Raw genomic sequence first — 57,047 nt, 5'->3', positions numbered from 1 at the left:
AATTTTGACGGGGTCGATGCCCTTGTTACACAGATGCAGAAGGATGAGCAGAAGGCCCGTCGAATTTTAGGCTTACCTGAATAATACACCTTAGAAAGGAGTACACCTGATGGGAATCGTTGTTGTTGAAGTATGTGACGGCAACTTGATCAATGAACTGGACATCGAGAGCATCATTGAATCCGAATATCCAGAAGTCGCTGTACTCATGAACGAATGTTTATCGTTCTGCGGCATGTGTGCCGTCCGCCCGTATGCCATTGTCAATAATCAGCGCGTTTTCGCAAAAACACCTGAAGACGCCCTGGAGAAAATCCGTACGAAGATTGAAGAAGAGCTGGCCATTTACGCTGAATAAGGCAGGAGAGAGTCATGAGGTTTTTGGATTCGTTGAAGAATAGTCTGCGCCTTCCAAAAAAAGAGGCGATGTTCCATTTGAATAGAAAAGGCATTACACAGACGATCGGTTATTTGTTTGTTCTTCTGCTTGCTTTGTTCCTGCCGGATATGGTTTTTTCGATTATGTATCTGGAGACGAGCGTTACAGAAGTATCCAGAGGAATGTACATCGTGCAGTTCCTCGTTTTTTATCCGCTGCTGATTGTCTTTTTAATCCTTGTCGGGGTTTCCATATTGGCTGGAGGAGCGCTCCTGCTTTGTAAAGCCCTTGAGAGGAAACTGAGCTACCAGCTGCTGTGGAAGCTGACCGCTTATGCTGCCACACTGCCGTTGATTCTCAGTGTCGTGCTGAAATATGCAGCGGTGCCGAACGTGATCAGTGCTCTTATTTTTTTCATTCTTTTCGTCTTTTATATGTACCGGATGATCATCATCTATCCAAAAGCACCTGTCCGTTCTTAGGACCGGTGCTTTTTTATGTTGCTTTTTTTAAATGAATTATTTAGAATGTTCATAATTTAACAGGATGGAGGTTCTTCGAATGGGAGCACTCGTATTTCAATCGGATTTCGGACTCGGAGATGGTGCAGTGAGTGCCATGCACGGGGTGGCACATGGAGTGGATGACTCGTTGAACATTTTTGATTTGACCCATGACATCCCACCATTTCATATATGGGACGGCTCATACCGGCTGTGGCAGACGATGGGGTATTGGAGAACAGGGACGGTGTTTGTGTCTGTCGTAGATCCTGGTGTCGGGTCTGCCCGAAGAAGCATCGGGGTCCGGACCGGGTCCGGCCGGTACGTCATTACACCGGACAACGGTACGTTGACGCATATAACGGCGGCTGAAGGAATCGTGGAGGTAAGGGAGATTGACGAGCGGGTCAACCGTCTTCCGCGCTCCGGCGAATCGTTTACGTTCCATGGCCGGGACATTTACGCCTATACAGGAGCAAGACTGGCTTCCGGAGTGATTTCTTTTGAGGAGATCGGTCCTCCTCTTGATCCAGCGGAACTTGTGAATCTCCCGGTGAAAGAGCCTGTGCTTCAACCTGGGTCTGTATCGGGGATCCTGGATATCCTTGATGTCCGGTTTGGAAATGTATGGACCAACATTCCTCGTCGGTTGTTCCTTCAGACAGGTGTCGATTACGACAGTCAACTGGACGTGCAGATCACTCACAACGGCCAGGAGGTTTATCACAATACGGTGACGTTCGGCCGTTCTTTCGCAGCAACGCACATCGGAGAGCCGCTCCTTTATGTGAATTCACTGGATCATATGGCCGTCGCCATTAACCAAGGGTCCTTTTCCAAGGCATATGGTATTCGGACAGGATCGAATTGGGAAATACAATTGAAAAAGCTGTGAGCAGATTAGAAGCCCACATGAAAGCGTTATGATACACTACAATTTGAAATCCCTAAGCAGAAAAGGAGAATGACAATGAAGACGGTTACGCTACATAGCCAGATTGAAATGCCTCAGCTCGGTTTCGGTGTTTGGCAGGTAGAAGAAAATGAAGCAGTGCCTGCGGTAACAAAAGCTATTGAAACAGGGTATCGTTCTATTGATACAGCGGCCATTTACGGCAACGAAAAGCAGGTCGGGGAAGCCATCCGCCAGAGTGGCGTTGCGCGCGATGAATTGTTCATAACGACAAAAGTATGGAATACAGACCAAGGGTACGACAATACCTTGAAAGCTTTTGAAACTTCACTTGATAAGCTTGGGCTCGACTATGTGGACCTTTATTTGATCCACTGGCCGACACCGGAATTCGATGAGTACGTTGAGACCTATAAAGCACTTGAAAAACTGTATAAAGACGGTAAAGTAAAAGCCATCGGAGTCTGTAACTTCGACATTGATCACCTGCAGCGTCTATTGGATGAATGCGATGTGAAGCCTGCAGTCAACCAGGTGGAATGCCATCCATATCTTGCGCAGAATGAGCTGAAGGATTTCTGCCGTGATAATGGTATCCTCCTGGAAGCATGGAGCCCTCTCATGCAGGGGGGAGAAGTTCTGAAAAACGAAGATGTTCAGTCCATTGCCAAAAAGCATGGGAAAACACCAGCGCAGGTTATCATCCGCTGGCACCTGCAGAACGATACGGTTGTCATTCCGAAATCCGTGACACCATCCCGCATCGAAGAGAACTTTGATGTGTTTGACTTTGAATTGACGGCCGACGATATGGCGGCCATCAACAAATTGGACCGTGGAGAGCGTAAAGGTCCGAAACCATCGGAAATGAATGTAAGATAATAATGAGAATGGGACGGCCGGACGATGGCCGTCCTTTTTATTGGAAAAAAACATACCGGACAGTGGAATCCATTATTAACCTTTTCCATTATGGGGAAGATAGAACTATACCATTTTGTGAGAAGGAGTATGTTTATGATCATCCGCTTCGGCTATGTATCTCACGCTCTATCGCTGTGGGAAGCCGCGCCTGCAAAAACGATGACCTTCGCCCGCTATCAGAAACTGGGGCGGGAAGAAGCGTTGAAACAGCTTCATACTATTGCAGAAATGAACCTGCGCCGTACGATCCGGATTCTCCACTATAATGTGGCCCGGCAGATCCACCTATACCGGATGTCTTCCTCCATAATTCCACTTGCCACCCATGATGATGTGGAGTGGGACTATATTACACCCTTTGAGTATTTGTTCAGGGAAATCGGGGATATTGTCAGAAGGCACCGGATGAGAACAAGCTTCCACCCCAACCAGTTTACATTGTTTACAAGTGACCGTCCGGAAGTCACGGTCAATGCCGTCAAGGATATGACGTACCATTACGCGATGCTTGAAGCGATGGGACTGCATGAGGAAGCCCATATCAACCTTCACGTGGGCGGAGCCTACGGAAATAAAGCCAAAGCACTCGGGCGTTTTCACGAGAATATCAAACAACTGCCGGATCCAGTCAAACAGCAGATGACGCTTGAAAATGATGATAAAACCTACACAATATCGGAAACGCTTGACGTGTGCGAAAAGCACAACATTCCAATGATGTTCGATTATCATCACTATAAGGCGAATCATACAGATGAAGAATCATTGAAGGACCTTCTTCCCCGCTTTTTCCGGACATGGGAAGGCATGCATGTGCCTCCGAAAATCCACATCTCCTCCCCGAAATCGGAGAATGCTTTCCGGAGCCATTCCGATTATGTGGACGCTGATTTTATCCAGCCGCTTCTGAAGGAATTGAAAGCATTGAACCAGCCGGTCGATTTTATGATTGAAGCGAAAGGAAAAGATCTTGCTCTCATGAAGCTGGTGGAGGACATGGCTGCTGTCAGAGGTGTGAAAAGGATAGAGGAGGCCGTGCTTGATCTATAAAACAGTCTTTTGAAAGCTGCTGCTATACGTTAATACCTGAAGGCTTCCAGGATGAGCGTTCGATCGTCACGCCCTCGGCAATCCTTCACTGACAAGCGGTTCGTAAGCATTCATTCTGCGCAATCAAAAAAGAGATGCTCCTTTGCTTCGCAAAAGAGCATCTCTTTTTCTCCTCTATCTCTGTCAAAGTCTCCGGTTGGTGGGATCTTACTTCAGAATTTTGGCTGCTTCCATAAAACGCTGGATGCCTGTGAACAGTTCTACGGCAAAGAACAACAGCGTTGACCAGAGCAGATAATCCGGAAACAGCATCATAATGCTGAATAAAAGGAAGCCTTCTGTCCGTTCGGCCGCCCCTGCCTGATAATAGAAGGACTTCACTCCTGCTTTTTCAGACACAGCTCCAACGACAAGAAATATCGTCATCGAAATGATGATGGAGGCAGTAAGAAGAAGAAGCGGCCACAGCACGTCCGGGTGCACGTAGGCGATCGCAAGAATGATTCCGACTTCGACGACACGGTCGAACGTAATATCCATCACGGTGCCGAAGGGGGATGTTTTAGTATGGCGGGCCATTGTCCCGTCTACGGCATCGAGAAATCCGGAAAACCATAAAAGGACGACAGCAGCCACCGGATGGCCGAGCATGTAAAGGATACTGGTGCCCAGACCGATGAATAGAGCGGTGATGGTGATTTGATTGGCTGACCGGCCCTGTTTTAATAAATAGTGGGCGGTTTTATCAATGGAAGGCTGTACATATTTCCTGGCGTGGGTATCGAGCATGTGAACACCTGCTTTTCGTTGTTTTCCTGCCTGTTTATCCTATATCCTATCCTCTTAGACGATAGCATAATCAGGGCTGGGAAGAGAATTGAAAAGGTCCATGTGTAAGCTTTCTTACAATCGGAGAGCCGCCCATAAAAAAACTGACGGGAAAAGTTCCCGTCAGTCGGCTTCCGTATAGAAAGGTTCAGCTGGCATCTTCCTCTTCCTCAAACAAGGAGATGTTCCGTTTAGAGGTTTTCTTTTTATACACCCGGTTTACGTAGTCATCGGTCAGTGCCGCGATTTCCTTGTGCAGGAACAGGAGCGGGATAATATTCGCAAGAAGGACAAGGGCTAGAAGCAGATCAAGGAACTGCCATACAAACTGAAGGCCTCCGAGAGCTCCGACGAAAACGGCAAGAATATAAACGATTCTCATCCCTTTGGCCGCTTTCAGGCCATATAAGTATTCCGCCTGCTTCTCTCCGTAGAATACAAGAATTCCAATCGTCGTAATGACGAAAAAGAGCAGGAAGACACTGATGAAGCTTCCCCCGAACGCGTCGCCGAACTCACTGCCGATGGCGACGTTAATCATGTTGGAGGCATCGCTGCCATCGACTTCTGTCCAGGCCCCTGTAACGAGCACGACAAGGCCGGAAACGGTACAGATCAGAATCGTATCTACGAAAACACTGAAGATCCCCCACAGCGCCTGGCGGGAAGGGTGATCGGTCTGAGCAGCGGAATGGGCGATCGACGCTGTCCCGAGTCCTGCTTCGTTGGAGTAAAGACCGCGCGCAATTCCCCAACGGAGCGCCTGGGCTACGGCTGCCCCGGCAAACCCGCCCGTAGCGGAAACAGGTGTGAAGGCGTGCTGGAAAATAAGAGCGAAGACGGAGGGGATTTCACCAATGTTGGCAAAGATCACGTAAAAACAGACAGCAAGGTAAATCAGCACCATCCCCGGTACCATTTTATCCGTAACTTTGGCAATGCGCTGAATGCCACCAAATACGACGAGGGCAATGGCCACGCACATGATGGCGCCGGTAACTTCCACCGGCCACCCAAAGGCTCCCTCGGTCTGGGTGGCGATGGAGTTGGACTGGACCATGACACTTGGAATCAGTTCAATCATAAGGAGAAAGGCAAAGGCGGTGGAGACCCATTTCCAGCCGAGCGCTTTTTTTATGTAATACTGCGGGCCGCCCACCCATACGTTCTTTTCATTCTTTTCCCTGTATTTCACTCCGAGAAGAATCTCGCTGTATTTCGTTGCCATTCCGATGAGGGCTACCACCCACATCCAGAAAAGTGCTCCCGGTCCACCGAGCGAAATGGCTACCGGAACCCCCACAATATTTGTGGCGCCTGCTGTCGAGGCAAGGGCTGATGTGAACGCCTGGAAAGGAGTGATGCTTCCTTTCTGTTTGTTTTTCTTGAAAATCTGGCCCACGGTTTGATGGAGAACATGACCGAAGAAGCGGAATTGAAAAAACTTGATGCGGAACGTGAGGAAGATCCCGCCGAGAATTAAGATAATAGCAAGAGGGTATGTCCATAAAAAGTTGGATACAGTGGCTAATGCATCTTTAAAGGAACTCCATAAATCTACCAATAAAAGAAACTCCTTCCTATTTTTAATGTTAATCATACATTCCCTTTACCATTTACTGTTAAACGGTAAATCCCTCTGCATGATGTGGAAAAACATGGATTCTAGTACAATGAAAAGTAAAGGAGGAGAAGCAGGATGAAAATCGGAGAAAATCAGTTTCATGAGCATCGTATGAGTAAGCTGGTGAAAGGGGCCGTCGTTCCTCGGCCCATCGCATGGGTGTCTTCTCTCAGCTCTGATGGTGTAGCCAATCTGGCTCCGTTCAGTTTTTTTACAGTAGCTTCCATGGACCCGGTCACGCTTTGTTTTTCCATTGGTGATGGAGAACGGGAGAAGGATACTCTTGTAAACATACGGGAAACCGAAACCTTCATTATTAATCTTGTAACAGAACAACTGGCTGACCAAATGCACGAGAGCAGTAAAAATCATAGTCCTGATGTAGATGAGTTCCATGCAGCCGGCGTGGAGTCGGAACCCGGAGATTTTGTAAATGTTCCGAGAGTGAAGGAATCCCCTGTGCACATGGAATGTACACTGTCACAGGTTGTAGAGGTGGGATCCGGTCATTTAGTGCTCGGCCGCCTTGTCGGTTATCATGTGAGGGACGATGTTTATATGGACGTGGATAAAATCGACCCCTATAAGCTGAAGCCGGTTGGAAGGATGGCAGGAGATTATACATATGTCCGGGAGTTTTATTCCCTGCCCACCGGACGTATGAAGCAGAAAAAGTCATAAACGTATGCAGAGACTGCCGCGGCCTGCCCGGCGGTCTTTTTTTGTGACTTGTGCGTCCATGTTTTTTCACTCCGGGCCTTCTCAAAATAAGAGGGGACGTGTATACTACTGTATTAGTAGTAATAATACAGTTAATACAGAAGAGACGGAGGTGGATCTATGTTTGAACTGGATATCAGCAGCCGTAAGCCGATATACGAGCAGTTGATCGACAAACTGAAGCAGCTGATTATTCACGATGTTCTTAAGGAAGATGAAAAGCTTCCTTCTGTAAGGGAACTGGCGCAGCAGTTGACGATCAACCCGAATACGATTCAAAAGGCATACCGGGAGCTTGAGTCCCAGGGCTACATTTACTCGTTGAAAGGTAAAGGAAGCTTTGTTCATCCTTCAAGTAAAAACGGACGGAAAGAGGAGCTGGAAAAAGTGAGGGAAGAGTTGAAGAAATTATTTGCAGAAGCGATGTATTTAGGTATGAGCCGGGAAGAGATTGCTGAACTTTTAAAGGATGTGGAAGGGGGAGAACGTCATGATTGATGTGAGAAACGTCGATAAATCGTTCGATAAACAACAGATTTTAACCAATGTCAGCTTTCATGTGAACAAGGGATCGATCTACGGGATGCTTGGATCCAACGGTGCCGGTAAAACGACGATGATGCGGATGCTCGCAGGAATCCTGCGGCAGGACGACGGTCAGGTCCATATTGACAATGCTGGGATTTATGAAAATACGAAAACAAAGCAGCGGCTCATATTTCTGCCGGATCACTTGTATTTCCTACCGCAATACACCATTCGTCAGATGGGGGACTATTATCGATCCTTGTTTCCCGGCTGGGATGAAGAGCGGTACGAAAAGCTGAGAACGCTTTTTAAGCTGGACGACAAGCAGAAGCTCAGCCGTTTTTCAAAAGGGATGCAGAGACAGGCGGCGTTCTGGCTCGCATTGTCCACCGTGCCGGATGTATTGATTCTTGATGAACCGTTTGATGGCCTGGATGCTGTCATGAGACAGAAAATCAGAAACTTGATTATCCAGGATGTGGCTGAACGTGAAATGACGGTTTTGATTTCTTCTCATAACCTGCGGGAAGTGGAGGATATCTGCGACCACGTCGGCATCCTTCATAAGGGAGAGATCCTGTTGGAACGGGACTTGGACGACTTGAAGGAAGACGTGCATAAAATTCAGGCCGCCTTCAAGGAGGATGCGTTTGATCCTGATGAAACAGATCTTGACGTCCTTCATGTAGAAAAACGGGGAAGCGTATATGTCCTCATCGTCCGTGGCACAGAGAAAGAAGTGGCACAGGAAATTCAGTCATGGCATCCTGTGGTTTATGACCGCCTGCCGTTAACGCTTGAGGAAATCTTCATCTATGAAATGGGAGGTGTCGGATATGCGTTTGAAAACATCCTTGTTTAATAAGGAAATATTCAAGCAGGATTTCAGAGCTGTAGGGTGGATCAGCATCGTCTATTTTCTTGGACTTTTCTTTCTCGTTCCGCTGCCGCTGTTTATGGATCTGAATACAGCCACTCCTACGACTCTACCGGTGGAAAATGACGGAGGGCTCCTCGGTTCGATGTTCGCCTTTGAGCTTCAAGCTGTTTTTCTATTGATTCTCCCTGTCTTGATGGCTGTTTTTTTATTCCGGTATCTTCAAACGAGGGATGCCTCAGACTTTGCTCATAGCTTACCGATCAGCCGCGGCAGGCTGTTGAACCATCACCTGGTGTCGGGGATTGTTCTGCTGCTCGTCCCGGTTCTCTTGAATTTCATCATTTTAGTTGTAACTTCATGGATCGCAGACGTATCGGGTTATTTCACGATGGGAAATGCCGCTTACTGGCTCGTTCTTTTCTGTGTCATGTCCATCCTATTATTTATGACCGGTGTTTTTGTAGGGACGCTGACCGGTTTATCCGCTGTTCATGCAGTAATTACGTATATTTTCCTGCTATTTCCCGCTGGAATGTACTTATTGATTAGCTATTACCTGGACATGACAATCAATGGTTTTTCAGGCGTCATCGTTCAGGAAGAAACGATCCAGCATTTATCACCAATCACAGATGTTCTGACGGCGCCCCCTTCCAGTGGTGAAGCCTCCGATCTTCCATTATCCCAAGTTTCTTTATGGACGTACGGTTTGGCATCTGTCGTCATTTATGGCCTTTCTTATGTCATTTATCAAAGGCGTGCGTTGGAAACGGCCACAAAAGCCGTGACTGTTCCAGCGCTGCGCCCTGTCTTTAAGTTTGGTGTTACCTTCTGCACCGCACTGCTTGGAGGGATGTATTTCGGTCTCAGCTTGAGTTCGTACGGCTGGATGGTGTTTGGCTGGGGATTGGGCGGAACCTTCGGGTATATGGTGTCAGTCATGCTGTTGGAGAAGACGTGGCGTGTCTTCCATATCCGTCTCATTAAAAACTGGCTCGTCTATACAGGAAGCGCAGGTGCTGTCCTGGCTCTCCTTCCGTTAGGCTGGCAGAGCTACGAAGCTTACATTCCGGAGCAGGAAACGGTTGTAAAAGCTTATATCAGTGAGGGTTATGGTGAATATGAACAGCATCAGATTGACGGCACGCCGATTTCCTATATCACATCAGGAGAGGGAATTGAATCCGTTCTTAATTTACATGAAGCCCTTGTCGAATACAGCGAACCTATGGTGATTGGGGAAGACTACTTCTTTATCCATTACGAACTGGAAAACGGTCGGGAGGTCCAGCGGCAGTACCAAACGGCTGATCCAAGAATCGAAGCCGCCCGGCAGGCGGTTTATGAAACAGAAGAAGGTAGAAACATCCGTTATCCAGCTTTAACACTGGAGAGTGGACAGGTGGACCGCATCCATCTTGATCCTAATGGAAAAGGAAGACCGCAGACAATCATGGATGACGAGAAAGTGACCGGCTTGTTGAAGGCTTTGCAAGAAGATCTGCGCAGTCAGTCTTATGAAGAGATGGCCCATCCAAGCGGCATGTATTCATGGATATCCTTCCGTGTGAGGGACGAATCCAATGAAATCATAACCAACCCTTATCAAACGACCGTATACGAAGCGTATGAACGAACGACGGCCTGGCTTAAAAAGGAAGGGTTGTATGAGGAGTTTATGGTCGGACCTGGGGATATTGCTGAAGCGGTAGTGTTTGAATGGCCGGAGGAACAGCTCGCCGATGATTATCCGAGATTTATCTATGATCGGTTAATGGAACAGGGCGTGGAGCCACTGGCCGTGGAAGGTGATGAGAAAATCGAGCCTCTGCTTCAAGGCGAACACAATCAGGATAGCGGTGCCTATATAGTCGCCCTTTACTATGATGATACCAACAAAGACCATAATGAAATTGTGACGTTCACCAAAGAGAATGCTCCCGATTTCGTTCGACAGTATTTTGAGTAAGGAGGAGAGCCGGATGGATATCCGTGAACTTTATGAGCGTTATCACCGGCGGGTCTTTTTCTCTGCATATAAAGTGGTGAAAAGCCACAGCCTTGCTGAAGATGTGGTGCAGGAAACGTACTTGAAAGCCTATCACAAACTGGATGAACTGACGGATGAGGAAAAAGCGGGGGCCTGGTTGTCTACGATTGCCGCAAGAAAAGCGGTCGATCTGCTGAGAAAAGAGCGGCGTGCCGTTGTAGTATCGCTTGAACATATCCCGCTGCCCGATTCTTTATGTCAAAAGGACTCCCTCGTTGAAGCAACGTGTGAACGGCATCAGCTTGAGGAGGAGATCCAATCATCCATCAACTTACTATCCCCTAAAATAAGGGATGTTCTTCACTTAAGCTTTCAGTACAGCATGAAGGAGCAGGAAATCGCGGCCTTTCTGAACATAACCCAGGGCGCCGTGAAGTCGAGGCTGCACCGGGGCCGGAAACAGTTAAAACAGAAATTCGATCAGAAGAAGTCGGTGGAAAAGACGGCATGAAAGAGTCACTCTGAAAATGGCTTCCTTTCAGCGTGCAGAGGAACCTGTGTTTTTCTAGCGTCTCCATGAGTGCGGATCATTCGCTTAAGCGGGGCGTGACCTCGAACGCTCTGTGAGTACAACATACTAATTCTCAACAAACGAAGGCCGCCCTGGAAACCGGGGCGGCCTTCGTTGTTCATTTTAAAACGATCTGATTAAAGAGCAGGGGTTGGGGTAGGTTCTGCATACCCGTTTTCATATGCTTCATCAATATCTGCACGGATGTCCTTGATCGATTTCCCCTGCTGATAATCGTTGATGGAAGAGGCAGCAATTTCAAGGCAGACCCCGCATTTCGTTCCGTGGTCATCCCACATGATCCGGCCGTCGTCATGGTTTTCATGAACGAAGCAGTCGTAATTATCTTTATGGCCGGCGCTTTCTCCGCAACCACAGTAGCAGGGAATGTTTTCAAGCAGATCACGGTGCTGGGCAGCAGCCAGGTAGATGTTCTGGACATTTTCGGGTTTCTCGTCCATGAAGGCGGGGAGGACATCCGCTGAAGCCGTTTCTTCACGCAGGTCTCCGTTCGCATGTTCGACATGACTCTCTTCACTTTCCGACGCTCCACATCCTGTAAGGAACAGGCCGGATACGAGTATACCCATGATGAGTACATTTTTCAGCAAAACAAAGCACCCTCTTTATATAGATTACCTCTATCATAAAGAGGGTGCAGGAAAGATTCAATCGTTTTCAAAAAAATGACAGACTTTCATAGAATTATTTTCCGAAAGAAGAGAGGAACTTGACTCTATCACCCATAGGCGGGACATTGTCATCCACAAGGGAAATCTCAAGAACGGCTGGCCCGCTGCTTTTCAAAACCTCTCCGAGTGTATCTTCATTCACATCTTCCATGGAATGAACGGAAGCAGACGGCACACCAAGAGAAGCGGCCATAGCAGTAATATTGACCGCTTCCTGACCAAACCGCTCATGCGCACGCTTATACTGCAGCGTATGCCCGTGATGGACCATGCCGAGCCGTGCATTATTCATCACGATAAACAAGACGGGGATGTTGTATTCTTTGGCTGTCAGCAGTTCCATCCCGTGCATGAAGAAGCAGCCATCTCCGGTGAGGCTTACCACGGGTCTTTCCGGTTCTGCAAGCTTGGCACCGATGGCACTGCCGATGCCGCTTCCCATCGCTCCGAAGTGGACATTGATATCAAAAGAATCCGTGGAACGGACGTTCATATAGTGGACGACATAAGCCATGAATTCTCCGATATCCACTGTATAGCGTGTATTCTCAGGAAGGATCTTCTGCAGGGAGAGCAGCACATTCTGGGTGTTATACTCCGGTGTGATTTCCTGTGAGCGCTGTGGGAAGGCAGCCATTCGTTTCTGCCTTTGTCCAAGCTGATTCAAAGCTGTAATCAAAGAAGATACGGTCACATTGATATCCCCGTGTACAGCCATGTCAACCGGATACTTCCGGTTGAAGACCGTAGCATCGTAATCAACCTGGATAAGCGTCCGGTTGGCAGCCAGGTTGGGATTCCAGTTGTTCGTAGCCGTTTCTCCAAGGCTCGACCCAAGCACAAGGATGGTTTCAGCTTCATTCGAATGAATGAATGCGGAAGCCTCTTCGTGCCCCGCAAATCCGAATATCCCTTTCAGAAGCGGATGATCATCCGGGATGAAGCCCTTCGCCTGAGGGGTCGTGATAATCTGCCATTCCAGCGTTTCAGCCAGTTCCAGTACGTCTTCGACAGACCCGCGGATCCCTTGGCCGGCGAAAATGAATCCACTCGTTCCGGCGAGTTTTTCAGCCGTTTTCTGGATTTTTTCATCATCGGGAAGAAGAGGGAGCCGTTCCGGAAAAGCCGGAAGAGCGGGGGGCGTAACGGATGAAAGCTGAACGTCGATCGGCATAGCAATATGCACAGGGCCTGGAACACCGGTCAGGGCAATTTCCACCGCTTTATGAATTTCCGGAAGCAGGTCCTCCGCCCGGTCCACACGCTGGCTGTATTTCGTCACAGACTGATACAGAGGATCCGCATGCAGTTCCTGGGACGCGTTCAATCCGACAGTATCCACAGGGACAGCTCCGGTGAGGAACAGGACAGGAAGGTGCTCCCGCATCGCATTCGCCGCCCCTGTCACCAGATTTGTTCCGCCGGGACCACTGCTTCCGATGCATACACTCAGCGAACCGGAATATTTAGCATAGGCAGCGGCCATATAGGAGGCTGCTCCTTCATGCTTAGCGATAACAGGTGTAATGGAAGGCGTGTCATAAAGCTCATCAAAAAAGGCATTCACCGATCCAGCCGGAATTCCAAAAATATAAGAAACATCTCCTGAAACTAAATAATCCAGTACAGCACGAACAGATTTCATTTCATTAGCTCCTTTATGAATGTGATGGGACGTACCGCTCCTCAAATTCAGATACAGGAAGAGGGCGGCTGTATAAATATCCTTGAATCCAGTAGCACCCGTGCCGGGCAAGGAAGTCAGCCTGATCTCTGCTCTCGACTCCTTCTGCAATGACGTTCAGTTTCAGACTGTCAGCCAGAGTGATGATCGTCTTGATGATGGCGGCATTGTTCGCATTCGTTGTCATATGATCAATAAAGGATTTATCAATCTTAAGCGTATCCACCGGGAAATCCTTCAAATAGCCGAGGGAGGAATAACCTGTCCCAAAATCATCAATGGATATCTGCACACCAAGGTCCTTCAGTTCCCGGATCGTTTTAAGGGTTTGATTGGTATTGTTGACGATTAAATTTTCTGTCAGCTCCAATTCCAGCAGCTGTGGTGGAAGACCGGTCTCTTTAAGAATAGCAGCTACCTTGGATGCAAGATCGGTCTGCTGGAACTGCTGCGGCGACAGGTTGGCGGAGACGGCGAGCTGCGTGCATCCTTTGTCGTACCACTTTTTCATCTGGCGGCAGGATTCTTTGATGACCCACTCCCCGAGGACGGTAATCAACCCGGTTTCTTCCGCCAGCGGAATAAACCGGCCGGGGGACAGCAGACCGAATTCCGGATGATTCCAACGAATCAGTGTTTCCGTACCGATCAATTCATCGGAGCGGACATCGAATTTGGGCTGATAATACAGTTCAAACTCATCCCCACGCTGGAGGGCTTTGAATAAGTCATTCTCCAGCTGGATCTGTTCAACCGAACGTTCTTCGATATCATTGGAAAAAAGCTGATATTGATTACCAGCGTAATCTTTCGCTTTATACATCGCTACGTCCGCATGTTTGATCAGCGATTCAACATTGTCCCCATTCTCCGGATATATGCTGATACCAATGCTGGTTTTTATGCTTACTTCCTGGGATTGAATCGTAAAGGGCGTGTCGAAAGAAGCCAATACCCGCTCTGCGCATGAAACAGCATCTTCTGTCCGATCGATTTTAGGAAGAAGGATGATGAATTCGTCGCCTCCCTGCCTGGAAACCGTCGCCTCCTTCGGAATGGCATGCTCCAGACGCTGGGCGGCCTGCTGGAGCACCATATCCCCGAAGCTGTGTCCGAACGTATCATTGATTTTCTTGAATCGGTCAAGGTCCAGAAACAGAATGCCCAGCGACTTTCCTGTTAATTCTGCATAGCTGAGCGCCTGCTTCAGCCTGTCTCTGAACAGGACACGGTTCGGAATATTGGTGACGACATCATAATAGGCATGGTATTTGATCTTTTCCTCCATCTGCTTGCGTGATGTCACATCTTTGAAGGTCACTACGTACCCGATGGTCTTATCGTTTTCCTGCTTAGGTGTTATAACATATTCGACAGGAAACGATCCGCCGTCTTTTTTTATGAAAAAGTGCTCCTGCCCGCTGTGAGTTTCCTTCCAGAGATAGAGATCCTTGAAGGAGTGGATGTCCACACTCGGATCTTCCCACTTGAAAATCCGTGCGTAGGACAAGCCCACTACATCGGTTTCATCGGAATAACCGAGCAGACTGGTGGCAGAAGGGTTTGCGAAGGTGATGTTTCCATCAAGGTCGATGCCGAAAATCCCTTCGCCCGCGGAATTCAAGATCAGGTCCTTTTCACGGCTGATCTGCTTCAATTCTATGAAAGCCTCCTCCAGTTCCCGGTTTTTCTCTATTAATTCAGAGGTACGGTCCTGGATGATAACCTCCTGCTTTTCTATATACAATAGATTGAATAAAACGGGGGCTGTTGTATCCACGATGGATTCAGCGAGCTGGCGGACAGAGGGGGTGAAGCGGAATTCCGTTTCAGTCAGATTGACGATGGCGATGGCGCCAAGGACTTCTCCAAGTGATACAAGAGGAATCATATACAGTCCTTTAATTCCAAACTCCCTGCAAATGTGCTTGTTGACACGGTCATCTTCATACACATCCGGGACAAGCACGGACTTTTTTGTTTCAATCACTTCCTGAAAGATCAGGTCTTCCTTATGATCGAACCGTGTCTTTCTGTGAGTGGCGATCCAGTCTTCCTCGGTCCAGTCACTGTTTTTGTTCAGGCTCGCCGGCTTCAGGCGGTCTTCTGCTACAGGATCGATAAAATGCGCGCCGATGTTCTGGTTTCCAAGGACTTCTCCAAGGTAATAAAAACATTTATCAAGAGCTTCCTGCAGCGAAGAACACAAAGATAAATCGCGTGTCACGTTAAGGAGAAGCTGTTTTTCTGAAATCAGTTTTTCTTTTCTTGTCAGGTTGTTGGCATTTCGCAGCGCTACAGCGGCCATGTGAATATAGGCTTTGACGCTTTCAATCTCAGAGTCCGTCAAATCCATGGGGATCCCGTAGTCAAACAAGAAGACGAGTCCATACAATTCATCTTCATAGGAGATGGGAGCGACAAGCAGCGAGTTGATCTTAAACGCCTGGATCGCCCGCTGGTCCGGGCGGTCATCCTTTGAAGTGTCCGGGATATAAATCGCTTCCCGTGTTTCAATCACTTCTTTGGCTAACAGATCCTGTTCCGGCTCGACAATGTGCATATCCAATGTCATGCCGTTAATGGTATTGGGTTTCCCTACATACCCCTGGTACGTGCCGTCTTCCCGCGGCAGATAAATCCCCACGGAATCGCACCTCATGATTTCTTCTGATATGGCTGTTACTACATGCTCTAATACTTCGCGCAGATCCAACTTGGTGTTGATCAGCTTGGTAATTTGAGCTAGTCGAGAATATCTGGTTTGCTCTTCAGCCATGTGGTTCCCTCCATAGTTTCATCTTTTGATAAAGTTCGACTATTATAGTGAACTTCCTGCATAAGATCCAAAGTTTTTTGAATAAGATCGAAAATAAAAGGCACAAAAGAACGTCTTTTGTGCCTGGTATCTATAACATATTGAGCACAGCTCCGGCAGCAACCCCGATGATAACGATGGCCCATGCCGGGACTTTAAAGAAATGAAGCAGGGAGAACAGGATGGCAGCGAGCGCGAAATCTTCTCCGCTTAAAATCGAGCTCTTAAGGACCGGATCATAAAAGGCAGCCAGCAGGATGCCGACGACGCTGGCGTTCACGCCTGTCAGAACTCCTTGGAAAGCCGGGCGCTTCCTAAGTTCGTTCAAGAACGGGAGCGCGGCTACAAGGAACAGGAAAGACGGGAGGAAAATCCCTGCCGTCGCGGCGACAGCTCCAGATATTCCCTGAATCATCGTACCGAGATAGCTTGAAAACGTGAACAAAGGTCCGGGAACAGCCTGAGCCATTCCATATCCGGCCAGAAAATCACCGGCAGATAAAAGTCCGGTCGGAACAACTTCCCGTTCCAGCATCGGAAGGACCACATGACCGCCCCCGAAGACAAGAGATCCGACCCTGAAGAATGTATCAAACAGCTGGATGAACAGACTGTCTGTATTCCTTGCCAGCACAGGCAGAAAAATAAGCAGGCCGACAAGAATACTGAGGGAAGCGATCCCTGCTTTTTTAGAAAAAGTGACAGGAAACGGCTGGATTTTGGACGGATTCAATCCGGAGAACATCTTCCACCCGAAGACGCCCGCAGCGAATATGATGACCAGCTGCATCCAGGCGGATGGATAAAGCAGCAGAATCAAGGCGGCTGCCAGTGCCATCGCAATCCTCGGCTTGTCCGGAGTCAACTTTTTACCAAGCCCCATCAATGCATGCAGGACGACAGCGGCAGCAACGACTTTAAGGCTGTGGATGAAACCGGCATCTGCCAAGTCAAAGGATTGATAAAGCATAGCGAATAGAATAAGAACCAGAATGGACGGCATCGTAAAACCGAACCAGGAAATCAATCCTCCAATGAACCCTCCGCGCAGCATACCTATGGCAATGCCTACCTGACTGCTTGCCGGTCCGGGGAGAAACTGGCAGAGGGCAATGATATCAGCATAGGTTTTATCATCGAGCCACTTTTTACGATCGATGTATTCGTCCTTAAAATAGGCAAGGTGCGCAATAGGGCCGCCGAAGGACGTGAAGCCGAGTTTTGTCGACGTGCGCAGTATTTCCAGCCAGTTACTTTTCTTTGATTGACTCATCTGAAATCTTCCTCCAATCTTTTCCTAAGATTTCTTCAGCAAGTTCCTGGACCTGCTGTTTTCCTTCTTTCAGTATCTGCTGCCCCTTGTCTGTAATGACATAGTATTTGCGGATTTTCCCTTCTACCTTCTCCTCGTATTTTTCCAGCAGCTCATCCTTATGCAGCTGCTTGAGCGTAGGGTAGAGGGTCCCGGGACTGATATCATAACCGTGGGAAGCAAGCTCCTCCATAAGAAACGCGCCGTATATCGGTTCTATACTGGCATGATAGAGGATATGGATCTTAATCGAACCAAGAAAAAAATCTCTCAGCACATCGACCACCTCCATTATCGAAATCCGATATCATAATACGATAATGGTTGGGGGAAAGCAATGGAATCCCTGTAACCTTTACAAAAGATTTACTTTTGCATTCTTTTTCCGCCCTCCGTACAATGGGAGGTAATCACGTGTACGAACATATATGAAGCGGAGAAGGTGACAGATATGGAAATGTACGATGTAACCATTATCGGCGGAGGTACGACGGGAATGTACGCCGCTTTTTATAGTGGGATGAGAGGGATGAAGACGAAGGTGATTGAAGACCAGCCGGAAACAGGAGGCAAGGTTTCGTTCTTTTACCCGGAGAAACAAATCTACGATGTCGGCGGTTTTCCCGGGATATCCGGGGAGGAACTTGCGGCAAATGTGGAAAAACAGGCACAGAGCATTCAACCGGCTCTTGTGACAGGGACAAAAGTAAAAGATTTTCAGAAACAGGAAGATGGGACGTTTCTTCTCATGACCAATGATGGGTCCGCTCATTATACAAGGACCGTCCTGATCGCTTCTGGACTGGGGACTTTCCAAATGCAGCCTCTCCAGGTGAATGGCGCCGCTGCTTATGACGGCACACAAATCCACTACACAATAAAAAATAAGGAACAGTATAAAGGGCTGAAAACCGCTGTTGTATCAGAAAACCGTGTTGGAATCGACTGGGCGCTTGCGCTGGAAGCCTCCGCTGATGAAGTGACGCTGATCAATAGGGGCAACGCCTTTAAAGCGGTTTATGAAAAGGATGAGGAAAAACTGCAGGCGTCCTCAGTTCACGTCCAGTACGGCCGTACCATTCAGCAGTTGAAAGAGGAAGACGGACAGATGACCGGGGTGGTTTTGAGTGATGGTACAGAGCTTTCTATTGATCACCTTCTCGTTTATGAAGGACTGCAGATGGAGAAAAGCGTGTATGATCAATGGGGAATCCACACCGATAAAGGACGGATTCCTGTAGAAACGGATATGTGTACCAATATTCCCGGAGTGTTCGCGGCAGGGGATGCAGTGGTCTATCCAAGTAAAACGATGTTGATTGCTTCCGGATTCAATGAAGCAATGGCTGCCATCAACAGCGCTGCCACTTTCCTGGATCCTAAAGCGAAGACTCAGGTATACAGTACCGTCATTTATAAATACCTCGATGATTAACAAGTCGCGTCTCAGGTCTTTTGATCTGTAAAAACGGCTCTCCGTGGACGAGCGTGGCAATCAAAGGATAAACCCGTACAGTGACTCAGAAATCTTGGTCTCTGTACGGGTTTTATATCGGTATAGAGCTTTTCCGCTTCGTTTTAATGAACGTTGAAGTAACGGGCCTCCGGATGGGCAAATACCATCGCTGTTACGGATGCTTCCGGTTCCATCATGCATTCTTCTGTCAGTTCAATACCAATATCCCCTGGTTGAAGAAGGCGGAACAGCTTCTTCTGATCTTCAAGCTCTGGACAGGCCGGGTAGCCGAAAGAATACCGCTGTCCCTGATATTTGGCTGAAAATCGTTCCTGCATCGTAAAGTCTGTCGTATCCGGGAACCCCCAGCGGTCACGCATTTCCTGGTGGATCTTTTCCGCCAGCCCTTCAGCTGTCTCCAGAGCCAGTGCCTGCAGCGCATGGCTTTCCAGGTAACGGCCGTTATTTTTCAGCTCCACGGACCTTTGTCTGATTCCTTTGCCTGCGGTAACTGAGAAAAAACCGACATAATCCATCTCTCCGCTTGAAACGGATCTTAAATAGTCTGCAAGGCAGAGAAACGGTTCTTTCTGCTGCCTCGGGAACGTAAAGCGTTCCATGACACGGGTATGATCCCGGGGATCGTAGATCAGGACATCATCGCCGTCGGACTGCGCGGGGAAAAACTGGTATAAGGCAGAAGGTTCGATCCAGTTGTTTTGTTTCGCCTGCGTCAGCAGTTGATTGACGACTTCGTTTAAATGGACGGCTTTTTCATTTCCTTCTGACAGCAGCTTCTCGAATCTGCCCTTTAATCCAAGGTGGTGTCCAATCAACATCTGCTTATTGATATACGGTTCAACGTGTGCGACAGGGTGTCGGAGGATCAAGTGCCGCTGAAAGTCGTGTGGCTTGTATACGGGTCCATTCGCGGCAGCCGTTGAGACTGGTCGGACAGCCGTGGCTGTGCCTCCGGCTCTGTTTTTTTCCGGGGCTGGACGATTCGTTCGCTCGACTGCAGCTGCCTGTTTTTCAGCCTGTTCACTTAGAAACTGTTCCCTGGAATCTTCACTGCTTAATTGATTGGAAATAGCGAGCCCGTCCATGGCATCCTTGGCATATAAGACAGGTCCTCCATATTCTGGTGAAATTTTTGTATGGGTGAACTTCCGTGACAGGGCAGCGCCGCCGACAAGAATCGGCAGTTGGATGTTCTGCTGTTTCAAGTCCTGAGCGGTTAATACCATCTGCTGGGCAGATTTCACGAGCAGACCGGAGAGTCCGACAATGCTCGGTTTTTCTTGCTGTATCTGCTGAATCAGCTCTACGGGTGTCACTTTGATTCCGAGATCGACGACTTCAAAACCATTGTTGCTTAAGATGATTTCGACCAGGTTTTTGCCGATGTCATGAACATCCCCTTTGACTGTCGCAAGCAGAACCTTGCCTTTTTTATTGGAAGCATCCCCTTTTTCCATATGCGGCTCAAGGTAGGCGACGGAAGCCTTCATGACTTCGGCACTCTGCAGAACCTCAGCGACAATCAGCTGGTTATCATTGAACAAGCGGCCGACTTCAGCCATGCCGGTCATTAACGGACCGTTAATAATCGAAAGAGGTGTGTCATACTGTTGGAGGGCGAGGTTCAAATCAGGTATCAGCCCTTCCTTCGTACCTTCCACGACATAATGAGCGAGCCGCTCCTCAAGATTCATCGTTGATGTCGGCGTTTTGGATTCCTTTTTCTTTCCGCGGTAAAAAGCTGTGAAATCTGCCAGTGTTGCGTCATTGGTATGAAACAGCAGTTCATCGGCGAGGGAGATTTCATCCCCACCGATCGAGGCGTAGCGCTCGAGCTTTTCCGTATTCACAATCGCATAATCAAGACCGGCTTTTGTACAGTGATACAAATAGACAGCGTTCAGCACTTCCCGGCCGACTGGAGGAAGCCCGAACGATACATTACTCACCCCAAGGACAGTCTGACAGAGAGGAAGGTGCTGCTTAATCAACCGGATGCCTTCAATTGTCGCTTCTGCTGACCCGATATACTGCGCATCTCCGGTACCGACGGGGAAGACGAGCGGGTCAAAAATAATATCACGAGGGTTTATCTCGTATTCGTTTACGAGAATATCAAAGGAACGTTCGGCGATTTCCAGTTTCCGCTCCGCCGTAACGGCCATCCCCGTTTCATCAATCGTCCCGACAACAAGTGCCGCTCCGAACTGCTTAGCTAGGGGAAGCACCTCTTTGAAGCGCTCTACACCATCCTCCAGGTTGATGGAGTTAATGATCACTTTCCCCTGGGAAAAGGTAAGAGCTTTCCGGATGACGTGATAATCCGTGGAGTCGATCACCAGAGGCACCTTCACCTTATTGACGACCTGCTTCATGAAGGCTTCCATATCCTTGATTTCCTCCCGGTCCGGGTCGGCGAGACAGATATCGATGACCTGTGCTCCTTTTTTCACTTGGGCGCGGGCAATTTCCGACGCTTCCTCGTATTTTTCTTCTGCAATCAATCGTTTGAACTTTCTGGACCCGATTACGTTCGTCCGCTCCCCTACAAGGATCGGGCGGTCAGCGGGATCATCATAAATCAACGGCTCAATTCCGGATAGTGCGTGGGCATGGTCTTCCGGGGCGGTTCTTGGAGTGTACGCTTTGACGGCTTCTGCTATGGCACGAATGTGATCCGGCGTCGTGCCACAGCAGCCGCCGACAATATTCAACCATCCTTTTTCAGCAAAACCTGCCACTTTAGATGCCAGAGAAGCCGGGGTTTCATGATAATGTCCTTCTTCATCGGGCAGCCCTGCATTGGGGTAGCAGCTGACGGAGGTGGCAGCAAGATCCGAAAGAGAGCGCAGGTGATCCCGCATAAACTCCGGCCCTGTGGCGCAGTTCAACCCGACGACAGCCGGATTCATATGTTCCAGCGATAAATAAAAGGCTTCTATGCTTTGTCCGGCAAGGGTCGTTCCCATCGGCTCAATCGTACCGGAAATCATAAGGGGCAGCTCGATTCCGAGTGCATGACCGGCACGTGTAATCCCGAGATAGGCCGCTTTGACATTCAGCATATCCTGGGACGTTTCCAACAACAGAAGGTCGACGTTTCCCCTCATTAATCCGCGTGCCTGTTCCTCATAGGTGTCCGCCAGCTGCTCGAATGTCGTCCCACCGGTGACGGATAAGGTTTTCGTCGTCGGCCCCATCGCTCCTGCAACAAAGCGGGGGTGATCTTCTGTGCTCATTCGTTCTGCAGCCGTTTTAGCGATTTGTGCTGCTTTGATATTGATTTCCTCCGCCAGGTGACCGAGATTGTATTCATCGAGGACAAGGCTCGTGGCACCAAACGTGTTGGTTTCGATAATGTCCGCTCCCGCTTCCATATACCGGGTGTGGATGGTATCAATCAACTCCGGGTAGGTGAGGTTCAAATATTCATTGCATCCGTCGTAGTCCTCGCCGCCAAAATCCTCAGGGCTCAGGCCTGCTTCCTGAAGCATCGTCCCCATGGCTCCGTCCAAAATGAGAATCCTCTTTTTCAGCTGTTCGTCAAACCATGTGGATGCCATCGGACATCTTCCTTTCCTGTTCCTTTGTTTTCTGTTTAATGTACTTCGTTAGTTCCACCGTCATCTCGTAGCGGAGGAACGGGGTGATCAAGTAAATGCCGTTAAACAGGTCAACCGCTGTATCGATGAGGGACTTTGCAATGCTGATGCCCTCGGCCTGCGCTTGTTTCCGGTCCTGTCCGGCTTTTTCCATTTTTTCCAGTATGGAAGGAGACAGGGTGATGCCGGGCACTTCATTGTGAAGGAATTCAGCATTGCGTGCGCTTGTCAACGGCATGATGCCGATGTAAAGAGGGGCTTCCACTTGTTTTGTCGCTTCATAGACTTCGAGAAGCTGCTCTTCGTTAAACACAGGCTGACTGATAAAGTAATCGGCGCCGGCGGTGATTTTCTTCTTCATTCTTCCGACGGCACGGTTCAAATTTCTTACATTCGGATTAAAGGCTGCAGCGACTGAGAATGATGTTTGGTTCCCGAGAGAATTTCCGGAAAAAGAAATGCCTCTGTTCATCTGCTTAATATAGTGAATGAGATCCAAAGATGACAAATCATAGACAGACGTCGCTCCAGGAAAATCCCCGATCTTCGTGGGATCACCGGTGACCGCCAGGACTTGGCGGATGCCTTGTGTATGAAGACCCATCAAGTGGGACTGCAGACCGAGAAGATTGCGGTCCCGGCAGGCGATATGGACGAGTGGATCGACATCATATTTCTCTTTAATGATCGAAGCCATGACAGAGTTGCTGATTCGTGGAGAGGCTAGGGAGTTATCCGCAAGGGTGATCGAGTTAACACCAGCTTCCTGAAGCGCTTTGGACCCTTTAAGAAAACGATCGATGTTCAACTTTTTCGGGGGATCCAGTTCGACAATGATGGACCGGCCTTTCTTCGCCGCTTCATGGAGGTGTGGTCGTTGATCTTTAGTGGATTGGACGGCTGTTTCGGCCTTTTGACGGACAACTACAATCTTTTCTTTGATCGGTGCTTTTCCTTTTACTTTGGATGCGATGGCTTCAATGTGCTCCGGTGTTGTGCCGCAGCACCCGCCGATGATCCGCGCCCCTTGGTCGTAAAGCGCCCGGGCGCTTTTTTGAAAGTAGGAGGGATCTGTCGCATAAACGAGTCTGCCATCCTGAAAGGCCGGCAGACTGGCATTCGGATAGACCGATAGAAAAGCTTTTTCGGGTAAGGGCACTTCTTCTAAGGACTGGATCATATGGTACGGGCCGAGACGGCAGTTGATGCCTGTCACGTCCGCTCCGATTTTTTCCAGGTGAGTGAGCGCGTCAGGGAGTGGTGTACCATCCTGCAGCACCCCGGGTTCATGCATCGATACCTGGGCAATCAGAGGAAGGTCTGTTTCCTTCCGGGCGATAGACAGAATGGTGGAGAGTTCCTCTAGATCATAGAAGGTTTCAAAAAGAAGGCCGTCCACTTGTTCAAACAAAAGACAGTAGAGTTGTTCCCGGAAGCTTCGTTTTATTTCCTCAAGAGAAACAGCTTGTTTCTGAACCCCCCGGATGCCGCCGACCGTTCCGAGTACATACGCCTTGTCGCCGGCGGCATGTCTTGCGAGCTGGACAGCGGCTGTATTGATCTCCTTTACGTGATCCTCGAGGCCGTAACGGCCAAGTTTGATGTAATTGGCACCGTACGTATTGGTTTGAATCAAATCGGCTCCTGCCTGGACGTAAGCGTCATGAACGCTTTTCACTTCTTCTGGATGCGAAAGGTTCAGTTCCTCGAAACACTGGTCGACCCCGTAGGAATAAAGAAGAGTCCCCATCGCCCCGTCTCCGACCAGTGTTTGTCTATGGAGGGCTTCACGTAATGTCATATACTCACCCTCCTGTCTTCAGCAGTCCGTTCGATTTGGTTCAAAGCCTGCGAAAAGTCAGCGATCAGGTCCTCCGGTTTTTCCAATCCGACCGATAAACGCAGCAGTCCGTCTGTGATGCCGCGTTTGGCCCGTTCCTCCTTAGGCATGGAGGCATGGGACATCCGCGCCGGGTACGATAAGATCGACTCGACAGCTCCAAGACTTACGGCATACACCGGAATTTCGACAGCTTTTGTGAATTGACGGACAGCCTCCTCGTCACGGAGGCGGAAAGATAGAACGGCTCCATACCCGTCGGATTGATACGTGTGGGTGGAATTCCCCGGATGACAGCGGAAGCCTGGATAGTACACGTGCTCGACCAGAGGGTGACTGGATAAAGCTTCTGCGACTTTTGCCGCTGATTGAGATGATTGGGTGATTCGGCAGTGGAGTGTCTTCAGGCCGCGGAGCACGAGCCAGCAATCGTGTGCGCCCAGAATAGATCCGAAAGAATTCTGTAGAAAAGAAAGAGCCTCTGCGACGTCTTTCCTGTTGGTCACGGCTAACCCGGCGACGACGTCACTGTGTCCGGCAATGAACTTTGTTGCACTATGGAGGACAAGATCGGCGCCAAGGTCGAGCGGACGCTGCAGGGCTGGTGTCATAAAGGTGTTATCGACAAAGGTGAGGCAGTTGTTCGCTTTGGCGAGTTTTGCCACTGCACTTATATCAGTGATTTCAAGTGTTGGATTGGAAGGAGTTTCAATATATAACAGCTTCGTATTCGGCTTTATGGCTGTAGCCACTTCATGCAGATCGGTCATGTCAACAAAGGTGTGATCGATTCCAAAGCGGTGGAGAACATCGTGGATCATTCGGAAAGTCCCCCCGTATACGTCCTTGGTTATAACGATGTGATCCCCTTTGGATAACAGCATGAATGCTGTGGAGATCGCTGCCATTCCGGAGGCGAAAGCAAAGCCTTTCGTGCCGTTTTCAAGGCCGGCGATCGTCTCTTCCAACGCTGTTCTTGTCGGGTTTCCCGACCGGCTGTAGTCGTAATCCCCCGGTGTGTCAAAATCCTGTTGGTGAAAGGTTGAGGACTGTTGGATCGGGACACTCACCGCTCCGGTCTGCGGATCGAACTTCTGGTCGTTGTGAAGCAGGCGGGTCTGCAGGGAATGGGTATTCATTGGACGGATTCCTCCTTAGGTAATTGACTCAAAGTAGATTGAAGATCTGTCAAAAGATCATCGATATGTTCCACGCCTACGGAAAAACGGAGCAGTTTATTGCACACGCCGTAGCGGACGCGTTCTTCTTCAGGGATATCGGCATGGGTCTGGGTGGCGGGGTAGGTGATGAAGCTCTCCACACCTCCGAGACTTTCCGCAAAACTGATTAAATTCAATCCTCTTAGAAAAGGGTCGATCCAATCTTCTTCCTTTAGCCGGAAGGACACCATGCCGCCTTTTCCTGGGTAGAAAATATCACTCACACATGGATGATCTTCCAGGAATCGAACGACGGCTTTGGCGTTGCCTTCATGCTGCCTCATCCGTAGAGGCAGGGTTTTCATGCCGCGCATGACGAGCCAGGAGTCGAACGGCGACAGGACAGCCCCGGATGTATTCTGATGAAAAGCGAGCTTTTCGCTGATGCCTGCTCCTTTACTGACAAGAAGTCCGGCCAGAACATCGTTATGTCCAGCCAAATATTTCGTCGCGCTGTGAATGACGATGTCCGCTCCATCCTTCAACGGCTGTTGAAGGGCCGGTGTGTAAAGGGTGTTATCGACAATCAGCAGGAGGTCATGTTCTTTTGCAAGTCCGGCCATCTGCTTGATGTCGGTTTGGTGCATGAGCGGGTTTGTCGGGGTTTCAATGTAAACGGCTTTCGTACGTTCGGTCACATAAGAAGGGAGGTCATTCAGCTTTTCGTTTTCCAGGTAGGTGAACTGTAGACGGTAACGCTCCTTCATATGTTCAAATAAGCGGTAGGTTCCCCCGTACAAATCTTCGGATACGAGAATTTCATCACCCTCCCGGAATAGGGAGAGGACGGTCTGGATGGCGGACATTCCTGAACTGAATGCAAAACCTGCGTCACCTTCTTCGATATCGGCGATGGATGCTTCAAGGATTTTTCTTGTCGGGTTGCCCGTCCGCGTATAATCAAATCCTGTAGATTCCCCGAGCCCGGGGTGGCGGTAAGGGGTGGAAAAGTAAACCGGTGGATTGATCGCTCCGTACGGTTCGTTCCGCTGGTTTCCTGTCTGGACGAATTTTGTTTCCGTGTGACACATAAAAATACTCCTTTCGTTTATGAACCGATCAAGAGAGGAAGAAGCGTGAAGACGAAAAAGGACGCCTTCTCTAAGAAGAAGGCGTCCTGGATATCCAAGGCTTCTTCTTATCTTTCAAGTTGATCAACAACTTGCTGGAGTTAGCACCCTTCTGGTCGATACCAGGGGTTGCTGAGGCTTCACAGGGCCAGTCCCTCTGCCTCTCTCGATAAGAATATAATTGTAAGTTCATGTAAATGTTGATGACTACTCTACACTACTCAGAAAGTTTTGACAATATGCATACGGAAGATTTTTCAATTTTAATCGAAACGTCCTATTTTATCCGTATTCCTTTTGGTGGGTCCGTTTTTTCTCAAGGTATTCTTCATCCTCGCGGGCTTTGATCCATTTCTCTTCGAAAATCCGGGCTGATTCTGCTTTTTCCTCATCCATGTCACGGTCGTTGATGTCTCCATCGTCATCGTATTTTTTTCCACCTTTGTAATTGGCGTACCGGCGCGAGCGTGTATACCCCATCTGGAGGAATTTACGGGCCATATCCATGCCGACAAAATCATCGTTTTTCTTGTATTCTTCAAACATAGCGTAAATTTTTTCTGACGACTCTCTGGCGATTTCAGGTGTTTTGAAGCGCCAGTGCTGGAGAATTTCACTTTTGTAGGGTTCGACAAGAAGTACACCCTGCTCGCCGCGCCCGACACGGTATTTTTCGGGTTCTTCTCTGAAATCAATGGAATCAAAATCTAAATCGTAATCAAAAGGCATGGTCCTTCGTCCTTTCTGTATTTTCTATGCCGAACATATTCAATTTCAGGTCCCTGGACAATTTTTTGATTAAAGCGCCGCCGGCTGTGCTGTTTCCCTTTTCATCAATGGCAGGGCCGACGACGCCGATTCCCATTCTTCCAGGCACCGTACCGATGATGCTCCCGGATACTCCGCTTTTACATGGGAATCCAGCTTCGACTGCGTAGTGGCCGGATGAGTTGTACATCCCGGAGGTCATCATGATGGCTTTTACGGTTCTTAGGTGGTGGGCGGGAATCAAGCTTTCTTCCGTATCTGGATCGAGGCCGCCTTTAGCAAGGAACAAGCCGACCCGGGCAAAGTCATGACAGCACATCATGACTGCATTCATACGATAGTATAAATCCAGCGCTTCTTCGACATCGGTTACAAGTGTGCCTGTACTGTGCATAAAGTAGGCGAGGGAACGGTTGCGCGAGCCGTTCGCCTTTTCTGCTTCGTACATCTCTCCGCTCATTTCAAGATGGTCGTTGCTGGTGATTTTCTTTAAGAAATGCATATAGCGGTCGAACCGGTTTTCCACGCTCTGTCCTTTAATAAGGGAAGCTGTAGCGATCGCGCCTGCGTTAATCATCGGGTTGAAAGGTTTGCTTGTGTCATAGGACTCCAGCTGGCTGATGGAATTGAAGAAATCTCCCATCGGCTCCATTCCTACGGTTTGAAAAACACGGTCCTTTCCGAAGTCCTGGAGAGCAAGCATCAAGCTGATGACTTTTGAGGTACTCTGCATCGGAATGTATTGATCATGATCCCCGGCGCTGTAGCACGAGCCGTCTGTCGTGATGATGCTGACGCCGAGGTAGTCTTTATTTGCCTCCCCGTAATCAGGAAGGTTCATATTCACCTTTCCTTGAGAAGCATAGGGACGGCTGTCCTCAATAGCTTCTTCCAAATAGGAGTTCGATAGTTCTGTCATAGCGTTTCTCCTTTTTTGTAGTTCAGTACCCTCTTACAGAAAGTGGGTAAACAAAAAAAGCAGCCATCCCCGCAGGGAAGTGGCTGCATGTGCTTACTGCTGCTTTAAGTAGCGCCGGTCTTTCAGGAACAATCTCCAGAATAAATAGAAGGCTGGAATCAAAATCCCGAAACCGACAGCATAGACGATCAGCATGGGGTAAAAGGTGGAAGCGTTGGTGAACCCATCGCTGACTGTTAAATCCGGGTAAATCAAGTACGGCAGGTGGGCGGATCCGTACGCATAAATAGCGAATCCGTACTGCAGCACGATCATGATGACGGCAGGGCGGGCCCGTCCCTTTCTTCCGTCCGGTTTTTTCAAAAACAAAAGAACGTAGCCGATCAGGAAAAACAACAGGGAAAGGCCGAAAATGAGCCAGTTCTGCTCAATATTATCAACAATCCAACCAGCTTCCTCAGGAAATGTTCCGATTGTCAGCATGGCGACAGCGATGCTGACAGGTCCGAGCCACAGGGCGTGCTTTCTGAATGTATCATACGCATCCCAGTCTTCAGCTTCCTTGGCATAGTCCATTAAAAAAACCGATGAAATAAACAACTCGGTGGATAGACCGAATAATACGTGCATGTACAGCGTCGGATGGGTCAGAAGCTCTCCGTATTCCAACCGCGGGTAGTCATCCTCAAAGCTGATGAATCCCCCAAGGGTAATCGGCAGAATACTGACAAGCAGGGCAGGAATGATCAAACCTGTGACCCCGGAAGTGACACGCAGCAGCCCGACAAATTTCCCTGCATAGTGCTGGAACACCATAAAGGTGGTCCGGATCGTCAGGAGCAGCAGTCCGAGCGCGACAGGAACGAGCAGGACACTGCTCAGAAGCGTCGTTGCATAAGGGAAAAACGTGACCACAGAAACGACGAAGATGACGAGGAATACATTGGTGACCTCCCACGTCGGAGATAAAAAGCGGTTGGCAATCTGGGCGGCGCTTTTTTCCTCACTTTTTCCATAAATCATCCCCCAGAACCCTGCCCCGAAATCAAGAGATCCGAGCATTGCGTAAATGAACAGCAGGCTCCACAGAATGGTGACGGCCAGTGTTGAAGCTTCCATAAAAAGTTCTTCCTTTCTCTGCCTTTATTGAGAGCTCAAGTCCCGGCTGACAGGGTTTCTCTTGAAATAGAACCGGAGGACGAATCCTGTGACGAACAACAGGGTGATGTACAAACTCATGAACAAGTAAAAGAGAAAACCGACACTTTTGGATTTTGTTGCAGCTTCCCCTGTTCTCAGGACATCTGTAATCGTCCAGGGCTGTCGTCCGATACAGCTGAAGCACCAGCCAGCTTCGATTGCCAGCAAAGCCAGCGGTCCGCTGACGACAAGGATGGCGAGAATCCATCCGGGAAACTCTTTTTTTAGGACGAGTTTCCAGAACAAGGCGGCAAAAGCGACGGCAATCAGGACAGTACCGATGCCGACCATGACATTGAACAAAATATGGACATACAATGGCGGCCACAGCTCCTGCGGGTATTCATTCAGACCTATCACTTCGGTATCAAGCCGGTCACCGGCAAGGAAGCTCAGTCCGTATGGAATTTCAATGGCGTACTTCACCCGCTGGTCCTCAAGGGACGTGTAGCCTCCGACAGAAAGCGGGGCATAACGCTGGGTTTCGAATAACCCTTCAGCAGCTGCCAGTTTTCTTGGGTTGTATTCATGGAGCATTTGAGCGGTTTCGTGGCCGTTGATTGCTGTGCCTAAAGACATCAACGCGCCGAAATAAAGGGCGATCATCAACGCTTTTTTATGATAGGCACGCTCCTGGTCGGTGATTTTCGACTTCATCAAACGGAGCGCAGCCACGGAAGCCACAAGAAAAGCGACGGTCATGTAGGCGGAAAGGGTGACATGGATGGCCGTGACCCCGAAGCTCGGGTTGAAAAAGGCCGCCCACGTATCAATATCTGTAATTTCCCCGTTTGGAAGCATACGGAAGCCCGCCGGGGTGTTCATCCAGGCATGGACATCGGTGATCAGTATGGCCGACGCAGTCGCTCCAAGAGCAACAGAGATGATGCTTACAAGACGGAGCGTCGGCGGCAGGCGGTCCGCCGCATATAAGTAAATCGACATGAAAACCGCTTCAATCAGGAAAGCGAAAATCTCCATCTGGAACGGCAGGGCGATGACCTGGCCGACGATTTCCATGAAGTCAGGAAACAGCAGGGAAATCATAACGCCTACAATCGTTCCGGATGCGATCGATACAGCAAGCAGGATGGCGAAGGCCTTCGTCCATCTTCTCGCCAGCAGTGCATAATCGCTGTCTTTTTTAATAAAATACATAACTTCCGCTATGATGATCATCACAGGAAGTCCTACACCGATGGTGGCATAGATGATATGGAAGCCCAGGGAAGTTCCGAAAAGGGCACGGGCCATGACGACGATATCCATTTGATTTCCCACCTCACAACAAGTTTCATTATCCTTTGGTTATTCTTCCTATGAGGTGGAGGATTATTCGTTAGCAGGAACCTTTTTCTACAAGAACCATATACTCGTCGACGGAAAAATGTTCAACACCTGAATCTGACGATGTAATGGAAAAGTAGGCCTTGGTATTGTTGTCTGCCGACAATAAAGCCTGTTCTATCGCGCGCTGTTCAACAGGACAGGACTGGGTGCGTGTCACCCACGACGAAAAAGGGAGGGTCTTCTGCCGTTTCAAGTGTTTCTTCACGATCAGCGATTGGTCGTTGAATAAGGCTTCCCATTCCGATACCTTCAAGGCACGGACGTGGCTGGGGTCCCTCCTTTTTTCAAGAGCGTTGTAAAAATGGTCAAGCTGATCATCTTCAGGTGCTGTGTTATCAATCATGAGGAAGCGGCCGCCGGGTTTCAGGACGCGGGAGACTTCCGATACAAAGGTATCGGGTTCAGGAAAGTGATGGGGAGCAATCCGGCAGGTGACCGCATCGAAGTAATCGTCAAGAAAAGGAAGCTCTTCAGCATCCGCTATAATAAACGCCATATCAGCGATGCTGGAAAGGTGGGCGGCTGTGTTCTGGAGCATTTCCTTTGTCAGATCTGCCGCATATACACGGTGCACGAACGGCTGCACAGCCTTGGCCACATGACCGCCGCCTGTGGCTGCATCGAGCACCCTCCAGTGTTGTTCCGGCTGCAGCCATTCGACCAACAGTTTCAAATCATCAGGATTGTTATGGGTGGTGCTTTGAACATACGCCTCTTTGTTTTTTGAGAAAGTTTCCTGTACACGCCGTTTCTGTTCATTTTTCATCCCAGACATCCTTCCTTCCATGGAGTTGCTTATAGTGTAATCCGAAGCATGGGTTTTGGATAATACCAATCTTTGATCTGCCGTGATAACCACAACAAATCAAAGATTCAATCGTAAAAAATGACAAAAAATCAGTGGGGGTGTAAAGTGAAATCCACACGTATAATCCAAGAGGGAATGGGCGAAGATGGGGGTAAGAAACTTTTTGACATCCCTGACGTTCCATTGTACGATTAGAGAAGATACGTATAGTTTCATTGACGGGAAGAGTAAATCGATCACCTGACCTGTAGAGAGTCGCTGGCTGGTGGAAAGCGACGGCGGAATCGGTTGAAGATCATCCCTGAGAAGTTCTGCTGAAATGATTGAGAGTAGGTGGAACCGGCTGACGGCCGTTATCCGTTTTTTACCGAGCGCCGTGCGGCTGGATCTGCACGGAATATGGGTGGTACCGCGGAATGAACATCCGTCCCTGTTTTCATACAGGGGCGGATTTTTTGTTTTTTCAGGGAAACTGTATCCAGTTGTGTCCCATGTGATTATCTATACAAAATAAAAGGGTAAGAGGTGGAAGAAATGCGCAGTGTCAATACGAAGGAAGCGGCCTTAGACCGCGAGAATCGTGTCAAAGATTACTGGAAACAAGAAGATGTCTTCCGACGCTCCATGAATGAGCGCGAAGGCGCAGAAACTTTCGTTTTTTATGAAGGACCTCCGACAGCGAACGGACTTCCGCACGCGGGTCACGTACTCGGCCGGGTCATCAAGGACTTTGTGGGCCGTTACAAAACGATGCAGGGCTATCAGGTGCTGCGTAAGGGCGGCTGGGATACCCATGGTCTTCCAGTTGAACTGGAAGTTGAAAAGCAGCTCGGTATTTCCGGAAAGCAGCAGATCGAGGAATATGGTGTAGAGAAGTTCATCGAGAAGTGTAAGGAAAGTGTCTTCAACTATGAAAAAGAGTGGCGTGAATTCACGGAATCCATCGGGTACTGGCTCGATATGGATGATCCGTACGTAACGCTTCAGGATCGTTATATTGAAAGCGTCTGGTACATCCTCAGTGACCTTCATAAGCGCAATCTGCTATCCAAGGGTCACCGGGTTACTCCGTACTGCCCGAGCTGTCAGACAACATTGAGCTCTCACGAAGTGGCTCAGGGCTATGAAGATGTGAAAGACTTGTCCGCGACAGCGAAGTTCAAAGTCAAAGGAACAGAGAATGAATTCTTCCTTGGCTGGACGACGACGCCTTGGACACTGCCTGCCAACGTTACCCTGGCTGTCCATGCGGATCTCGATTACATCAAAGCAGAAAAAGACGGCGAAGTTTACATCGTTGCTGAAGCTCTTGCTGAGAAAAATCTTGGAGAAGATTATACGGTCGTATCCAAGCATAAAGGAAGCGAGTTCAGCGGTGTATCCTATGAAGCACCATTCCCGTTTGTGAAGCCTGAGCGTGGTCATTTCGTTGTCGAAGCAGATTTCGTCAACGCCGAAAGCGGTACAGGTGTTGTTCACATCGCACCTGCCTACGGGGAAGATGACTACAACCTCGTCAAAGAACATAACCTTTCCTTCTTTAACGTTGTAGACGGACAGGGACGCTACACAGCAGATATCCCTCCATTCGAAGGCCGCTTCGTGAAAGACTGTGATGTAGATATCGTGAAGTACCTGGCTAATGAAGGACTTCTTTTCCATAAAGAAAAGTATGAGCACAGCTATCCGCACTGCTGGCGCTGTGATTCACCGCTTCTTTATTACGCAATCGAAAGCTGGTTCATCAAAACGACGGAATTGAAGGATCAATTCCTTGCCAACAACCAGCAGGTCGACTGGCATCCGGATCACATCAAAGACGGACGCTTCGGAAACTTCCTTGAGAATATGGTCGACTGGAACATCGGTCGGAACCGTTTCTGGGGAACACCGCTTCCAATCTGGATGTGTAATTCCTGTGACCACCAATACGCTCCGCACAGTAAAGCGGACCTTCAGGAAAAAGCGATTGGAGACATCGGAGACGTTGAGCTGCATAAGCCTTACGTCGACCGTGTTCAGGTTTGCTGTGAAAAATGTGGAGGCACGATGGACCGTGTACCGGAAGTTATCGACGTCTGGTTCGATTCCGGCTCCATGCCGTTTGCCCAGCAGCATTATCCGTTCGAAAACCAGGATCAGTTTGAGAAGCAGTTCCCAGCTGATGTGATCTGTGAAGGAATCGATCAGACACGTGGCTGGTTCTACAGCCTGCTGGCGGTTTCTACGCTGTTCACAGGTAAAGTACCGTACAAGCGCGTGCTTTCCACCGGCCACATTCTTGATGAAGAAGGCCGTAAGATGTCGAAAAGTAAAGGAAATGCCCTTAATCCGACGGACATCGTCAATAAATTCGGTGCCGATCCATTCCGCTGGGCGCTTCTTGCAGATAGTGCACCTTGGAACAACAAACGTTTCTCTGAGCGTGTCGTGATTGAGGCTAAATCCAAAGTGATTGACACCCTTGTGAACACGCACGGTTTCTATACGCTGTATGCGAATATCGACGGCTATACGTTCAATAAGGATGAGACCGGGGAGAAGACGCTTCTTGACCGCTGGGTCCTTTCCCGCTTGAACAGTGTGACAGCTGTTGTGGAGGAAGCTCTTGAGGATTACGATTTCACAAAAGGAGCGAAGGCTCTTGAGAAGTATATCGATGAAGTGAGTAACTGGTACATCCGTCGTTCCCGTGACCGTTTCTGGGAAGAAGGCATGACCGAGTCCAAAAAAGCGGCCTACCATACGCTTCATGAAGTGCTGACCCAGCTTAGCCAGCTGATGGCTCCGTTCACGCCGTTCCTGGCTGAGGATATCTACCAGAACTTGACGGGTGAAAGTGTGCACCTGGCCCACTTCCCGAAAGTAGACGATGCTGTCGTCAACAAACAGCTGGAAAAAGATATGGACGCTGTCCTGCAGGTGGTCGAGCTTGCCCGTGGTGTGCGTAATACAGAAGCGATCAAGACGAAGCAGCCGCTTTCGGAGCTTGTTGTCATTCCGGTCAACCCGGACCAGGGCAAAGCGCTTGAGGAATACAGCAGCATCATTCGTGATGAGATCAACGTCAAAGAAGTCATTGTTAAACAGTCTTCCGAGGATCTTGTCCGTTATGAAGTGAAGCTGAACTTCCGCGCAGCCGGCCCGGTTCTCGGTAAGAATGTCGGTCTCGTCAAAGGCTACCTGGAAAAGCTGTCGGAAGAAGAAGCCGCAGCTGTTGTCCAAAATAACAAAGCGGTCGTTCCAACCGCTGATGGTGAGGTAGAAGTACCGATGGATCTGTTGAACGTGGAACGTGTAGCCGATGCCGGCCTGTCCATGGGGTCCAACCAGGACTTCCACGTTGTTCTTGATACATCCATCACAGAAGAGCTCCGCCTTGAGGGTCTTGCCCGTGAAGTGATCCGTGTGATTCAGGATGAGCGGAAGCAGCAGGATCTGCCGATCGAACTTCGTGTCGATATCGCTCTGGCCGGTGATGATGAAGTACAGGAAGCCATTAAGCAGAACGAACGGCTGATTCGTGAGAATGTCCTTGTTAAGGAACTCACGGTCGGCGAAAAAGAGGAAATGAAAGAGTATACCGTTGGTGATCATACACTGAAACTGGCTCTTACACAGTAAGGATGGAAAGTCCCGGCTCCGGCCGGGGCTTTTTTTGCCGTTCCGGTGTTTTGACTTTTTTTGCAGGATGTCCCAAAATAAGAAACAGATGAAGAGGTGAAATCATGGCAGAAAAGGTATCAAGCACACGATGGTTTGGGATGGCTGTTCAGGCCCTTGTCGTCCTTGCTGAAAATGAAGGACTCTGCCCGAGTGGAAAGCTTGCCGAAAAGCTGGAATCCAAATCTGTGTTCTTAAGAAAGATCCTCCGTCACTTAGTGAAGGCGGGATTGATTCACGCCAAAGAAGGTAGAGAAGGGGGCTATTCCTTAGTGAAAGACCCCGAAGATATAAAGCTGTCAGAAGTCTATGAAGCAATGAGAGCGGAAACTTTTCCGAAGGGTTTCTTTAATGTCGGAGGCAAAGAATGCTTTGCGCCTTCTACAAGGGAATCCTTGATCGAGCTCCGTAATGATATGGAAAGCTGGGTTGTAGCCGGACTAGAAGAGAAAACCATTGCCGACCTGATTCAAAAGTCATCGTAATGTTGTTTGAAGATCGACTGCCGAGAAAATTCTCGGCAGTCTTTTTTTCTGTGAATTTTGAGGTGTTTTGTTGTATGGAAAGTGGACGATCTTTTGTTAAACAAAGAGCACCCTCAAATTCAACTCATAGTGAGGTCACGTTCCGCTTATCGGTGAATCTTCGGCCCGTGCTTTTCCAGCAGGCGTCACCACTGAATGCTGGAGTTGACCTGGCCAATCGAATCGTGAAATGGGTCTTGTGATCATAGCCGGCTGGGAGCGAAACATTATGGTGTGCTTTTTTTATGGGTTATCATAAACTGTAGTTGACAAAGGAACAGTTAAATCATATACTGTTCTTGTGATAAATACAGTTTAAAGGAGCATCATCATGTCTCAAAATACAATGAGTAAAGAAGAATACCTAAATAAAGTAAAAGAAATCGATACAACGAAAGAAGCACCGAAACAGCTGGAGGACACGGATTTTCTAACTGTAGCCAAAGAACGCCGCTCTGTCCGCCAGTATGATCCTGAATTCAAAATGGAAGAAAGTGAAATCCGTGAGATTCTGGAAACAGCGGTTCTGGCTCCATCTTCCAGTAACCTTCAATCGTGGAGATTCCTTGTCATCGAAGATCAGGCGGAAAAAGAGAAGCTTCTACCTATCGCCAACAATCAGCAGCAGATCGTCGATGCATCCGTCGTCGTGGCTGTCCTTGGTGACCGTGAGGCCTATAAAAATGCAGACCAGATTTACAGCCAGATTGCTGAGAAAGGCAACATGCCTGAAGACGTGAAAAACATGTACGTCAACAGCATTTTCGATAACTACGGAAACTTCCCGACAGAGCGTCTTGCGAAAATCGCTCACATCGATGGCGGAATCGTGGCCAACCAGCTGATGCTTGCAGCAAAAGCGAAAGGCTATGACACCGTGCCGATGGGTGGTTATGATGAAGCGCAATTCCTGGAAGCTTTCAACGTTCCTGGAAACTATGAAGCAGTTATGCTGATTTCTCTTGGAAAAGGTACAAAAGCCGGTTTCCAAAAAACCCGTCTTCCATTGGATGAAATTGTTCAGTGGAACCGTTACGAATAATGAACAGGTGCCGCTCCGGTTACGGGGCGGCTTTTCTTTGTGGTGATTATGACAAGTTAGATTTTTTTCAAGCACGGAAGGGATTGGCGTTCGTCTGTCGAATGATGTAGAAGAAGAAGAATAAAGGAGGCTTTCCTATGTTTAAAAAGCTTGCAAGTGATGCCTTGGGCTTGAGTGATATCGGGAGAATCATTTCCAAAGAAGATTTTGATAAGACCCAGTCGGATGATTTTGTCTTAACCGAAGACGGAGAAAAAATCCATTTCCTGATTAAGTCAAAAAGTGACGAGTACTGCTTTACGAACCGTGCCCTCATCCACCTGGATGGAGAAAAGGCCTCCAGCAGCAAGCGCAACATTCTGCGCTATGACTATTACAAAAATCCGATCCGGAACGTAACCATAGAAACCGCAGGAACCATCGACCTTGATCTGGAAATCCAATTTTCCATCGGCAGTCAGTCCATGAGCATTGATATAGCTAAAGATGAAGGCGAGGCCATTGCCGATCTTTATAAATCCCTTACAGCGATTTCTCAGATTCAGGAAGACCATCAGCTTCATGCTGAATATGCGAGAGAAAGTCTGGAGGCTGCCCGTGATCTTCTGCGCGAAAACCGGTTCCATGACAATCAAGTCTCCTCCGAGTTTAAGGAATCCGTAACGTTCACCTATGAATGGCTCGCTCAAAAGCACACCGAGCATACACGCAAGGACTTTAAGGACATCTTCGAAAAATACATCCAGAATTAAGCGGCTGATTTTTGTATGTCTCCAGTAGTTCAGAGTACGGTCTTCTGCGTTCACATTGTCCGAGCAGGAGTATCTTTTTAACTGTGGGATACGCAGCATGCTGATAAAGGAAAAAAGTACAACCCGTACCGGGGTTCAAACGCTTGAATCCCGGTACGGGTTGTCTATTATTGTTCAGTCCTTCTTAAAGTTACTGCTCCAGTTCCTTGAGTTCGTACAAAGGAACTTTCTGAACGATGTTCGGCTGATCGGTCGGGTGAATCCTCGCCATTTCATTGCGTTCAATCACTTCTTCAATATAAATCTCCCGGTCCTTATGATGGACCTGGATCATATCAGGGGAATGGAAGATTTCTTTGGCTCGCTCTTTGTTCATCATGGAGACCTCCTGTCGTTTACGTTTACTTTCTGCCTCCACGACGGTTTATATGCATCACCGCTCGATAATGAAATCGAGCTTTTTTTTGACTCCATTCAAAAACATCTCCAGAGAAACTTCCTCTTCATACACGTACAATAGGAATTCGAACGCTAGGGAACTGTAAATGATTTCGGCAGCCTGATTGGCGTTGAAATCCCCGGGCAGCAGCTCTTTTTCCTTCATCTCATTCAAAAGAACAATCATTTCGTCCACCAGCATAAAGTCGATGCCGATCATCTTTCTGCGATTTTCTGCGTCGTTCTCCATTGCGGGGAAGAGGCTGTTCATCATTTCTTTGAACACGGATTTATCCATCGACGTGAACTCCTTCATCCGGTTCCATAAGTACGTATAGATCATTTCCGCCGGCTTTTGATTCGTCGATGGATGGACCTCTACAGAGGTGGTCTCCAGCTGCTGAATAAAGCCTTCAGAAAAGGAATCAATAAACAAATCCATCAGTGATGGGTAGGTGCGGGCAGCTGACACTTCAGAAACTTCCGCCTGTCCGGCGATTTCCTTTACGCTCGTTCCACTGAATCCTTTGGTGGAAAAGAGGCTGTGGGCCGCCTTCAGCATCCGCTCCTGTTCTTCTTCGTTCATGTGCATAGGGAATCAGCTCCTTCAAAACAGTAAGTACTCTCTTTTTGAGTGTACGCTCTTTTTCAGGAAATGCAACGGAATCTAAGCGTGATCCAACATCCGGTTCAGGGCAAGACGTGCCGGTCCGGCCACCTGTTCTTCCACTTTGATCCGGTTTGGAGGGTGTCCTTCAGCCAGCGATTCGAGAGCCCATGTCAAATGGGGGAGGTCAATCCGATTCATCGTCAAGCATGGACACATCTTCGGGTTAAGTGAAAGGATATGCTTGTCCGGGTGCTTCTGGATGATTCGATTGACGAGGTTCATTTCCGTCCCGATGGCCCATGCGCTGCCCGGAGGAGACTGCTCGATAGACTGGATAATCGCATTAGTGGATCCAGAAATGTCGGACGCTTCGACAACCTCTCTTGAGCACTCCGGGTGAACGATGATCTTCATATCCGGGTATTCCGCGCGGATGTGATCCACATTCACGGTAGTGAAATTTTCATGAACAGAGCAATGTCCTTTCCACAAGATAACCTGGACCTCGTCCATAACGCCGCTGCCCACCAGCTCTTCCTGAACCGGATCCCATACGGCCATTTTTTCTAAAGGAATTCCGAGATCGCAGGCTGTATTCCTGCCCAGGTGTTGATCAGGAAGGAATAACAGGCGCGGCTTTTGGGTGAACGCCCACGTCACCATATCCGCTGCATTGGATGACGTGACTGTCGCCCCGCCATGTTCCCCAACGAACGATTTAATCGCAGCTGTGGAATTAACATAGGTGAGAGGGAGAATCGTGTCTCCAAACAAAGCCGTCAACTGCTCCCATGCCCGTTCCGTCTGGCGGATATCAGCCATGTCGGCCATGGAACACCCTGCCCGCATATCGGGGAGGAAGACGTGCTGATCCTCTCTTGTTAAAAGGTCCGCCGTTTCCGCCATAAAGTGAACACCACAAAAAACGATGGCTTCCGCATCGTGCTGAGTGGCGGATAGTTGGGCAAGCTTTAACGAATCTCCGCGGGCATCGGCAAATTGGATGACCTCATCTTTTTGATAGTGGTGTCCGGGAATGAATAATCGACGGCCCCAATCTTGTTTCACTCGTATAATCCTCTCTTCAAGCTCTTCGTCAGCCATCCTCTTGTACCGTTCAGGCAGGGAGGGGCGTGTCGAATTCAAAGTGTCAAAAAGGTTCATAAAATCTCCTCCTTCATTAAAACGGCCCGGGCACTGAAATCAAGCGATCGGACGCTGTGTGTTAAAAAGCCGAGGGAAATGTAGTCCACGTTCAAATGACGGTAGGTGGAAAGGTTGTCCAGAGTGATTCCACCAGAAACTTCTGTCGTGATGGTTTCTGGAATAAAAGGAAGCATCCGTTCAATGTCTTCAGGAAGACGGTTATCAAACATAAGGGCGTCCACCCCTGCGTCCACCGCTTCCAGTACCTGTTCGTCTGTCTCGGTTTCCACTTCGATGTTCACCATATGGCTGGTTTTTGCTTTGATATGCTGGACGGCGTTTGTAAGAGATCCGTAAAAAGCGATGTGGTTGTCTTTTAACAGGACAGCATCATATAGTCCGAAGCGGTGATTGTATCCGCCGCCGGCGCGGACGGCTTCCTTTTCAAACATCCGCAGCCCCGGCGTCGTTTTCCTCGTGTCACAAAGACGGATCTTTGGGGTCCCTAGTGCCTGGACAGCTTTCCTGGTCAGGGTGGCGATGCCGCTCAGCCGCTGGATGCAGTTGAGGACGACCCTTTCCCCTTTGAGAAGATCTGTCATCGGCCCGTAAACCTCAGCCAGACAGGTGCCCGGTTGGAATTCCTTTCCGTCCTGGATAAGCACCTCTGTTCTAACCTTTTCGTTGAGAAGATGATAGCTGTCTGTAACCACCCATCCGCCGCAGAATATTCCCTTTTCTTTAGCAGTGATGCGCAGAACGCCGTGCTGTTCATCAGGAAACAGCAGATCCGTACTGACATCGTAATCTCCAATATCCTCAATTAAGAATTCCTTCAGTTTATCCAAGCGTTTGATACGGTTCATCATTCGTCTCCTTTTTGTGGGATTGAAGCAGGATGGTCTGATCCTTCCACTCTGCCTGTTCTTCTGGATAATCGGAACGAAAATGACTGCCTCGGCTTTCCTTTCGTTCCAAAGCAGCGGTCGTAATCAACCGGGCTGTCTGGAGCAGAAATAAAACGGTTACCTGCTCCTTCGTCAGCATCCCTTTGTCAAAACCGTGACTCATCGGAAAAGAGTCCAGCCATTTTTTATGGCCGTGGAGGTCCTTATGGTTTCTTACAATTCCTGCTGCTTCCATCGTCCGCTTCTGAATAACCTTCCGTTCAGGGAGGTGAAGGCGAACGGAAGGAGGCGGGCATTTTTTTCGTTGCTGCGAGGGGAGAGAGGATGACAGGGAGTTCAAAAACCGTGCGGCTCTTCTGCCGAAAACGAGGCCTTCCAACAGGGAATTGCTCGCCAGACGGCTGGCTCCATGGACTCTTGTACAGGCGTTTTCTCCAACCGCATATAATCCGGGAACGTTCGTCCTGCCCTTGTCATCTGTTTTGACCCCTCCCATAATAAAATGACACCCTGGTGCCACAGGAATCAGGCCCTGCTTAAGGTCGACCTTATGCTTCAGGCAGAGGGCGGTGATGGAAGGAAACCGTTCATGAAAACGGGGCACGTGCCGAATGTCCAAAAAGACCGGCCGGCCTTTTTGACGGTAGTGGAAGATGGTTTGAGCCGTCACGTGGCGCGGGGCAAGATCTTCCATCGGGTGGACCCCTTTCATGATTCTTCTGCCGGTCTCATCGACAAGAACAGCTCCCTCCCCTCGTACAGCTTCGGAGATTAACCCGGCGCCCTGCCCGTTTATGTATAGAAGGGTGGGGTGAAACTGGATATACTCCATATCAATCAACTCAGCTCCAGCCTCAAAAGCGAGAGCGATGCCGTCCCCTTCAGCTGATGCTGCATTGGAAGTACAGGCATAGACCTGGCCGCATCCTCCTGCAGCGAGCACGGTATGGGGGGAAAGGAAGGTATGAATCTTCCCGTATGCATCCTTACTTCGTGCACCAAAACATTCATTCTGATCATTGATAAGTAATTCAAAGACGAACTGATTTTCCAGAACGGTTACGTTAGGCGGCAGCACACCTGCCAGGCATTCCACAAGCCTCCTGCCGGTTTGATCTCCGCCTCCGTGGACAATGCGGCTTTGTCCATGGGCGCCTTCCCGTCCCAGCTGAAACTCTCCCAGTGAATCTTTATCAAATGCACAGCCGATGGAAGCCAGATCATGGATGACGGAGGGTGCTTCCCTGGTCATAATATGAAGGGGCCGCGATGCATTGGTAAGGCGGCCGGCCTTAACTGTGTCGTTGTAATGGGAGGAGGGGCTGTCATCCCCGCCAAGTGCTGCTGCAACTCCGCCCTGCGCCAAGAAAGAATTGCTGTGTTGTAATGTAGACTTTGTGAGTAATATCACATTCATTGTCGGACGAAGGTGTCTGGCGAGCTGTAAAGCAGAAGCGCCGCTTCCAATGATCAAAACATCTGCATCCATGTCGTTTCCTCCTGATAATGTATATACATATGTATTGACATTAATGTTCACACAAATTTAAGCTGAAGGCAAGCGTTTTTTGAACAGGGGGATCGATCATGAATCGATATTTTGATTATGCGGCCACAAGTCCGATGGATCCGGAGGCATTGGAGGCCTATGTCCATGCTGCCACCCATTACTATGGAAATGCGGAAAGTCTCCACGATGCAGGAACAAAAGCATCCTCATTATTGGAACACTGCCGGAAGAAGCTTGGTGAACTCCTTCACGTCCCGTATGAAGGAATTGCTTTTACGAGTGGAGGAACAGAAAGCAATGAATTGGCTGTATCTGCATTAATAAGGGCACTTAACAGTCAGCATCTTGTCATTTCCGGAGGTGAACATTCTTCCATTCATAATCTGGCAGAGCGGATGAAAAAACAGGACATCCAAGTGACGATCATCCCGCTGCATCCAAATGGGCAGGTCGATCTCACAAAACTGGAAAAAGCCCTGCACAACGGACCTGCTGTCGTCGCTCTCCACCATGTCAATGGAGAAATCGGGTCCATCCAACCGGTCGAAGAAGCTGTCCATACGGCAAGGAAGTATGGATCTCTACTCCACTGTGACTGCGTACAGTCCTTTGGCAAAATATCCTTAAGCACCATCGGATCCATCGTGGACAGTTTATCGGTTTCCAGTCACAAAGTGTCCGGACCAAAAGGAACAGGGGCTGTATACATACGTCCTGATCTTTCCTTTCAGCCTCTTACCCCGAACGTGACCCATGAAAAAGGTGTGCGTCCGGGAACCGTGGATGTACCGGGGGCCGCGGGATTCGTTACGGCTGCAGAAAAAGCAGTCAAGCACCTCCCAGCACGTGCTGCTTATCATCAACATTTAAAAACGTCTTTTCTTGAGGAGTTAACCCCGGGACGCTGGCAGCTGGCCGGGGAGACCGAACATCAGCCTGTTCCTATAATAGGTTTGATGCTTGATCACCATCAGGGGCAGTGGATGATGCTGGAAGGCAGCCGGAGGGGGTACTTTTTTTCGACGGGCAGCGCCTGCCGTGTCCATACGCAGCAGGCATCGTATACGTTAAGCGCCATGGGGGTGAAAGAAGAAGACGCGAAGTCTTTTATTCGGATATCCTTCAGCCACCACCATTCGAAAACGGATATCCTTGATCTTGCCCACCATCTGAATCTGTATCTGCCTCGGGAGGATGATTGAAAGGGAGGGACATGCTTCCTATTTTTCTTTCATACAATGTGGGAAAGGGGGGATAGGATGGGGATTTTTCATGAATTCAAACAGTTTACCATCCGGGGGAGTGCTGTCGATATGGGGGTGGGAATGGTGCTTGGAGCTGCATTCAGTGGTTTTATCGACTCCCTCGTCACCGACCTGCTTCTTCCTCCCATTGGTGTTCTGTATTCCAGTATGAATTTCGAAAACATGTTCATCAGTCTGGACGGCTTGTTTTACCCTTCCCTCGCGGCAGCGAAGGAAGCAGGAGCGGCAACCATCAATTATGGACTTTTTCTAACCGCTTTCATTCGTTTCGTCATTATTCTATTTGCTGTCTTCCTCGTTGTAAGGCAGATGAACCGTTGGAAGAAACCGCACCAGCACCCGCTGGACGGCCTGACAAAAAAAGAATGTCCATACTGTTGTCTTCCCATTCCACCCCGGGCGGTCATCTGTCCGCATTGTTCATCCTCGCTGGAAGAGCAGAAAATTTCCTCCCGGACACGTGGCACGACGTGGAAAATCAAATAAAAAGGCGCAGTGATGACACTGCGCCTTTGGTTATGTGCGTTATTCAGCTGATTCTTCCTCAGATTCTTCTTCAGAACCCTCTTCAGAATCTTCGCCTTCCATTTCAGAGGAATCCTCTGAGCCTGTATCACCGGATTCCTGCTCTTCTGTCTGCTCTTCCTCTGTGTTGCCTTCTTCTTCACTTTCTCCGCCGCATGCCGCCAGTGTTAAAACAGAAACCATACCTAAAGCCAGTAACCATTTCTTCAACATCACTAAACTCCCCTTTCAAAATTGAGGTACGTCCACAAGATACCTCCTCATTGTTAAGATAAATTGAATAACTTGTTATATTATGGTAAATTCTGATAATTTAAAAAGATTTAGTTCATTGGTTGGATGACTTTAGGAGGGATTTATTTCCTGAGGAGTGGAGGGAGGGATTCAATGATTTGGGACATCCTACAACTATGAAGATGTAGGAGGTGCCGCTTTGAATAACAAAGTCAGCGGCTGGTGTCTCGTCAGTATGGCTTCCATACCTCTTGTGATGACGCTTGGCAATTCCATGTTGATTCCTGTACTTCCGATTTTTGAAAAGAAGGTAGGCATTACGTCTTTCCAGTCCAGTACGATCATTACCAGCTATTCCATTGCTGCTATTATTCTCATCCCTATTGCCGGATATTTATCGGACCGCTTCGGGAGGAAGATGATCATCCTGCCCAGTCTCGTGCTGGCTTTTATCGGGGGATTGATTGCTGGTTTTGCATCCTGGAAGCTGGAGGAGCCGTTTCTATGGATCACCATCGGTCGTGTCCTTCAAGGAATGGGAGCGGCGGGAGCGACGCCTATTATCCTTCCGCTCGTGGGGGATTTGTACAAGGATGATGATGCAAAGGCAAGCTCATGCCTGGGGATTATTGAAACATCCAATACGTTCGGGAAAGTGCTCAGTCCCATTTTGGGAGCAGCCTTTGCAGCCGTCTTATGGTTTTTACCATTTTTCTCAATCTCTTTTTTCAGCCTCATCTCGATTGTTTTAGTCTTTTTCTTTATTCAGGTACCAAAAGGCGGAGAGGAAAAACCACGGCCTTTTAAGCAGTTTCTTCAAAAAACGAAAGAAATTTTTAAGCGGGAGGGGGCATGGTTGTATCCTGTTTTTCTTATTGGTGCCTATGCCATGCTCGTTTTATTTGCCGTTTTGTTTTTTATGTCGGATATGCTGGAGAAGGTCCACGATATTAAAGGAATAAAAAAAGGGTTTGTGCTCGCCGTTCCTTTATTTACCTTATGTATGTCTGCTTTCATCACGGGGAGAAAGATTAAGGGAGATACTGACGTAATGAAAAAAGTGCTCCTTTTTTCTCTGCTGACGGCCGCTGGTAGTGTCGTATTTACAGGCTATATGCATGAGCGGCTGATATGGCTGCTTGTCGTAACAAGTATCCTCGGAACGTCTATCGGAGCGATGCTGCCTACGCTGGATGCTTTGATTACAGAAGGTATTGAGAAGGAGGAAAGGGGGACCATCACCTCGTTTTACAGCTCTTCAAGGTTTATTGGAGTAGCCGCAGGTCCTCCGCTGATGTCTCTTTTGATGAAAGAATATATGAATGTCAGCTATTTGGCGGCAGGGGCAGCAGGGGCTTTGTTGTTTATCATCGTATGGAAGCTTGTTCAGCCTGACAACCAAAAAACAGCATAAACCAGACGGTCGAAAGTGTTCGCGGCCGTCTTTTTTCAATAGAGATCATCCGGCCCCGCCCTTAAAAGCCGTCCTTCCTGGAAGGATGAAAAAAGCCTGCAGGAAAACATGAGGTTTTCTCTGCAGGCTGAAGGGTTTCAGCAGTATTCGTTGTAGGCCTTCGTCAGATTCGCTGTAATTTCCTCGACCTCGTAATCTTCGATGTCTTCTCTTGGAATGAAGTGGACGACCTGTCCGTCTTTCAATAAAGCCATGGAAGGAGAGGAGGGTTCGTACCCTTCGAAGTAATCACGCATACGCGCAGTCGCCTCGCGGTCCTGTCCGGCAAATACTGTAACAAGGTGTTCAGGTGCCTTTTCGTTGTTCAATGATTCTCTTGCAGATGGGCGTGCCAGTCCGGCAGCACAGCCGCAGACGGAATTGACGACAACGAGGGATGTTCCCTTCGTTTCGCCGATGAATGTATCGACTTCTTCCGGTGTTGTTAATTCAGTAAAGCCGGCGTTCGTTAATTCATCACGCATCGGCTGGGAGATTTCTTTCATATACTGCTCATATGGGTTCATGGGGTGGACCTCCTATTGTTGTTTTTGCTGAGTGGCCTGTGTCATCTGATGCCACACAGATCCTTTGGCTTCTTCTCCGCCTTTAATTCTTTCTACAGCCATATTCACCTGCAGGCGTACTTCGAATTCCGGGTCATCCGCCGCTTTTCTTAAGGCAGGCAGAGCAGATTCATCTCCGAGTTCGTAAAGGAACATGGCTGCACGCCAGCGGACAAGCTTGTTGGAATCACTTAGAGATTCCATCATCTTGGGCATCGCTTCCTTGAAGCCCAGATCGGATAAACAGTCGCCGGCTGTACGCCGGACAGTGACTGTCTTATCATTCAATGCTTTATACAAATAAGGAAGGGTTTCCAGCTCTTCGATCATGCCGAGATAAGCAGTCGCAAGCCTGCGGATCGACGCTTTCCCGTCATCAAGGGCTTTATCGAGAATCCGGTAATCCTCAGCCGTCGGATCCATTTGATCCAGAGCGGCGTACCGGACCTTCCAATCGTCATGATCCAGAGTCTCCAAGGTAATGGAGGATTGTTTTTCCTGATTATCTTCGACAGGAATCTCCTCATCAAACGCTTGTTTAACGAGCGTTTCCAGTCGGTTTTGATCATAGCTTGCGGAAATCTCTTCTTTTACCTGTTCCCCGATTTCCTGGACATCACCGTAACGCGGGCTCTGCTCGACCCACTTTCGTTCCATAATCATGTTTGGAGAGGCAGGAGAGGCTTTCATAGCCGCTTCCATAAAACGCTCAGGAAGTCCCACACGCGTCTCCTCGTCCCCTTCTTCGAGTTTCACCTGCATCGGAAGTCCTTTGAACATTTGGATGAAGACGCGTACTTCGCCGAAATGCTCGTCCGGCTGAACAGGTTCTGCCGTCTGTTCTGCAGCTTCTGCCTCGCCGAAGACTTCACGTACTTGGGGAAGAATGGCTTCCCAGGACACACGGGCGTTTCTCTCGAGGGCTATGAAGTCCGTCACATGATAGGCTCCCTTGACGCCTTCCACAGCAAAGAGCTGCTGAATGAAATCTGGCGACTGTTCGTGGTCGTCCCCTTTTTTGTAGTTATGTGTTTCGCCGTCCGGGAGTGTCTCACTTAAGTTAATCTTCATCGAGTTCGGACTGGGTGTTGGTTCAATCGAAACAATTCTCATTCAACATTCCCCCTAAACGTTCCTTATTTTTTCATTTTACCAAAGATAAGCAGCAGCATCCAAAAATCTTCCTTCTGTCCATTCAGGCATTTGGATGAAGGTGGTAAAACGAAAAATGAAACCATTTGTGAAAAAGAGACGTATGTATATTGGAGAATAAGAAAAAGGAGGGGAAAGAAATGTCGGAAGCAGTCATGCAGCTGAAGAATGTTAAGAAAACCATCGGCAGGAAAGAAATCATCAAAGGATTGGATTTTGATATCCATGCTGGAGAGGTTTTCGGTTTTCTTGGTCCGAACGGGGCTGGAAAAACAACAACGATCCGTATGATGGTCGGATTGATTGAGATGACCGAAGGCGATGTTGTGATTAAGGGGCACAGCATCAGCAGAGAATTCAAGCAGGCGGTCCGCCACGTGGGTGCCATCGTTGAAAATCCGGAGATGTATCCGTTTCTAAGTGGATGGAAAAATCTCGTTCACTACGCAAGAATGATGCCGGGGATTACAGAAGAGAGGATTCATGAGGTGGTCAGACTTGTCGGCCTCGAAAATCGGATCAAGGAAAAGGCGGGGAAGTATTCCCTCGGCATGAGACAGCGCCTCGGTATTGCCCAGGCCCTTCTCCATAATCCATCCGTATTGATTCTCGACGAGCCGACCAATGGACTGGATCCATCGGGTATCAGGGAAATCCGTGCCTACATTAGAAAGCTTGCCGAAGAAGAAGGAGTGGCCGTCATCGTATCCAGTCACATCCTTTCCGAGATGGAAATGATGTGTGACCGTATTGGTGTGATTAAAAATGGCGAGCTCATTTCCATCCAGATGGTTCATGAAGCACAACAGAGTGAGGATGTCGAAGTCGTATTCACGGCATCACCGGTGGATCAGAGTGCCGCAGCCTTGAAGGAGTTGACGGGTAAAGACGTAGAAGCCGGGGAAGAGACATTGACCGTACAGATGACAAAAGAAGCGATCCCTGACGTCGTTTCCGGGCTCGTTCAAAAAGGGATCCGGATTTATGGAGTGAATATCCACCGCTCCACACTCGAGGATAAATTCTTAGATTTGATTGGAGAGGGAGCCATTGAGTAATTTTTTTCAATTAGTCAAAAATGAATGGATGAAGCTGCTCCACCAGAAATCCACCTGGATCATGATGGTGATCCTGGCTGTGCTGGTTATAGGGGCGGGGATCCTTTTTAAAGTGGATGCAGCCTTTACGAACGGCGACGTGCCAAGCGGGGATAACTGGAAGCAGGAATTGCAGGAGCAGAACGAACAATTGATGGCGGACCCCACAGCAGAAGTAGAATATCCGAACTATGGGAATATGGAGGAGAACCAGTATCGGATTGATAACGACCTTGCACCGACAGCATATAACGGCTGGGACTTCGTTAGAGATAATCTGGGACTCTCCGCACTTGTCGGCTTGTTTGCTATTATTGCAGGTGCGGGTATTGTAGCAAATGAATTTCGCTGGGGAACCATCAAGCTGTTATTGATCCGGCCGATTACTCGTTTGAAAATTCTATTGTCCAAATACGTTACGGTCCTTACATACGCGCTGGCTATGAAGGTGTTTTTGTATGTGTTCTCGTTGATTACAGGCGCTGCTCTGTTCGGTCTTGAAGGTTTTTCAGAAACTTACGTCTATCAACAGAATGGTGACTATCAAAATACAGGAATATTTACTTTTTCATTGTTGAAATATGGCTTGAGCTTTATAGAATTAACCATTATGACGACCTTTGCATTCATGATTGCTGCTATATTCCGGAACACCTCTCTTGCTATCGGTTTAAGCATTTTCTTAATGATGGCTGGAAGTTCCATCATTTTCTTCCTTATTGAAAAGGAATGGGCGAAATTTATTCTTTTCGCTAATACGAACTTGAACCAGTTTTTCGAAGGATCACCAATCATTCCCGATCTGACTCTTGGGTTTTCTATAACGGTTTTAGCGGTATATTATATAGTATTCCTGCTATTATCCTGGGTATTTTTCACGAAGCGCGACGTCGCTGGATCATAATTAAAGGAGGAATTGGATATGAAACGAACAGCAGAAATTGTACTTACAGTGATCGGTATTGTCTTGTTTGGACTGCCTATTATTTTAAGCGGGATTCTTCTGAATACAAAGGATAACCCGCAAGTGCGTCAGGAATTAGAGAGCTTTATGAATTCTCCGGAAATGCAGATGGAAGGTCAAATGAACATTAATCAGATCGTAGACGCCATGGGATCTTTTGCAATGTTTGTCCTCATCGCTTCCCTGATTGCGATTGGCTTGGGAATACTGGCAATCGTCTTCCTTAAAGGGGATAAAAAGCCGAAAGCCGCAGGTATCATTCTGATCATTACCGCTGTCATCTTCACCTTTGCCACCTTCGGCATGGGTCTTTTCGGAGCGGCAGCCTTCCTGATTGCAGGGATCGTCGCACTTGTTCGTAAGAAGAAATCAACCGTAGAAGATGGAGGCACAATCGATTATTAAGGAAAAAGCACAGCCGCGGCTGTGCTTTTTTTAATCCATATAGCGGTTCTGCTCGTCCACTTCTGCAGCCTGACGGTCATATACACGCCCGTACTGGGGTTGGAATCCGCTCCCCCCACAGATCCTGCACGTGTACCGCCATGCCTCATCGTCCATTAATAATCCATCGCCATTACAGGCGAGGCACAATTTGTCCTGTGTCATCACTCAGATTCATCCTTCCCTTATCCTGATTCCCTGCTCTTACTTTTTCACAGGGAGAATTTGTTATGCAGGGATTATGTTTTTTCAGAAAGGGGAATGCAGTAATCATTGGAGGGATGAGTCATGAGCAGGGAAGAGGATTACGTGGAAGAACAGGAAGAGCATGAAGAGATAAAAAACGGAAAAAAAATAGACCGGCCCGGCCGGCAGTTTTATATTCCATCCCAGATCGTCGACGAATTCGGGGAAAAAGGAAGGGATCACTTAAATAAACCGTTCAGGGCCCAGTTTCTGCTCGCTTTGACAGCGGGTTCCTTTATGACCTTCGGGGCGGTGTTTTCCATCCTTCTTGCTGTTGGGGTGGAGACGAAAGGACTTTACCATCTGCTATCCGGCCTCGGATTCGCCGCTGGGTATTCGATGGTGTTCATTTCGGGAGCGGTTTTGTTTACAGAAGTCAACGTTCTTCTGCCCTCATACTTATTTAACAAGCAGGGATTGATGAGCAGGAATATCTATAAATTCTGGCTGTCCTCTTATGTAGGGAATATTCTTGGTGCCTTTATGGTAGCTGTACTCATTTATATGTCCGGTTCTTTATCCAGCACGTTCAATACTGAACTATCCATGTATCTGGATCACAAAATGAAATTTCTTGATCATGGATGGAAAGGTTGGTTCCAGATTCTGATTTCCGGTGTGCTGGCTAACTGGCTGATTGGTATGGCGGCGTTCCTGACAACGGCAGCCCGTGATATTACAGGAAAAATCCTGGGGACGATGCTTCCGGTTATCCTGTTTGTTGCTGGTAACTTCCAGCACAGTGCAGCAAATATGGGCTATTTCAGCATGGGTTTTTTAGTTTCAGATCAATACACATGGTATGAATATATCCTTCTTAATCTGCTTCCCGCCAGTATCGGGAACTTGATTGGAGGAGGAATTCTCGTTTCCCTGCTGTTTTCCTACGCCTATAAGGAAGATATCCAGACTACACTCGGCAGAACCAATGGTTCAAAGAAGAAATAAGAGAAAACCCCCGCAGGGAGCGGGGATTCAGCTTGCGGAGAAACCCCTGTTTCTCCGCAAGCTTTTTTCTTGTTGTCAGGAGCACCGCTCCTTGAAAGTACCTTGCGAGCCGCGTCAGGCATCCACCGATAAGTAGAACGTGCCCCTTCACACGACCAACTCTACCTAGATGACACGGAATTTTCCCCGTGGAGGCATCGATGTTTGCAGGCGGTTGGTAATCATGCTTTTAGAAACAAGTCGCTATTCTCATTCAAATAGCAGCACCTCAAGATCTTTGTTGTAGGAATGCACCAGCATAGCCTGCAGCTGGCCGCGGTGATGGTACATATGAGCAACGATCTGGACGAGCCATTCATACCGGGTGTAGCGTACGTCCCACCAGGAGGTCGTCTCTTCCTGAAGTTCTTCCTCTGTATAATATTCAAACTGGGCTTTCAACTGGGCGAAATTATGAAAAAGGTGATCAAGAATTTCCTCTTTCGTTTTCATGTTGACCGTTTCATAGAACCTCTCCATCTTTTCTTTCGAGGCCCCCTCTGTTATGTATCCGTCGGCCGCCGGAATAGTGGCCATATGGGCCAGCAGTTCGCCGATGGAGTATTTTCCTCTGGTCGGTCGTAACTGCATATCTTCTTCTGTCAGCTGACCAATAATTTCAGAAAGGGAGGCGATGACTACTTCCAACTGATGAAACGCACTTTGGCAATACATATTCATAAGAACACAACCTCATTTGTAATGGTATTTCATGTTTTACTTCTGCGGATTCTGTCTGAATTCCTTTTTGAGGTGAAAAACTACATAGAACGACGAAATATGAGTTTTTTCCGCCCCCTGTTTTGTATAAAAAAGAATTGACTCTCACGCTGCGTGAGCGCTTATGGTTAAAGAGGAGGTGATGATCGATGTACAAAGTGAAGGAAATGGCGGAACTTGCCGGAACCAGTATCCGGACGCTCCATCATTATGATGAGATCGGCCTGCTCACGCCAAAATGGACAAACGAGAAAGGCTATCGATTTTATGGAGAGGAGGAAGTGAAAAAACTTCAGCAGATTCTTTTTTTCAAAGAGATGGACTTCCCGCTTGCCAGGATTCAGCAGATCATTGAAAATCCGAACTTCAACGAAGAGGAAGCCCTCTCCCAGCATAGAACGGTGCTCATGAAGAAAAAAGAACGGCTGGAGAAGCTGATTTCTTCTGTCGATCAATCCCTTCAGTCCCTGCAAGGAGGAAAAGTGATGACACATGAAGACAGGTTCAAGCCCTTTAACAAAGAGGAGATCGAAAAGCACCAGCAACAGTATGCTGAAGAGGTAGAGGAGCGGTGGGGGCATACGGATGCCTACAAAGAGTCGAAGAGAAGAACAGATCAGTATAAAGACGAGGATTGGAAAAAAATCCAGGAAGAAAGCATGGCTATTGACCGGAGCCTCTCGGCGAGAATGAAGGATGGACCTGGTGATTCAGAGGTGCAGCGGTTGATTGGTGAAAAGCGCAGGCATATAACCGATCATTTTTACCCGTGCACCTTGGAAATATTCAGGGGACTGGGAAGCATGTATGTGCAGGACCCGCGATTCAAGAAAAATCTGGAGCAGTGGGGAGAAGGGTATGCCGCTTTTCTTCATGAAGCCATTGACATCTATTGTGACCGAGTTTCCTCGTGAAAAAGATGGAGGCCGCCCATATGGGCCGCCTCCATCTTTTTTTACCGCGGACGGCAGATCAGTCCGTTATGAACCTTGATATATCCGTGCCTGAGGATGTCGAAGCCGTTCTCATACATATATAACCCCATCTGTTCAACGGTCATCAGTTCTCTGTAAGTATGATTCATCACATCTGCCATCACATGGTAATACAAGCGGGACCGGAGCTGGTTCCTCGGAGTTGTAAGAACAGCATAGCCATTGTCCTTCAAAAAACGCCTGTGCCAATCTACTACTTCCTGTTTATACTCATCAGGGAAATGCTCCAGCAGACCAACCGATAGTACGATGTCGAATTCTTTAACGTAAGGAAGGTTCCGGATATCGTCGACCACATATTCAATGTTCAAGTCATCCTTGTAGACGATTTTATCCTGTCCTGTTCTGGGGTTGTGTCCGAGAAAAGGATAGCTTTCCGGAAACTCAGCAAAACGTGTCGTTTTGCAGTATTCATCGTAATCAACCATGACAATTTCTGCGCCGGGGTACATGGCAGCGAGCTGCATGGCTTCATACCCTTCCGCAGCTCCGAGAAAAAGAATACGGGGGCGGTGGACGAGCAGTCCCTGGAACAGGGATCTTTTTCCCCGTGGATCCCAAATGCCGTCCTGGATTCGGTGCACGTAATTCCATAAGTGCAGTCGTACAAGGTTTCCGAGCGTCTGATTTACTTCAGACGGTTGGAACGAACGAAGACTGCTCAGGAATTCCTGTTTGGTCCGGTCTTTTTCCTTGGGCACATCTTTCATGAACCACTCATGAAAGGCTCTGTTGAAATAGGTCCATGAGGTGTGAGGATCCATCGCTTTTTCGTTGGATTGTTCCCATTCCTTCCGTTCCTTGGCGTATCTCTTTACCTCGAAAGGTTTTCCGACGTCTTTCCAGGACAACAGTGACCAGTCGGACACAGTATTGACGCGGACGAACTTGTTGTATTCCTTTTCCGAATACTTCCTGAGGTCGACTCGATACTGGGGGAGGACAACTGTATTTCCGACATCCTCTTCACGGTAAGGTTTGGATGACCGGTTTTCGAGTACGGCTTCCTTCATCAACGATCCCACCTTTTCCTTTATTAGGTACACTATACTTATTTTTGTAAACGTTTACAACATTTCACTTCATTATATGGGAATCCTTCTTTCTTCTATATATTACAGACAGGTAAAGTGCTTGTAATGTGTGAAACGTATTTGTTGCTCTCTTGTTATTGGAATCCTCGCTGTACATGTTAGAGTAGGTCTTGTGATTTTAAAGCAGCGCTTAGCCGAGAGCTGAGCGAGACGGTTTACCAAGGAGGAAATTGAATCATGATGAAAAAAACTATCGTTTCTTTGGCGGCGGTCGCATCGGTTTCGGCAGTAACAGCAACAGCGGTAAGTGCAGAAGAAGTAACAGTGAATAAAGGAGACACACTTTGGGGCATTGCTCAAAACCATAATGTGTCCGTGCAAGATATAAAGGATAACAACGGATTAAACTCTAACTTAATTTTCCCGAATCAGACGCTGACCGTAAACGGAGACAACAATAATGGACAGGCTTCCTCATCCAGCGATGTCCACAAAGTCGTTTCCGGCGACACACTATTCAGTATCGGTCAAGACAACGGCGTGAGTGTAGAACAGCTTCAAGCCTGGAACAACATTGATTCTCATCTAATCTACCCTGGCGAAGAGCTTTCTCTTCAAGGCTCGGCTGTAGAAACATCTACAGAGCAGAGCGCCCCTGAAAGCCATTCAGCTGATCAAGAGGCAGAAGCTGAACAGACATCAGCAAATCCTGCCGGTGGTGACGAAGCCGTTAAAACAATGACAATGGAAGCGACAGCTTATACAGCGTTTTGTGAAGGCTGCTCCGGTACGACAGCAACTGGTATTGACCTTAGAGCCAATCCGGACCAGAAAGTCATTGCCGTGGACCCTGACGTCATTCCACTAGGTACAGAAGTTTATGTTGAAGGTTATGGCAAGGCTGTAGCCGGCGATACAGGTGGCGCGATCCAAGGGAACCGCATTGACGTTTATATGGAAGACCGTTCTGACGCGCTAGATTTCGGACGTAAGTCTGTAGAAGTAAAAGTTTATGAATAATATAGAAGAAAGACGGCCCTGATCCGGGGCCGTCTTTTTTTACAAATGCTTGAAAAATGCTCTCTATTTAACGAAAATACGTTTAAAAATCAAACACAGCGGAAACCGTTGAGTAAGGATGATTCCCGATATAAAAGGATGTAATAGAAAAAATGCTATAAAACATAAATTTTGCTTGCATTAACGTCGTTTTACTAATAATATCAAGAGGAATCATTTCATATCCTAAAAAGAAAAGGAGGACACCACGATGACTCTGCTCTATTCAAAAGCCCGTGAGTTGTTCGATCAGGACTACAAAAACAGCCCTGAAGGTCAAGCACAGGAAAAAGGTAAAGGGGTAAAACGCACACGGAGTGGAAAGGTTCTTTTCTCTTTCCGTAAGCAGAATAACAAACGTAAATAACTTTAGACGTGGTGAAGCCAGCTATGAGAAGAAATATGAAACGAATAAACATGGCCGACTATTTGAAGAATAGAGTCCCATGGATCAGCGCTTATTTGACGGAATCAGTCAATAGGCGCTGATTTTTTTATGCAAAGGTTTAGGTTGTCCTCGTTGCGGTAATGGTTTAGTCACAAGGAGGCGGACAAGGATGACCATTTTTTCTAAAGAAGCTCTGAAGGGTGAACATATCATCGTAACGGGAGCAACAGGTGGAATTGGATATGAAGCAGCGAAGGAAATTGTTCGTGCAGGAGGTCATGTGACCATTACCGGCCGGAACGAGGAAAAGCTTTCTTCATTAAGAGAGGATTGCGCAAGCATTAATGGGGCGGCTCAGATTTATGTAAGTGTAGCAGACCTGAATAAGACGGAGGACCGAAAGAAAATTGTCCACGATGCAGCACAGGCCATCGGGCCGGTTACCGGAGTTGTCAACTCTGCTGGAATCATCGGCGGCGGACCGCTGGAAGACCTCACAGAGGAGGAGATGCGGAAGGTCATGGAGTTGAACTATTTTTCCACGGTTCTTTTCACTCAGGAAGCTTTTCAAATGATGAAGGCGAACGGGAAAGGTTCGATTGTTAATTTGTCTTCACTTTCTGGTCTGCGTGGAACGCACAGCAATACAGCCTACAGCGCCTCGAAGTTCGCAATCACCGGCTTTACACAGTCTTTTGCGTTTGAGGCCATTGAACATGGAATCCGCGTAAATGCGGTCTGTCCGGGGTACGTGGATACAGCAATGGGGCAGGAAGCCATCCGTTCTAAAGGAGAGAGGGAAGGAAGAAGCTACGAGGAGCAGCGGACACTTGCTGAAGAGGGCATCCCGTCTGGGAGATTAAGCAGCCCGGAAGAAGTCGCACGTTCAATCGTTTACTTACTCTCTTCTGCTTCAGAAAACATTATTGGAGAATCATTGAAAGTTTCAGGAGGTACAGTCATGAGATGAGGAACGGTTTCCCACTCTTTTGTTTTCCAAAGACTCAAACAGGGAAAAGATAAGTATCCACCAACTTTATATGGAGAGGAGTGATTTCGATGGGACGGTTGATTCGAAAAGTAGCCAAGTATGGACCCATTGTCTATCCATTGATTAAGAAGTTTATGAGAAAAAGAAAAGGAAGATATTAAAACGTGCTGATACCAGCGCGTTTTTTTATGGGCAGAACACCTTGTTTACGGTACTCTCCCTGCTAATCTTAAAAAATATGAAAATAGCACTTGTGTAATATGGAGCATCCATGGTATATTATTAAACGTCGCATTGAGAGCGACTCAACGGAAAGAAAGACGCCGTAAAAAACACAAAATTAGTTGTTGACTTCAATAACTATGCGTGGTAAATTAGTATTTGTCGCCGAAAACGACAGCCAAACACTTTCTCAACTTAATGAAAAAAGTTGTTGACAAGAAAAACAGCACATGTTAAGATGATTGAGTCGCTGTTTTCAAACGGCCGACAACATTTGATCTTTGAAAACTGAACGAACCAACCAGTACGTCAAAACATTTCTTCTTTAATGAAGAAATTTGAAACAAAGCACATTCGGTGTGCAAATGAGCAAGTCAAACTACTTTTATGGAGAGTTTGATCCTGGCTCAGGACGAACGCTGGCGGCGTGCCTAATACATGC

54 protein-coding genes, 1 rRNA gene, 1 riboswitch and 1 other annotated feature (1 of these 57 running past the window's edge) are annotated in these 57,047 nt (G+C 48.2%); of the genes, 28 read left to right on the top strand and 27 right to left on the bottom strand.

The annotated features are described in order from the left end of the window. The 6 genes from QMA39_RS18130 to uvsE form a co-directional block, all read left to right on the top strand. On the top strand, window positions 1–84 hold the end of the coding sequence (locus QMA39_RS18130) for a bifunctional riboflavin kinase/FAD synthetase (protein ID WP_027953291.1). 855 nt of this gene lie to the left of the window's left edge; only the last 84 of its 939 coding nucleotides appear in the window; its start codon lies beyond the left edge, outside the window; its stop codon occupies window positions 82–84. Between the two features lie 25 nt (window positions 85–109). Beyond that, complete coding sequence (locus tag QMA39_RS18125; RefSeq protein WP_027953290.1) at window positions 110–358, top strand: DUF1450 domain-containing protein; 249 nt, start codon at window positions 110–112, stop codon at window positions 356–358. 14 nt (window positions 359–372) lie between these two features. Further along, window positions 373–861, top strand: coding sequence for a DUF1189 family protein (locus QMA39_RS18120; protein WP_281659494.1), 489 nt, complete (start codon window positions 373–375; stop codon window positions 859–861). 79 nt (window positions 862–940) lie between these two features. Further along, the gene (locus tag QMA39_RS18115) at window positions 941–1,777 is read left to right on the top strand and encodes an S-adenosyl-l-methionine hydroxide adenosyltransferase family protein (RefSeq protein WP_281659493.1); all 837 of its coding nucleotides are present in this window, start codon (window positions 941–943) and stop codon (window positions 1,775–1,777) included. 75 nt (window positions 1,778–1,852) lie between these two features. Further along, a complete protein-coding gene (locus tag QMA39_RS18110) occupies window positions 1,853–2,677 on the top strand; it encodes an aldo/keto reductase (protein ID WP_206936191.1) in 825 nt (274 codons plus the stop codon). Between the two features lie 135 nt (window positions 2,678–2,812). After that, window positions 2,813–3,769 (top strand): UV DNA damage repair endonuclease UvsE, encoded by a 957-nt coding sequence (gene uvsE / locus QMA39_RS18105; RefSeq protein WP_281659492.1) that lies wholly within the window; start codon window positions 2,813–2,815, stop codon window positions 3,767–3,769. A gap of 207 nt (window positions 3,770–3,976) precedes the next feature. Here the strand turns inward: uvsE and QMA39_RS18100 are convergent, their stop codons facing one another. After that, on the bottom strand, window positions 3,977–4,558 hold the full coding sequence (locus tag QMA39_RS18100; protein WP_027953285.1) for a CDP-alcohol phosphatidyltransferase family protein: 582 nt from the start codon (window positions 4,556–4,558) through the stop codon (window positions 3,977–3,979). A 187-nt stretch (window positions 4,559–4,745) separates the two neighbouring features. Next, entirely contained in the window at window positions 4,746–6,161 is a 1,416-nt protein-coding gene (locus QMA39_RS18095) for a sodium:alanine symporter family protein (protein ID WP_281659491.1), read from the bottom strand. 135 nt (window positions 6,162–6,296) lie between these two features. Between QMA39_RS18095 and QMA39_RS18090 the strand changes: the two genes are divergently transcribed. From QMA39_RS18090 to QMA39_RS18070, 5 genes are all read left to right on the top strand, one after another. Further along, window positions 6,297–6,902 (top strand): flavin reductase family protein, encoded by a 606-nt coding sequence (locus tag QMA39_RS18090; protein ID WP_281659490.1) that lies wholly within the window; start codon window positions 6,297–6,299, stop codon window positions 6,900–6,902. A gap of 159 nt (window positions 6,903–7,061) precedes the next feature. Then, window positions 7,062–7,439, top strand: a complete 378-nt coding sequence (locus QMA39_RS18085; protein ID WP_281659489.1) for a GntR family transcriptional regulator — start codon at window positions 7,062–7,064, stop codon at window positions 7,437–7,439. Beyond that, a complete protein-coding gene (locus QMA39_RS18080; RefSeq protein WP_281659488.1) occupies window positions 7,432–8,331 on the top strand; it encodes an ABC transporter ATP-binding protein in 900 nt (299 codons plus the stop codon). The genes QMA39_RS18085 and QMA39_RS18080 overlap by 8 nt, the downstream gene beginning before the upstream one ends. Next, window positions 8,306–10,318 (top strand): DUF6449 domain-containing protein, encoded by a 2,013-nt coding sequence (locus tag QMA39_RS18075; RefSeq protein ID WP_281659487.1) that lies wholly within the window; start codon window positions 8,306–8,308, stop codon window positions 10,316–10,318. Before QMA39_RS18080 ends, QMA39_RS18075 begins: the two co-directional genes overlap by 26 nt. A 13-nt stretch (window positions 10,319–10,331) precedes the next feature. Beyond that, window positions 10,332–10,850, top strand: coding sequence for an RNA polymerase sigma factor (locus tag QMA39_RS18070; RefSeq protein WP_206936187.1), 519 nt, complete (start codon window positions 10,332–10,334; stop codon window positions 10,848–10,850). Window positions 10,851–11,047: 197 nt separating this feature from the next. On the opposite strand, the gene QMA39_RS18065 is transcribed toward QMA39_RS18070, so the two are convergent. The 5 genes from QMA39_RS18065 to QMA39_RS18045 all read right to left on the bottom strand — a co-directional run bounded on the left by QMA39_RS18065 (window position 11,048) and on the right by QMA39_RS18045 (window position 17,708). Beyond that, entirely contained in the window at window positions 11,048–11,521 is a 474-nt protein-coding gene (locus tag QMA39_RS18065) for a PCYCGC motif-containing (lipo)protein (RefSeq protein ID WP_027953279.1), read from the bottom strand. Between the two features lie 94 nt (window positions 11,522–11,615). Then, a complete protein-coding gene (locus tag QMA39_RS18060; RefSeq protein ID WP_281659486.1) occupies window positions 11,616–13,247 on the bottom strand; it encodes a thiamine pyrophosphate-binding protein in 1,632 nt (543 codons plus the stop codon). A gap of 13 nt (window positions 13,248–13,260) precedes the next feature. Next, the gene (locus tag QMA39_RS18055) at window positions 13,261–16,065 is read right to left on the bottom strand and encodes an EAL domain-containing protein (protein WP_281659485.1); all 2,805 of its coding nucleotides are present in this window, start codon (window positions 16,063–16,065) and stop codon (window positions 13,261–13,263) included. A gap of 130 nt (window positions 16,066–16,195) precedes the next feature. Continuing rightward, window positions 16,196–17,377, bottom strand: coding sequence for a chromate efflux transporter (chrA, locus tag QMA39_RS18050; protein WP_281659484.1), 1,182 nt, complete (start codon window positions 17,375–17,377; stop codon window positions 16,196–16,198). After that, window positions 17,355–17,708: a PadR family transcriptional regulator gene (locus QMA39_RS18045; protein WP_281659483.1), complete on the bottom strand. Its 354-nt coding sequence runs from the start codon at window positions 17,706–17,708 to the stop codon at window positions 17,355–17,357. Before QMA39_RS18045 ends, chrA begins: the two co-directional genes overlap by 23 nt. Before the next feature lie 159 nt (window positions 17,709–17,867). On the opposite strand from QMA39_RS18045, the gene QMA39_RS18040 reads away from it, so the two are divergent. Then, window positions 17,868–18,851 (top strand): NAD(P)/FAD-dependent oxidoreductase, encoded by a 984-nt coding sequence (locus QMA39_RS18040; RefSeq protein ID WP_281659482.1) that lies wholly within the window; start codon window positions 17,868–17,870, stop codon window positions 18,849–18,851. A 143-nt stretch (window positions 18,852–18,994) separates the two neighbouring features. Here QMA39_RS18040 and metH read toward each other — a convergent pair whose 3' ends face one another. The 9 genes from metH to QMA39_RS17995 all read right to left on the bottom strand — a co-directional run bounded on the left by metH (window position 18,995) and on the right by QMA39_RS17995 (window position 31,628). Beyond that, the gene (metH, locus tag QMA39_RS18035) at window positions 18,995–22,456 is read right to left on the bottom strand and encodes a methionine synthase (protein ID WP_281659481.1); all 3,462 of its coding nucleotides are present in this window, start codon (window positions 22,454–22,456) and stop codon (window positions 18,995–18,997) included. Beyond that, window positions 22,437–24,296: a bifunctional homocysteine S-methyltransferase/methylenetetrahydrofolate reductase gene (locus QMA39_RS18030; RefSeq protein ID WP_281659480.1), complete on the bottom strand. Its 1,860-nt coding sequence runs from the start codon at window positions 24,294–24,296 to the stop codon at window positions 22,437–22,439. Before QMA39_RS18030 ends, metH begins: the two co-directional genes overlap by 20 nt. After that, window positions 24,293–25,474: a cystathionine beta-lyase gene (gene metC, locus QMA39_RS18025; protein WP_281659479.1), complete on the bottom strand. Its 1,182-nt coding sequence runs from the start codon at window positions 25,472–25,474 to the stop codon at window positions 24,293–24,295. Before metC ends, QMA39_RS18030 begins: the two co-directional genes overlap by 4 nt. Beyond that, window positions 25,471–26,586: a methionine biosynthesis PLP-dependent protein gene (locus tag QMA39_RS18020; protein WP_281659478.1), complete on the bottom strand. Its 1,116-nt coding sequence runs from the start codon at window positions 26,584–26,586 to the stop codon at window positions 25,471–25,473. Before QMA39_RS18020 ends, metC begins: the two co-directional genes overlap by 4 nt. A 104-nt stretch (window positions 26,587–26,690) precedes the next feature. Further along, window positions 26,691–26,801: riboswitch (SAM riboswitch) on the bottom strand. 106 nt (window positions 26,802–26,907) lie between these two features. Beyond that, the gene (locus QMA39_RS18015; RefSeq protein WP_206936176.1) at window positions 26,908–27,354 is read right to left on the bottom strand and encodes a DUF4385 domain-containing protein; all 447 of its coding nucleotides are present in this window, start codon (window positions 27,352–27,354) and stop codon (window positions 26,908–26,910) included. Continuing rightward, complete coding sequence (gene glsA, locus QMA39_RS18010; protein WP_206936174.1) at window positions 27,344–28,312, bottom strand: glutaminase A; 969 nt, start codon at window positions 28,310–28,312, stop codon at window positions 27,344–27,346. Before glsA ends, QMA39_RS18015 begins: the two co-directional genes overlap by 11 nt. 93 nt (window positions 28,313–28,405) lie before the next feature. Then, complete coding sequence (locus tag QMA39_RS18005) at window positions 28,406–29,431, bottom strand: cytochrome d ubiquinol oxidase subunit II (RefSeq protein WP_206936172.1); 1,026 nt, start codon at window positions 29,429–29,431, stop codon at window positions 28,406–28,408. 24 nt (window positions 29,432–29,455) lie between these two features. Beyond that, a complete protein-coding gene (locus tag QMA39_RS18000) occupies window positions 29,456–30,781 on the bottom strand; it encodes a cytochrome ubiquinol oxidase subunit I (RefSeq protein ID WP_027953267.1) in 1,326 nt (441 codons plus the stop codon). A 70-nt stretch (window positions 30,782–30,851) separates the two neighbouring features. Continuing rightward, window positions 30,852–31,628: a class I SAM-dependent methyltransferase gene (locus tag QMA39_RS17995; RefSeq protein ID WP_281659477.1), complete on the bottom strand. Its 777-nt coding sequence runs from the start codon at window positions 31,626–31,628 to the stop codon at window positions 30,852–30,854. A gap of 248 nt (window positions 31,629–31,876) precedes the next feature. Next, window positions 31,877–32,105, top strand: a binding site (T-box leader). Window positions 32,106–32,204: 99 nt separating this feature from the next. Here QMA39_RS17995 and ileS point away from each other — a divergent pair. The 4 genes from ileS to QMA39_RS17975 all read left to right on the top strand — a co-directional run bounded on the left by ileS (window position 32,205) and on the right by QMA39_RS17975 (window position 37,651). Beyond that, entirely contained in the window at window positions 32,205–35,294 is a 3,090-nt protein-coding gene (gene ileS / locus QMA39_RS17990) for an isoleucine--tRNA ligase (protein ID WP_281659476.1), read from the top strand. A 104-nt stretch (window positions 35,295–35,398) separates the two neighbouring features. Next, complete coding sequence (locus tag QMA39_RS17985; protein ID WP_027953263.1) at window positions 35,399–35,818, top strand: Rrf2 family transcriptional regulator; 420 nt, start codon at window positions 35,399–35,401, stop codon at window positions 35,816–35,818. 370 nt (window positions 35,819–36,188) lie between these two features. After that, complete coding sequence (locus tag QMA39_RS17980) at window positions 36,189–36,899, top strand: nitroreductase family protein (RefSeq protein ID WP_206936165.1); 711 nt, start codon at window positions 36,189–36,191, stop codon at window positions 36,897–36,899. 137 nt (window positions 36,900–37,036) lie between these two features. Further along, window positions 37,037–37,651: a PH domain-containing protein gene (locus QMA39_RS17975; RefSeq protein ID WP_027953261.1), complete on the top strand. Its 615-nt coding sequence runs from the start codon at window positions 37,037–37,039 to the stop codon at window positions 37,649–37,651. 190 nt (window positions 37,652–37,841) lie between these two features. Here the strand turns inward: QMA39_RS17975 and QMA39_RS17970 are convergent, their stop codons facing one another. From QMA39_RS17970 to nadB, 5 genes are all read right to left on the bottom strand, one after another. Further along, window positions 37,842–38,027 carry an H-type small acid-soluble spore protein gene (locus QMA39_RS17970; RefSeq protein ID WP_160839750.1) on the bottom strand — a complete coding sequence of 62 codons (186 nt, stop codon included), beginning with the start codon at window positions 38,025–38,027 and terminating at the stop codon, window positions 37,842–37,844. 57 nt (window positions 38,028–38,084) lie between these two features. Continuing rightward, the gene (locus tag QMA39_RS17965; protein ID WP_281659475.1) at window positions 38,085–38,681 is read right to left on the bottom strand and encodes a TetR/AcrR family transcriptional regulator; all 597 of its coding nucleotides are present in this window, start codon (window positions 38,679–38,681) and stop codon (window positions 38,085–38,087) included. A gap of 75 nt (window positions 38,682–38,756) precedes the next feature. Next, complete coding sequence (gene nadA, locus QMA39_RS17960; RefSeq protein WP_281659474.1) at window positions 38,757–39,863, bottom strand: quinolinate synthase NadA; 1,107 nt, start codon at window positions 39,861–39,863, stop codon at window positions 38,757–38,759. After that, window positions 39,860–40,711, bottom strand: coding sequence for a carboxylating nicotinate-nucleotide diphosphorylase (gene nadC / locus QMA39_RS17955; protein WP_281659473.1), 852 nt, complete (start codon window positions 40,709–40,711; stop codon window positions 39,860–39,862). Before nadC ends, nadA begins: the two co-directional genes overlap by 4 nt. Next, the gene (gene nadB, locus QMA39_RS17950; RefSeq protein WP_281659472.1) at window positions 40,686–42,242 is read right to left on the bottom strand and encodes an L-aspartate oxidase; all 1,557 of its coding nucleotides are present in this window, start codon (window positions 42,240–42,242) and stop codon (window positions 40,686–40,688) included. The genes nadC and nadB overlap by 26 nt, the downstream gene beginning before the upstream one ends. A 98-nt stretch (window positions 42,243–42,340) precedes the next feature. On the opposite strand from nadB, the gene QMA39_RS17945 reads away from it, so the two are divergent. Beyond that, window positions 42,341–43,465: an IscS subfamily cysteine desulfurase gene (locus QMA39_RS17945; protein ID WP_281659471.1), complete on the top strand. Its 1,125-nt coding sequence runs from the start codon at window positions 42,341–42,343 to the stop codon at window positions 43,463–43,465. Between the two features lie 57 nt (window positions 43,466–43,522). Next, complete coding sequence (gene mscL, locus QMA39_RS17940) at window positions 43,523–44,014, top strand: large conductance mechanosensitive channel protein MscL (protein ID WP_206936150.1); 492 nt, start codon at window positions 43,523–43,525, stop codon at window positions 44,012–44,014. Window positions 44,015–44,053: 39 nt separating this feature from the next. On the opposite strand, the gene QMA39_RS17935 is transcribed toward mscL, so the two are convergent. After that, window positions 44,054–44,266, bottom strand: a complete 213-nt coding sequence (locus QMA39_RS17935) for a hypothetical protein (RefSeq protein ID WP_035531002.1) — start codon at window positions 44,264–44,266, stop codon at window positions 44,054–44,056. Window positions 44,267–44,522: 256 nt separating this feature from the next. On the opposite strand from QMA39_RS17935, the gene QMA39_RS17930 reads away from it, so the two are divergent. Further along, window positions 44,523–45,701, top strand: coding sequence for an MFS transporter (locus QMA39_RS17930; protein WP_206936230.1), 1,179 nt, complete (start codon window positions 44,523–44,525; stop codon window positions 45,699–45,701). A 137-nt stretch (window positions 45,702–45,838) separates the two neighbouring features. Here the strand turns inward: QMA39_RS17930 and QMA39_RS17925 are convergent, their stop codons facing one another. After that, the gene (locus QMA39_RS17925) at window positions 45,839–46,267 is read right to left on the bottom strand and encodes a BrxA/BrxB family bacilliredoxin (RefSeq protein WP_027953252.1); all 429 of its coding nucleotides are present in this window, start codon (window positions 46,265–46,267) and stop codon (window positions 45,839–45,841) included. A gap of 12 nt (window positions 46,268–46,279) precedes the next feature. Continuing rightward, window positions 46,280–47,419 (bottom strand): conserved virulence factor C family protein, encoded by a 1,140-nt coding sequence (locus QMA39_RS17920; RefSeq protein WP_206936149.1) that lies wholly within the window; start codon window positions 47,417–47,419, stop codon window positions 46,280–46,282. A gap of 179 nt (window positions 47,420–47,598) precedes the next feature. Between QMA39_RS17920 and QMA39_RS17915 the strand changes: the two genes are divergently transcribed. Genes QMA39_RS17915 through QMA39_RS17905 form a run of 3 tightly spaced genes read left to right on the top strand, consistent with a single transcriptional unit; the run spans window position 47,599 to window position 49,924 of the window. Continuing rightward, entirely contained in the window at window positions 47,599–48,516 is a 918-nt protein-coding gene (locus tag QMA39_RS17915; protein WP_027953250.1) for an ABC transporter ATP-binding protein, read from the top strand. Further along, window positions 48,509–49,459 (top strand): ABC transporter permease subunit, encoded by a 951-nt coding sequence (locus QMA39_RS17910; RefSeq protein ID WP_206936147.1) that lies wholly within the window; start codon window positions 48,509–48,511, stop codon window positions 49,457–49,459. Before QMA39_RS17915 ends, QMA39_RS17910 begins: the two co-directional genes overlap by 8 nt. Window positions 49,460–49,477: 18 nt before the next feature. Next, window positions 49,478–49,924 (top strand): DUF4064 domain-containing protein, encoded by a 447-nt coding sequence (locus tag QMA39_RS17905; RefSeq protein ID WP_027953248.1) that lies wholly within the window; start codon window positions 49,478–49,480, stop codon window positions 49,922–49,924. A 30-nt stretch (window positions 49,925–49,954) separates the two neighbouring features. On the opposite strand, the gene QMA39_RS17900 is transcribed toward QMA39_RS17905, so the two are convergent. Beyond that, window positions 49,955–50,131: a hypothetical protein gene (locus tag QMA39_RS17900; protein WP_156896413.1), complete on the bottom strand. Its 177-nt coding sequence runs from the start codon at window positions 50,129–50,131 to the stop codon at window positions 49,955–49,957. 120 nt (window positions 50,132–50,251) lie between these two features. On the opposite strand from QMA39_RS17900, the gene QMA39_RS17895 reads away from it, so the two are divergent. Continuing rightward, window positions 50,252–51,157 (top strand): formate/nitrite transporter family protein, encoded by a 906-nt coding sequence (locus tag QMA39_RS17895; RefSeq protein ID WP_027953247.1) that lies wholly within the window; start codon window positions 50,252–50,254, stop codon window positions 51,155–51,157. Between the two features lie 249 nt (window positions 51,158–51,406). Here QMA39_RS17895 and QMA39_RS17890 read toward each other — a convergent pair whose 3' ends face one another. Further along, window positions 51,407–51,877, bottom strand: coding sequence for a DinB family protein (locus tag QMA39_RS17890; RefSeq protein WP_027953246.1), 471 nt, complete (start codon window positions 51,875–51,877; stop codon window positions 51,407–51,409). 188 nt (window positions 51,878–52,065) lie between these two features. Between QMA39_RS17890 and QMA39_RS17885 the strand changes: the two genes are divergently transcribed. Further along, on the top strand, window positions 52,066–52,830 hold the full coding sequence (locus QMA39_RS17885) for a MerR family transcriptional regulator (RefSeq protein ID WP_027953245.1): 765 nt from the start codon (window positions 52,066–52,068) through the stop codon (window positions 52,828–52,830). Between the two features lie 41 nt (window positions 52,831–52,871). On the opposite strand, the gene QMA39_RS17880 is transcribed toward QMA39_RS17885, so the two are convergent. Further along, window positions 52,872–53,924: a class I SAM-dependent methyltransferase gene (locus QMA39_RS17880; protein WP_281659470.1), complete on the bottom strand. Its 1,053-nt coding sequence runs from the start codon at window positions 53,922–53,924 to the stop codon at window positions 52,872–52,874. 261 nt (window positions 53,925–54,185) lie between these two features. On the opposite strand from QMA39_RS17880, the gene QMA39_RS17875 reads away from it, so the two are divergent. From QMA39_RS17875 to QMA39_RS17860, 4 genes are all read left to right on the top strand, one after another. Beyond that, on the top strand, window positions 54,186–54,965 hold the full coding sequence (locus QMA39_RS17875; RefSeq protein ID WP_281659508.1) for a LysM peptidoglycan-binding and 3D domain-containing protein: 780 nt from the start codon (window positions 54,186–54,188) through the stop codon (window positions 54,963–54,965). 250 nt (window positions 54,966–55,215) lie between these two features. Continuing rightward, window positions 55,216–55,371, top strand: coding sequence for a hypothetical protein (locus QMA39_RS17870; RefSeq protein ID WP_169516172.1), 156 nt, complete (start codon window positions 55,216–55,218; stop codon window positions 55,369–55,371). A gap of 190 nt (window positions 55,372–55,561) precedes the next feature. Further along, entirely contained in the window at window positions 55,562–56,362 is an 801-nt protein-coding gene (locus QMA39_RS17865; RefSeq protein ID WP_281659469.1) for an SDR family oxidoreductase, read from the top strand. Between the two features lie 627 nt (window positions 56,363–56,989). Then, a 16S ribosomal RNA gene (locus QMA39_RS17860) occupies window positions 56,990–57,047 on the top strand; the annotation flags it as partial.

This window comes from Halobacillus sp. Cin3, assembly GCF_947311855.1.
GTDB lineage: Bacteria > Bacillota > Bacilli > Bacillales > Halobacillaceae > Halobacillus > Halobacillus kuroshimensis.
Note: the sequence above shows the minus strand (reverse complement) of the source record. Positions and strands in the feature narration are given on the sequence as shown.

What these genes read in the sequence shown, in the direction of transcription:
- QMA39_RS18125 (WP_027953290.1), top strand. Translation starts at nt 110, where the DNA reads ATGGGAATCGTTGTTGTTGAAGTATGTGACGGCAACTTGATCAATGAA.
- QMA39_RS18120 (WP_281659494.1), top strand. Translation starts at nt 373, where the DNA reads ATGAGGTTTTTGGATTCGTTGAAGAATAGTCTGCGCCTTCCAAAAAAA.
- QMA39_RS18115 (WP_281659493.1), top strand. Translation starts at nt 941, where the DNA reads ATGGGAGCACTCGTATTTCAATCGGATTTCGGACTCGGAGATGGTGCA.
- QMA39_RS18110 (WP_206936191.1), top strand. Translation starts at nt 1,853, where the DNA reads ATGAAGACGGTTACGCTACATAGCCAGATTGAAATGCCTCAGCTCGGT.
- uvsE (WP_281659492.1), top strand. Translation starts at nt 2,813, where the DNA reads ATGATCATCCGCTTCGGCTATGTATCTCACGCTCTATCGCTGTGGGAA.
- QMA39_RS18100 (WP_027953285.1), bottom strand. Translation starts at nt 4,558, where the DNA reads ATGCTCGATACCCACGCCAGGAAATATGTACAGCCTTCCATTGATAAA.
- QMA39_RS18090 (WP_281659490.1), top strand. Translation starts at nt 6,297, where the DNA reads ATGAAAATCGGAGAAAATCAGTTTCATGAGCATCGTATGAGTAAGCTG.
- QMA39_RS18085 (WP_281659489.1), top strand. Translation starts at nt 7,062, where the DNA reads ATGTTTGAACTGGATATCAGCAGCCGTAAGCCGATATACGAGCAGTTG.
- QMA39_RS18080 (WP_281659488.1), top strand. Translation starts at nt 7,432, where the DNA reads ATGATTGATGTGAGAAACGTCGATAAATCGTTCGATAAACAACAGATT.
- QMA39_RS18075 (WP_281659487.1), top strand. Translation starts at nt 8,306, where the DNA reads ATGCGTTTGAAAACATCCTTGTTTAATAAGGAAATATTCAAGCAGGAT.
- QMA39_RS18070 (WP_206936187.1), top strand. Translation starts at nt 10,332, where the DNA reads ATGGATATCCGTGAACTTTATGAGCGTTATCACCGGCGGGTCTTTTTC.
- QMA39_RS18060 (WP_281659486.1), bottom strand. Translation starts at nt 13,247, where the DNA reads ATGAAATCTGTTCGTGCTGTACTGGATTATTTAGTTTCAGGAGATGTT.
- QMA39_RS18055 (WP_281659485.1), bottom strand. Translation starts at nt 16,065, where the DNA reads ATGGCTGAAGAGCAAACCAGATATTCTCGACTAGCTCAAATTACCAAG.
- chrA (WP_281659484.1), bottom strand. Translation starts at nt 17,377, where the DNA reads ATGAGTCAATCAAAGAAAAGTAACTGGCTGGAAATACTGCGCACGTCG.
- QMA39_RS18045 (WP_281659483.1), bottom strand. Translation starts at nt 17,708, where the DNA reads ATGGAGGTGGTCGATGTGCTGAGAGATTTTTTTCTTGGTTCGATTAAG.
- QMA39_RS18040 (WP_281659482.1), top strand. Translation starts at nt 17,868, where the DNA reads ATGGAAATGTACGATGTAACCATTATCGGCGGAGGTACGACGGGAATG.
- metH (WP_281659481.1), bottom strand. Translation starts at nt 22,456, where the DNA reads ATGGCATCCACATGGTTTGACGAACAGCTGAAAAAGAGGATTCTCATT.
- QMA39_RS18030 (WP_281659480.1), bottom strand. Translation starts at nt 24,296, where the DNA reads ATGACATTACGTGAAGCCCTCCATAGACAAACACTGGTCGGAGACGGG.
- metC (WP_281659479.1), bottom strand. Translation starts at nt 25,474, where the DNA reads ATGAATACCCATTCCCTGCAGACCCGCCTGCTTCACAACGACCAGAAG.
- QMA39_RS18020 (WP_281659478.1), bottom strand. Translation starts at nt 26,586, where the DNA reads ATGTGTCACACGGAAACAAAATTCGTCCAGACAGGAAACCAGCGGAAC.
- QMA39_RS18015 (WP_206936176.1), bottom strand. Translation starts at nt 27,354, where the DNA reads ATGCCTTTTGATTACGATTTAGATTTTGATTCCATTGATTTCAGAGAA.
- glsA (WP_206936174.1), bottom strand. Translation starts at nt 28,312, where the DNA reads ATGACAGAACTATCGAACTCCTATTTGGAAGAAGCTATTGAGGACAGC.
- QMA39_RS18005 (WP_206936172.1), bottom strand. Translation starts at nt 29,431, where the DNA reads ATGGAAGCTTCAACACTGGCCGTCACCATTCTGTGGAGCCTGCTGTTC.
- QMA39_RS18000 (WP_027953267.1), bottom strand. Translation starts at nt 30,781, where the DNA reads ATGGATATCGTCGTCATGGCCCGTGCCCTTTTCGGAACTTCCCTGGGC.
- QMA39_RS17995 (WP_281659477.1), bottom strand. Translation starts at nt 31,628, where the DNA reads ATGAAAAATGAACAGAAACGGCGTGTACAGGAAACTTTCTCAAAAAAC.
- ileS (WP_281659476.1), top strand. Translation starts at nt 32,205, where the DNA reads ATGCGCAGTGTCAATACGAAGGAAGCGGCCTTAGACCGCGAGAATCGT.
- QMA39_RS17985 (WP_027953263.1), top strand. Translation starts at nt 35,399, where the DNA reads ATGGCAGAAAAGGTATCAAGCACACGATGGTTTGGGATGGCTGTTCAG.
- QMA39_RS17980 (WP_206936165.1), top strand. Translation starts at nt 36,189, where the DNA reads ATGTCTCAAAATACAATGAGTAAAGAAGAATACCTAAATAAAGTAAAA.
- QMA39_RS17975 (WP_027953261.1), top strand. Translation starts at nt 37,037, where the DNA reads ATGTTTAAAAAGCTTGCAAGTGATGCCTTGGGCTTGAGTGATATCGGG.
- QMA39_RS17970 (WP_160839750.1), bottom strand. Translation starts at nt 38,027, where the DNA reads ATGAACAAAGAGCGAGCCAAAGAAATCTTCCATTCCCCTGATATGATC.
- QMA39_RS17965 (WP_281659475.1), bottom strand. Translation starts at nt 38,681, where the DNA reads ATGCACATGAACGAAGAAGAACAGGAGCGGATGCTGAAGGCGGCCCAC.
- nadA (WP_281659474.1), bottom strand. Translation starts at nt 39,863, where the DNA reads ATGAACCTTTTTGACACTTTGAATTCGACACGCCCCTCCCTGCCTGAA.
- nadC (WP_281659473.1), bottom strand. Translation starts at nt 40,711, where the DNA reads ATGAACCGTATCAAACGCTTGGATAAACTGAAGGAATTCTTAATTGAG.
- nadB (WP_281659472.1), bottom strand. Translation starts at nt 42,242, where the DNA reads ATGGATGCAGATGTTTTGATCATTGGAAGCGGCGCTTCTGCTTTACAG.
- QMA39_RS17945 (WP_281659471.1), top strand. Translation starts at nt 42,341, where the DNA reads ATGAATCGATATTTTGATTATGCGGCCACAAGTCCGATGGATCCGGAG.
- mscL (WP_206936150.1), top strand. Translation starts at nt 43,523, where the DNA reads ATGGGGATTTTTCATGAATTCAAACAGTTTACCATCCGGGGGAGTGCT.
- QMA39_RS17935 (WP_035531002.1), bottom strand. Translation starts at nt 44,266, where the DNA reads ATGTTGAAGAAATGGTTACTGGCTTTAGGTATGGTTTCTGTTTTAACA.
- QMA39_RS17930 (WP_206936230.1), top strand. Translation starts at nt 44,523, where the DNA reads ATGGCTTCCATACCTCTTGTGATGACGCTTGGCAATTCCATGTTGATT.
- QMA39_RS17925 (WP_027953252.1), bottom strand. Translation starts at nt 46,267, where the DNA reads ATGAACCCATATGAGCAGTATATGAAAGAAATCTCCCAGCCGATGCGT.
- QMA39_RS17920 (WP_206936149.1), bottom strand. Translation starts at nt 47,419, where the DNA reads ATGAGAATTGTTTCGATTGAACCAACACCCAGTCCGAACTCGATGAAG.
- QMA39_RS17915 (WP_027953250.1), top strand. Translation starts at nt 47,599, where the DNA reads ATGTCGGAAGCAGTCATGCAGCTGAAGAATGTTAAGAAAACCATCGGC.
- QMA39_RS17905 (WP_027953248.1), top strand. Translation starts at nt 49,478, where the DNA reads ATGAAACGAACAGCAGAAATTGTACTTACAGTGATCGGTATTGTCTTG.
- QMA39_RS17895 (WP_027953247.1), top strand. Translation starts at nt 50,252, where the DNA reads ATGAGCAGGGAAGAGGATTACGTGGAAGAACAGGAAGAGCATGAAGAG.
- QMA39_RS17890 (WP_027953246.1), bottom strand. Translation starts at nt 51,877, where the DNA reads ATGAATATGTATTGCCAAAGTGCGTTTCATCAGTTGGAAGTAGTCATC.
- QMA39_RS17885 (WP_027953245.1), top strand. Translation starts at nt 52,066, where the DNA reads ATGTACAAAGTGAAGGAAATGGCGGAACTTGCCGGAACCAGTATCCGG.
- QMA39_RS17880 (WP_281659470.1), bottom strand. Translation starts at nt 53,924, where the DNA reads ATGAAGGAAGCCGTACTCGAAAACCGGTCATCCAAACCTTACCGTGAA.
- QMA39_RS17875 (WP_281659508.1), top strand. Translation starts at nt 54,186, where the DNA reads ATGAAAAAAACTATCGTTTCTTTGGCGGCGGTCGCATCGGTTTCGGCA.
- QMA39_RS17870 (WP_169516172.1), top strand. Translation starts at nt 55,216, where the DNA reads ATGACTCTGCTCTATTCAAAAGCCCGTGAGTTGTTCGATCAGGACTAC.
- QMA39_RS17865 (WP_281659469.1), top strand. Translation starts at nt 55,562, where the DNA reads ATGACCATTTTTTCTAAAGAAGCTCTGAAGGGTGAACATATCATCGTA.